54 protein-coding genes and 1 riboswitch (1 of these 55 only partly in view) are annotated in these 56670 nt (G+C 69.7%); of the genes, 29 read left to right on the forward strand and 25 right to left on the reverse strand.

The annotated features are described in order from the left end of the window. The 3 genes from ACF07V_RS29460 to ACF07V_RS29470 form a co-directional block, all read left to right on the forward strand. The coding region (locus tag ACF07V_RS29460) for a substrate-binding domain-containing protein (RefSeq protein ID WP_392158726.1) at positions 1-219 on the forward strand (219 nt) is incomplete at its 5' end. Between the two features lie 286 nt (positions 220-505). Continuing rightward, entirely contained in the window at positions 506-2029 is a 1524-nt protein-coding gene (locus ACF07V_RS29465) for a metallophosphoesterase (RefSeq protein WP_392158727.1), read from the forward strand. Positions 2030-2188: 159 nt separating this feature from the next. Then, positions 2189-2827 carry a hypothetical protein gene (locus tag ACF07V_RS29470; RefSeq protein WP_392158728.1) on the forward strand — a complete coding sequence of 213 codons (639 nt, stop codon included), beginning with the start codon at positions 2189-2191 and terminating at the stop codon, positions 2825-2827. Between the two features lie 28 nt (positions 2828-2855). Here the strand turns inward: ACF07V_RS29470 and thiC are convergent, their stop codons facing one another. Next, entirely contained in the window at positions 2856-4640 is a 1785-nt protein-coding gene (thiC, locus tag ACF07V_RS29475) for a phosphomethylpyrimidine synthase ThiC (protein ID WP_392158729.1), read from the reverse strand. Next, positions 4634-4768: riboswitch (TPP riboswitch) on the reverse strand. (Overlaps the previous gene by 7 nt.) 71 nt (positions 4769-4839) lie before the next feature. Between thiC and ACF07V_RS29480 the strand changes: the two genes are divergently transcribed. Then, positions 4840-6258 carry a YibE/F family protein gene (locus ACF07V_RS29480; protein WP_392158730.1) on the forward strand — a complete coding sequence of 473 codons (1419 nt, stop codon included), beginning with the start codon at positions 4840-4842 and terminating at the stop codon, positions 6256-6258. A 63-nt stretch (positions 6259-6321) separates the two neighbouring features. On the opposite strand, the gene ACF07V_RS29485 is transcribed toward ACF07V_RS29480, so the two are convergent. The 4 genes from ACF07V_RS29485 to ACF07V_RS29500 all read right to left on the reverse strand — a co-directional run bounded on the left by ACF07V_RS29485 (position 6322) and on the right by ACF07V_RS29500 (position 8630). Next, positions 6322-6762, reverse strand: coding sequence for an SsgA family sporulation/cell division regulator (locus ACF07V_RS29485; protein WP_189804987.1), 441 nt, complete (start codon positions 6760-6762; stop codon positions 6322-6324). 138 nt (positions 6763-6900) lie between these two features. Then, complete coding sequence (locus ACF07V_RS29490; RefSeq protein ID WP_392158731.1) at positions 6901-7671, reverse strand: IclR family transcriptional regulator; 771 nt, start codon at positions 7669-7671, stop codon at positions 6901-6903. 237 nt (positions 7672-7908) lie between these two features. Beyond that, positions 7909-8127, reverse strand: coding sequence for a DUF5326 family protein (locus ACF07V_RS29495; protein ID WP_392158732.1), 219 nt, complete (start codon positions 8125-8127; stop codon positions 7909-7911). A 185-nt stretch (positions 8128-8312) separates the two neighbouring features. Beyond that, on the reverse strand, positions 8313-8630 hold the full coding sequence (locus ACF07V_RS29500; protein WP_392158733.1) for a cupin domain-containing protein: 318 nt from the start codon (positions 8628-8630) through the stop codon (positions 8313-8315). A gap of 50 nt (positions 8631-8680) precedes the next feature. Between ACF07V_RS29500 and ACF07V_RS29505 the strand changes: the two genes are divergently transcribed. The 5 genes from ACF07V_RS29505 to ACF07V_RS29525 all read left to right on the forward strand — a co-directional run bounded on the left by ACF07V_RS29505 (position 8681) and on the right by ACF07V_RS29525 (position 12336). After that, on the forward strand, positions 8681-9058 hold the full coding sequence (locus ACF07V_RS29505) for a phage holin family protein (protein WP_369145338.1): 378 nt from the start codon (positions 8681-8683) through the stop codon (positions 9056-9058). A gap of 9 nt (positions 9059-9067) precedes the next feature. Next, positions 9068-9559 (forward strand): low molecular weight protein-tyrosine-phosphatase, encoded by a 492-nt coding sequence (locus tag ACF07V_RS29510; RefSeq protein WP_392158734.1) that lies wholly within the window; start codon positions 9068-9070, stop codon positions 9557-9559. Next, positions 9556-10695, forward strand: coding sequence for a cystathionine gamma-lyase (locus tag ACF07V_RS29515; protein ID WP_392158735.1), 1140 nt, complete (start codon positions 9556-9558; stop codon positions 10693-10695). Before ACF07V_RS29510 ends, ACF07V_RS29515 begins: the two co-directional genes overlap by 4 nt. A 229-nt stretch (positions 10696-10924) precedes the next feature. Continuing rightward, entirely contained in the window at positions 10925-11821 is an 897-nt protein-coding gene (locus tag ACF07V_RS29520) for a LysR family transcriptional regulator (protein ID WP_392158736.1), read from the forward strand. Positions 11822-11856: 35 nt separating this feature from the next. After that, entirely contained in the window at positions 11857-12336 is a 480-nt protein-coding gene (locus ACF07V_RS29525) for an NUDIX domain-containing protein (RefSeq protein WP_392158737.1), read from the forward strand. Here the strand turns inward: ACF07V_RS29525 and ACF07V_RS29530 are convergent. Together ACF07V_RS29530 and ACF07V_RS29535 are read right to left on the reverse strand one after the other, a co-directional pair. Then, a complete protein-coding gene (locus ACF07V_RS29530) occupies positions 12333-13526 on the reverse strand; it encodes a globin domain-containing protein (RefSeq protein WP_392158738.1) in 1194 nt (397 codons plus the stop codon). The genes ACF07V_RS29525 and ACF07V_RS29530 overlap by 4 nt on opposite strands. A gap of 104 nt (positions 13527-13630) precedes the next feature. Next, positions 13631-14293, reverse strand: a complete 663-nt coding sequence (locus ACF07V_RS29535; protein WP_392158739.1) for an HAD family hydrolase — start codon at positions 14291-14293, stop codon at positions 13631-13633. 113 nt (positions 14294-14406) lie between these two features. Here ACF07V_RS29535 and ACF07V_RS29540 point away from each other — a divergent pair, with 113 nt between their 5' ends. From ACF07V_RS29540 to ACF07V_RS29550, 3 genes are all read left to right on the forward strand, one after another. After that, positions 14407-15270 (forward strand): GNAT family N-acetyltransferase, encoded by an 864-nt coding sequence (locus ACF07V_RS29540; protein ID WP_392158740.1) that lies wholly within the window; start codon positions 14407-14409, stop codon positions 15268-15270. Positions 15271-15356: 86 nt separating this feature from the next. Further along, the gene (locus tag ACF07V_RS29545) at positions 15357-15815 is read left to right on the forward strand and encodes a MarR family winged helix-turn-helix transcriptional regulator (protein WP_392158741.1); all 459 of its coding nucleotides are present in this window, start codon (positions 15357-15359) and stop codon (positions 15813-15815) included. 25 nt (positions 15816-15840) lie between these two features. Continuing rightward, the gene (locus ACF07V_RS29550) at positions 15841-16293 is read left to right on the forward strand and encodes a GNAT family N-acetyltransferase (RefSeq protein WP_392158742.1); all 453 of its coding nucleotides are present in this window, start codon (positions 15841-15843) and stop codon (positions 16291-16293) included. Between the two features lie 58 nt (positions 16294-16351). On the opposite strand, the gene ACF07V_RS29555 is transcribed toward ACF07V_RS29550, so the two are convergent. Both ACF07V_RS29555 and dnaB read right to left on the reverse strand, forming a co-directional pair. Next, entirely contained in the window at positions 16352-17734 is a 1383-nt protein-coding gene (locus ACF07V_RS29555; RefSeq protein ID WP_392158743.1) for a serine hydrolase domain-containing protein, read from the reverse strand. A gap of 45 nt (positions 17735-17779) precedes the next feature. Beyond that, the gene (gene dnaB, locus ACF07V_RS29560; protein ID WP_188267728.1) at positions 17780-19261 is read right to left on the reverse strand and encodes a replicative DNA helicase; all 1482 of its coding nucleotides are present in this window, start codon (positions 19259-19261) and stop codon (positions 17780-17782) included. A gap of 423 nt (positions 19262-19684) precedes the next feature. Here dnaB and ACF07V_RS29565 point away from each other — a divergent pair, with 423 nt between their 5' ends. After that, the gene (locus tag ACF07V_RS29565; protein WP_392158744.1) at positions 19685-21022 is read left to right on the forward strand and encodes an MATE family efflux transporter; all 1338 of its coding nucleotides are present in this window, start codon (positions 19685-19687) and stop codon (positions 21020-21022) included. A 92-nt stretch (positions 21023-21114) separates the two neighbouring features. Here the strand turns inward: ACF07V_RS29565 and rplI are convergent, their stop codons facing one another. The 4 genes from rplI to rpsF all read right to left on the reverse strand — a co-directional run bounded on the left by rplI (position 21115) and on the right by rpsF (position 22831). Then, positions 21115-21561, reverse strand: a complete 447-nt coding sequence (gene rplI, locus ACF07V_RS29570) for a 50S ribosomal protein L9 (RefSeq protein WP_053640001.1) — start codon at positions 21559-21561, stop codon at positions 21115-21117. Positions 21562-21579: 18 nt separating this feature from the next. Then, on the reverse strand, positions 21580-21816 hold the full coding sequence (gene rpsR, locus ACF07V_RS29575; protein ID WP_005315025.1) for a 30S ribosomal protein S18: 237 nt from the start codon (positions 21814-21816) through the stop codon (positions 21580-21582). Between the two features lie 56 nt (positions 21817-21872). After that, a complete protein-coding gene (locus ACF07V_RS29580) occupies positions 21873-22466 on the reverse strand; it encodes a single-stranded DNA-binding protein (protein ID WP_392158745.1) in 594 nt (197 codons plus the stop codon). Positions 22467-22540: 74 nt separating this feature from the next. Beyond that, entirely contained in the window at positions 22541-22831 is a 291-nt protein-coding gene (gene rpsF / locus ACF07V_RS29585) for a 30S ribosomal protein S6 (RefSeq protein ID WP_015034882.1), read from the reverse strand. A 284-nt stretch (positions 22832-23115) separates the two neighbouring features. On the opposite strand from rpsF, the gene ACF07V_RS29590 reads away from it, so the two are divergent. The 3 genes from ACF07V_RS29590 (at position 23116) to ACF07V_RS29600 (ending at position 25773) form a co-directional block, all read left to right on the forward strand. Then, positions 23116-23430: a hypothetical protein gene (locus tag ACF07V_RS29590; RefSeq protein ID WP_392158746.1), complete on the forward strand. Its 315-nt coding sequence runs from the start codon at positions 23116-23118 to the stop codon at positions 23428-23430. A 119-nt stretch (positions 23431-23549) separates the two neighbouring features. After that, the gene (locus ACF07V_RS29595) at positions 23550-24668 is read left to right on the forward strand and encodes a peptidoglycan bridge formation glycyltransferase FemA/FemB family protein (protein WP_086823884.1); all 1119 of its coding nucleotides are present in this window, start codon (positions 23550-23552) and stop codon (positions 24666-24668) included. A 73-nt stretch (positions 24669-24741) separates the two neighbouring features. Beyond that, positions 24742-25773 (forward strand): alanine racemase, encoded by a 1032-nt coding sequence (locus tag ACF07V_RS29600; RefSeq protein ID WP_392158747.1) that lies wholly within the window; start codon positions 24742-24744, stop codon positions 25771-25773. Between the two features lie 85 nt (positions 25774-25858). Here ACF07V_RS29600 and ACF07V_RS29605 read toward each other — a convergent pair whose 3' ends face one another. After that, a complete protein-coding gene (locus tag ACF07V_RS29605; RefSeq protein ID WP_392158748.1) occupies positions 25859-27379 on the reverse strand; it encodes a glycosyltransferase family 87 protein in 1521 nt (506 codons plus the stop codon). 125 nt (positions 27380-27504) lie between these two features. Continuing rightward, positions 27505-30237: a transglycosylase domain-containing protein gene (locus ACF07V_RS29610; protein ID WP_392158749.1), complete on the reverse strand. Its 2733-nt coding sequence runs from the start codon at positions 30235-30237 to the stop codon at positions 27505-27507. Between the two features lie 369 nt (positions 30238-30606). Between ACF07V_RS29610 and ACF07V_RS29615 the strand changes: the two genes are divergently transcribed. The 3 genes from ACF07V_RS29615 to ACF07V_RS29625 all read left to right on the forward strand — a co-directional run bounded on the left by ACF07V_RS29615 (position 30607) and on the right by ACF07V_RS29625 (position 33753). After that, the gene (locus ACF07V_RS29615; RefSeq protein WP_189804943.1) at positions 30607-31287 is read left to right on the forward strand and encodes a PadR family transcriptional regulator; all 681 of its coding nucleotides are present in this window, start codon (positions 30607-30609) and stop codon (positions 31285-31287) included. 48 nt (positions 31288-31335) lie between these two features. Beyond that, complete coding sequence (locus tag ACF07V_RS29620) at positions 31336-32418, forward strand: inositol-3-phosphate synthase (protein WP_359511499.1); 1083 nt, start codon at positions 31336-31338, stop codon at positions 32416-32418. A 75-nt stretch (positions 32419-32493) separates the two neighbouring features. Beyond that, positions 32494-33753 (forward strand): MFS transporter, encoded by a 1260-nt coding sequence (locus tag ACF07V_RS29625; RefSeq protein WP_392158750.1) that lies wholly within the window; start codon positions 32494-32496, stop codon positions 33751-33753. Positions 33754-33840: 87 nt separating this feature from the next. Here the strand turns inward: ACF07V_RS29625 and ACF07V_RS29630 are convergent, their stop codons facing one another. Beyond that, the gene (locus ACF07V_RS29630) at positions 33841-35283 is read right to left on the reverse strand and encodes a CCA tRNA nucleotidyltransferase (protein WP_392158751.1); all 1443 of its coding nucleotides are present in this window, start codon (positions 35281-35283) and stop codon (positions 33841-33843) included. 164 nt (positions 35284-35447) lie between these two features. Here ACF07V_RS29630 and ACF07V_RS29635 point away from each other — a divergent pair, with 164 nt between their 5' ends. The 7 genes from ACF07V_RS29635 to trxA all read left to right on the forward strand — a co-directional run bounded on the left by ACF07V_RS29635 (position 35448) and on the right by trxA (position 45176). Next, positions 35448-37826 (forward strand): DUF6049 family protein, encoded by a 2379-nt coding sequence (locus ACF07V_RS29635; RefSeq protein ID WP_392158752.1) that lies wholly within the window; start codon positions 35448-35450, stop codon positions 37824-37826. Positions 37827-37871: 45 nt separating this feature from the next. Further along, complete coding sequence (gene murJ, locus ACF07V_RS29640) at positions 37872-40094, forward strand: murein biosynthesis integral membrane protein MurJ (RefSeq protein WP_392158753.1); 2223 nt, start codon at positions 37872-37874, stop codon at positions 40092-40094. A 118-nt stretch (positions 40095-40212) separates the two neighbouring features. Beyond that, positions 40213-41937, forward strand: coding sequence for a protein kinase family protein (locus ACF07V_RS29645; RefSeq protein WP_392158754.1), 1725 nt, complete (start codon positions 40213-40215; stop codon positions 41935-41937). 107 nt (positions 41938-42044) lie between these two features. After that, positions 42045-42755, forward strand: a complete 711-nt coding sequence (sigM, locus tag ACF07V_RS29650) for an RNA polymerase sigma factor SigM (protein ID WP_392158755.1) — start codon at positions 42045-42047, stop codon at positions 42753-42755. Next, positions 42752-43687: a zf-HC2 domain-containing protein gene (locus ACF07V_RS29655; protein WP_392158756.1), complete on the forward strand. Its 936-nt coding sequence runs from the start codon at positions 42752-42754 to the stop codon at positions 43685-43687. The genes sigM and ACF07V_RS29655 overlap by 4 nt, the downstream gene beginning before the upstream one ends. Positions 43688-43826: 139 nt before the next feature. After that, complete coding sequence (trxB, locus tag ACF07V_RS29660) at positions 43827-44792, forward strand: thioredoxin-disulfide reductase (RefSeq protein WP_392158757.1); 966 nt, start codon at positions 43827-43829, stop codon at positions 44790-44792. Between the two features lie 45 nt (positions 44793-44837). Continuing rightward, on the forward strand, positions 44838-45176 hold the full coding sequence (trxA, locus tag ACF07V_RS29665; protein WP_392158758.1) for a thioredoxin: 339 nt from the start codon (positions 44838-44840) through the stop codon (positions 45174-45176). A gap of 68 nt (positions 45177-45244) precedes the next feature. Here the strand turns inward: trxA and ACF07V_RS29670 are convergent, their stop codons facing one another. From ACF07V_RS29670 to rpmH, 9 genes are all read right to left on the reverse strand, one after another. Continuing rightward, positions 45245-45862 carry a GNAT family N-acetyltransferase gene (locus ACF07V_RS29670; RefSeq protein WP_392158936.1) on the reverse strand — a complete coding sequence of 206 codons (618 nt, stop codon included), beginning with the start codon at positions 45860-45862 and terminating at the stop codon, positions 45245-45247. 161 nt (positions 45863-46023) lie between these two features. Continuing rightward, positions 46024-47064, reverse strand: a complete 1041-nt coding sequence (locus ACF07V_RS29675) for a ParB/RepB/Spo0J family partition protein (protein WP_392158759.1) — start codon at positions 47062-47064, stop codon at positions 46024-46026. Next, positions 47061-48137 (reverse strand): ParA family protein, encoded by a 1077-nt coding sequence (locus ACF07V_RS29680; protein ID WP_392158760.1) that lies wholly within the window; start codon positions 48135-48137, stop codon positions 47061-47063. Before ACF07V_RS29680 ends, ACF07V_RS29675 begins: the two co-directional genes overlap by 4 nt. A gap of 236 nt (positions 48138-48373) precedes the next feature. Further along, complete coding sequence (gene rsmG, locus ACF07V_RS29685) at positions 48374-49090, reverse strand: 16S rRNA (guanine(527)-N(7))-methyltransferase RsmG (protein ID WP_392158761.1); 717 nt, start codon at positions 49088-49090, stop codon at positions 48374-48376. Positions 49091-49208: 118 nt separating this feature from the next. Continuing rightward, positions 49209-49721: a R3H domain-containing nucleic acid-binding protein gene (locus ACF07V_RS29690; protein ID WP_030685783.1), complete on the reverse strand. Its 513-nt coding sequence runs from the start codon at positions 49719-49721 to the stop codon at positions 49209-49211. 30 nt (positions 49722-49751) lie between these two features. Further along, positions 49752-51068 carry a membrane protein insertase YidC gene (gene yidC / locus ACF07V_RS29695; RefSeq protein WP_392158762.1) on the reverse strand — a complete coding sequence of 439 codons (1317 nt, stop codon included), beginning with the start codon at positions 51066-51068 and terminating at the stop codon, positions 49752-49754. Positions 51069-51071: 3 nt separating this feature from the next. Next, complete coding sequence (yidD, locus tag ACF07V_RS29700) at positions 51072-51398, reverse strand: membrane protein insertion efficiency factor YidD (protein ID WP_369145306.1); 327 nt, start codon at positions 51396-51398, stop codon at positions 51072-51074. After that, entirely contained in the window at positions 51395-51766 is a 372-nt protein-coding gene (gene rnpA / locus ACF07V_RS29705; protein ID WP_392158763.1) for a ribonuclease P protein component, read from the reverse strand. The genes yidD and rnpA overlap by 4 nt, the downstream gene beginning before the upstream one ends. 21 nt (positions 51767-51787) lie before the next feature. Then, entirely contained in the window at positions 51788-51925 is a 138-nt protein-coding gene (rpmH, locus tag ACF07V_RS29710; protein ID WP_007265229.1) for a 50S ribosomal protein L34, read from the reverse strand. Positions 51926-52322: 397 nt separating this feature from the next. On the opposite strand from rpmH, the gene dnaA reads away from it, so the two are divergent. From dnaA to gnd, 3 genes are all read left to right on the forward strand, one after another. Continuing rightward, a complete protein-coding gene (gene dnaA, locus ACF07V_RS29715) occupies positions 52323-54098 on the forward strand; it encodes a chromosomal replication initiator protein DnaA (RefSeq protein WP_392158764.1) in 1776 nt (591 codons plus the stop codon). 828 nt (positions 54099-54926) lie between these two features. Beyond that, positions 54927-56057: a DNA polymerase III subunit beta gene (dnaN, locus tag ACF07V_RS29720; RefSeq protein ID WP_086826572.1), complete on the forward strand. Its 1131-nt coding sequence runs from the start codon at positions 54927-54929 to the stop codon at positions 56055-56057. 143 nt (positions 56058-56200) lie between these two features. Further along, positions 56201-56670: the 5' portion of a phosphogluconate dehydrogenase (NAD(+)-dependent, decarboxylating) gene (gene gnd, locus ACF07V_RS29725; RefSeq protein ID WP_026058396.1), read on the forward strand. 409 nt of this gene lie beyond the right edge of the window; 470 of the gene's 879 nt are visible here — the first part of the coding sequence; it begins with the start codon at positions 56201-56203; the stop codon falls past the right edge of the window.

Consider the following 56670-nt stretch of genomic DNA (forward strand, 5'->3'; position numbering starts at 1 on the left):
GTCTACGCCACCACCGAACCGCCCATCACGACGCTCTCCCTCAAACCCCGCCGGATCGGCACGGCCGTCGTCCAGCTCCTCATCGACGCCATCGAGGGGATCGACACCGACGGACCGGTCGAGCAGGTGATACCGACCGAACTCATCGTCCGCACCTCCTCGCAGCGGCGCTCGCCGCGCACCACGGTCAGCCCGCCGCGCTCACCCGCGAAGGACTGACGCCACGGGCGGCGGCGCCCGAACCCGCCGTCATCCGACCCGCCGTCCCCGCCCCTGCCCGTGGGCAGGGACGGCGAAACCGGTCGACGTACCGGCCTCAACCCTGGACTGGACCTTCTCAATTCGGGCGAAACAACCAGTGAACCCGGAGTGGACCCGGATTCACCACCCCTGGTGCGTCACACAGGAGGACCCTCATTCCTATGATGGGCGGACGACACCGCGGACCACCCCGACCAGGCCGGTCCGCGATGTGCAGGGCATCGCGACGGTGGTGGAGGGGTCGATGACTCAGGGGGCCGGTCAGGAGCCCGTGGTACGCACGGCGACATTGCGTGACTTCCGCGTACCGCCGTACGCCCGCGTGCCCGTACAGGGTCATGCCGCCGAGCCCCTCACCCCGGAGGAACCGGCGTCGGCTCCCGCGGTCGAGACCGCACCCGTCGAACGTCTGTCCCCCGTCGAGCATCCGGCGTCCGCCGCGCACCTGCCTCCGGTCGCCCCTTCGCCGGTCGAGGCCGTCCCGGTGCCGACCCCGCAGGCCGCGGCCGCGCCGATCGAACCCCTCCCGGCAGCGCCCGCAGCCGAGGCCGTCCCGGCCGCACATGCCGCCCCCGCCACTCCGGTCGCGCCCCCCGCCCCGGTCGCGCCCCCCGCGCCCGCCGCCCCGGTCGCGCCCCCCGCGCCGGCCGCGCCCGCCGCCCAGCCCGTGCCCCCCGCGCCGCAGGCACCCGCGGCCGCGCCGATGCCCGCCGCGCCGACCCTCCATCTGGGTCACCGCCTCGCCCCGGCGTACACCACCTCCACGACCGGCTCCTCCATCGTCTCCGTCGCCACCGGTCACCCCGGCAACGCCTTCCCCGAGGGGGAGCCCGAGGGATACACGCCGACCGAGCGCGACCTCCCGGTCATCAACCGCGGCGACACCGTCCAGGTCCCGGTCACCCCCGAGCAGCCGGCCACCGCCCCGGTGCCCGCGAACGGCGACGGACCCGGCCCCCTCTACGTCGTCGGCGACGTCCACGGCTACCTCGACGAGCTCATCGCCGCGCTGCGCGCCCAGGGCCTCATCGACGAGAACGGCAACTGGTCCGCGGGGAACGCCCGGCTCTGGTTCCTCGGCGACTTCACCGACCGCGGTCCCGACGGCATCGGCGTCATCGACCTGGTCATGCGCCTCTCCGCCGAGGCCGCCGCCGCGGGCGGCTACTGCAAGGCCCTCATGGGCAACCACGAACTGCTGCTCATCGGCGCCAAGCGCTTCGGCGACACGCCCGTCAACTCCGGCGCGGGCACGGCCACCTTCCAGGCCGCCTGGCTGCTCAACGGCGGGCAGAAGCACGACATGGACCGGCTCCAGGACGTCCACCTCCAGTGGATGTCCCGGCTGGACGCCGTGGTCCGCGAGGACGACCACCTCCTCGTGCACTCCGACACCACCGCGTACCTCGAATACGGCCAGACCATCGAGGACGTCAACGACACGGTCCACGAGGTCCTCAACCGGAACGACGCCGACGAGGTCTGGGACCTCTTCCGGAAGTTCACCAAGCGCTTCGCGTTCCGCGACGACGGCGGCCCGCAGGCCGTCCAGGAGCTGCTGTCCACCTACGGCGGCCGCCGGATCGTGCACGGCCACAGCCCCATCCCTTACCTCCTCGGCCAGGTCGGCACGGAGGAGGGCGAGGACGGCGGGGGCCCGGTCGTCGACGGACCGCACGTGTACGCCGACGGTCTCGCGATCGCCATGGACGGCGGCGTGACCATGGCCGGAAAGCTACTGGTCGTCCAACTCCCCCTGAACGGCTGACGCATAACCCTGCGCATCCGGGGAAGTCGATTTCCGGAAACACCCTGTCAGGCCGTGGCGTCACCGCAATACCATCGGGTCATCCGTAGCAGGCTCTCCTCCGTTTCCGCCCAACCGACCGTTTCCCACGGCTGATCCGGGCCTACGGAGCATCGGGGGATGCACATGAACGTGGCTCCGCACCTGCTGACCGAGGACCGCGCCGAGTACGAGCGGGTCCTCGACGACGCACTGAGCACCGCCCACGCACGTCCGGATCTCGACGGAGTCGGAACGCGGCTCACGGTCGCGCAGCTGCGCGCCATGACGCTGAACGCGACAGCGCTGATCACCACCGCAGCGGCGAGCGAGTACGACCACTTCGTGAAGGTCCGCGAGCAGAACCGCGCGGCCATCGACACCCGCATACCCCTGGCGGACCCCGGCACGGGCGCCGGAGTCGTCGCCATCGTCACCGTGATGGTGCCCGTCCTCGCGGGCACCGCCGCCGCGATACTCCTGCTGGTCGGGGCGGTCCTGCACGCCCTCGCCCCCACGGTCGTGTTCGGCGAGACCCTGCTGACGGCCGGCCTCGTCTTCGCCGCCCTCGCCGCCGCCGGCCTGCTCAGCGCGGGCGCCGGCCTCCTCCTGACCGCCCTGCGCAACAGACCGGCCGCGGCGGACGGAACCGCCACGGCCGACGACGAACTCACCCAAGCCCGCGAGGCCTGGCGCCGCGCCCTCCTGGAACGCGGCATCCTCCCCTTCCTCCGGGCCGCCCTCGCCGCGACCGACCCCCCGGCCCCACCGAATCCCTGAGGAACGGCCGGTCCGGGGGCTGATCGGACTACTCGGCCAGCGGCAGGTACACCCGGTTGCCGGAGGCCGCGAACTCCTTCGACTTCTCCGCCATGCCGTCCTCGATCTCCTGCTGCGTGCCGCCGTGCTCGCGGCGGATGTCCTGGGAGATCTTCATCGAGCAGAACTTCGGACCGCACATCGAGCAGAAGTGCGCGGTCTTCGCCGGCTCCGCCGGGAGCGTCTCGTCGTGGAACTCGCGGGCGGTGTCCGGGTCGAGGGCCAGGTTGAACTGGTCCTCCCAGCGGAACTCGAACCGCGCGTCCGACAGCGCGTCGTCCCACTCCTGCGCGCCCGGGTGGCCCTTGGCGAGGTCCGCCGCGTGCGCCGCGATCTTGTACGTGATGACGCCGGTCTTCACGTCGTCGCGGTTCGGCAGGCCGAGGTGCTCCTTGGGCGTGACGTAGCAGAGCATCGCCGTGCCCCACCAGGCGATCATCGCCGCGCCGATGCCCGAGGTGATGTGGTCGTACGCCGGGGCGACGTCCGTGGTCAGCGGGCCGAGCGTGTAGAACGGCGCCTCCTCGCAGATCTCCTGCTGGAGGTCGATGTTCTCCTTGATCTTGTGCATCGGGACGTGGCCCGGGCCCTCGATCATCGTCTGGACGTTGTGGCGCTTGGCGATCGTGTTCAGCTCGCCGAGCGTCCGCAGCTCCGCGAACTGCGCCTCGTCGTTGGCGTCCGCGATCGAGCCGGGGCGCAGACCGTCGCCGAGCGAGTAGGTGACGTCGTACGCCGCCAGGATCTCGCAGAGCTCCTCGAAGTTCGTGTAGAGGAAGTTCTCCTTGTGGTGCGCGAGGCACCAGGCGGCCATGATCGAGCCGCCGCGCGAGACGATGCCGGTCTTGCGGCGCGCGGTGAGCGGCACGTACGGCAGGAGCACGCCGGCGTGCACCGTCATGTAGTCGACGCCCTGCTCGGCCTGCTCGATGACCGTGTCCTTGTAGATCTCCCAGGTCAGCTCCTCGGCCTTGCCGTCGACCTTCTCCAGGGCCTGGTAGAGCGGCACGGTGCCGATCGGCACGGGGGAGTTGCGCAGCACCCACTCGCGGGTGGTGTGGATGTTGCGGCCGGTGGACAGGTCCATGACCGTGTCGGCGCCCCACTTGGTCGCCCAGGTCATCTTCTCCACCTCCTCCTCGATGGAGGAGGTGACGGCGGAGTTGCCGATGTTGGCGTTGACCTTCACCAGGAACCGCTTGCCGATGATCATCGGCTCGATCTCCGGGTGGTTCACGTTCGCCGGCAGCACGGCGCGGCCCGCGGCGATCTCCTCCCGTACGACCTCGGGGGAGACGTTCTCGCGGATCGCCACGTACTCCATCTCCGGGGTGATCTCCCCCCGGCGGGCGTACGCGAGCTGGGTCACGGCCTCGCCGTTGCGGCCCCGGCGCGGCAGGCGGGGGCGGCCGGGGAAGACGGCGTCGAGGTTCTTCAGCCCACCGCCGCGCGGCGAGGTGTGCTTGATGCCGTCGTCCTCGGGGCGGACCGGACGGCCCGCGTACTCCTCGGTGTCTCCGCGCGCGATGATCCAGTTCTCGCGCAGCGGCGGAAGGCCCCGCCGGACATCGGTGTCGATGGTGGGGTCAGTGTACGGGCCGGACGTGTCGTACAGCGTCACGTCCTTGCCGTTGGTGAGGTGCACCTGACGGACGGGCACCCGGAGGTCGGGGCGCGAACCCTGGACGTACCCCTTGTGCCAGCCCGGCGTGCGCTCCTGCCCGTCGGTCTGGTTCTGGTCGGAGGCAGGCGTGCGTGCATCCTGAATGGTCATGAGACCGATCTCCCTACGCCGGCATTACCCGGTAACAGGTTCGGCGGTCGGCGCAGCCTCCTCCCGTACGTGCGTACGGTGATCAGCGCCCTCTCAGCCCGGTGCTCCGAGCTCCCGCGTGTGCAAAGGTGCCACCACGCTAGCGTCATCACGGGCGTGCTGAACAGTGGGCCCCCGCCGTTCTTGCGATGATCGGTCGGTGACTTCCCCCCAGCAGAGCCCCGAGCCGCACGACCACGCCCACGGTCCCGGACACGACTCCGGGCCCTCCCACGGCCACGGAGGCGGCCAGGGAGGCGGCCACGGAGGCAGTCCCGGAGGCGGCCACGGAGGCGGCCATGGCCACAGCCACAGTCACGGGCCCGCCGCCCCGGTCTCGCGCCATCTCCGCAAGGTCATCGCCGCCATCCTGATCCCCTTCGCCACCGCCGTCGCGGTGGGACTCGTGGTCCTGTGGCCGGGCGGCACCCCCGCGCACGAGCGCACCGGCGTCGGCTTCGACCGGCAGACCCAGCAGGGCAAGGTCGCCTCCGTCGAGCACGTCGACTGCAAGGACGTGAACGCCGCCCAGGTCCCGCCGACCGGTGACACCTCCACTCCGGAGGGCCGCGAGGCGGTCAACGCCCAGCAGGGGCAGTGCGAGAAGGCGACGATCGAGGTCACCAGCGGCGCGGACAAGGGGCGCACGTTCGTCGAGATCGTGCAGCCGGACGCCCCGCGCCAACTGCACGAGGGGCAGGGCGTGGTGGTGGCGTACGCCCCCGACGCCCCGCACGACCTGCAGTACTCGGTGACCGATGTGAACCGCAAGCTGCCGCTGGCGGTGCTCGCCGGCATCTTCGCCGTCGCGGTCGTGCTGGTCGGCCGGATGCGGGGTGTCATGGCGCTGATCTCGCTCGCCGTGAGCTTCCTCCTGCTGACGTACTTCATCCTGCCGGCGATCCTGGAGGGGTCGAACCCGCTGGTCGTGGCGGTGGTCGGGTCGAGCGCCATCATGCTGATCGCGCTCTACATGTGCCACGGGCTCTCGGCCCGCACCTCGGTCGCCGTGCTCGGCACCCTGATCTCACTGCTGCTGATCGGTCTGCTCGGCTCGCTCTTCATCGGCTGGACCTCGCTCAGCGGCAACACCGACGACTACACCGGTCTGATCCACGGCCTGTACCCGGAGATCGACATGTCCGGCCTGCTGCTCGCCGGGATCATCATCGGTTCGCTCGGTGTGCTCGACGATGTGACGGTCACCCAGACCTCGGCGGTCTGGGAGCTGCATCAGGCCGATCCGGGCATGGGGCCGCGCGGCCTGTACCGGGCCGGCATCCGGATCGGCCGCGACCACATCGCCTCGGTCGTGAACACGCTGGTGCTCGCCTACGCGGGCGCCGCACTGCCGCTGCTCCTGCTCTTCTCCATCGCCCAGAGCAGCATGGGGACGGTGGCGAACAGCGAGCTGGTCGCCGAGGAGATCGTCCGGACGCTGGTCGGGTCGATCGGTCTGGTGGCGTCCGTTCCGGTCACCACGGCGCTCGCGGCGCTGGTCGTCTCAGCCGACCGGCCGGCGTCCGGGGGCGGGAAGCCCGCGGCCGTACGGGGAGGGCGGCGCCGCCGCGCCAAGTGAGGTGTACGTGCTGAGGACTCGGGCCGGCCCGGCTCGGGGAGGGTCCGGCTCGAACGGCCCTGATCAGGCGGGCCCGGCGTTCTCTTCGGCCAGAATCCGGCCCAGTGCGGCCTCCAGGTGGTCCTCGAAGTCGCCGAGTGTCCGTTCCTGACCAAGCGGAACCAGCTTGTCCGTTCGGTCGAGGAAGGCGACCAGAGGCGGCGCACTGGCCCGGAAGAGCGCGCGATCGCCGCCCACCTGGAGCCGGATGGAGACGTCCGAGAGCCCCTCCGGCTCCGTCGGGGCGATGTGCACATCCCCGTCCCCACTGGGCCGGTTGATCCCGTCGAGCAGCAGCTCCCGTCCGAACGCCCAGGTCACGGGCGCGTCTCCGGGGAGGTGGAAGGTCATCCGCACCGCGTAGGGATCCCGGGTCTCATATCGGAGTTCGACCGGGATCTTGAAGGAGAGCTCCTCGGAGACGAGGAAGCTCATCAGGACCTCGGCCTGAACCGACTCTCGCATCATGTACCCCGCAGTAGATGAAGCAGTTGTGTAAACACAGCTGCTGAAAGCTGTGACCGAAACGGCCAGGAATGATCCCCCGTGGCCCTCTTGACGCAATCGTGCTGTACGCGCTAGCAGATCACAAGGAGTGATTTTTCAGATACTGATAGAGAACGCGAGCGAACCGAAGAGCCTCCCGATCTCCGTACGTAGCCGCTCGACTGCTGGGAGCAACCGTTCTTCCTGGTGGAGAGGGAGAGAAATCGCCATGGTGGCCGCCGTGGAGCCCGCGGTGATGGGGATGGCGGCACAGACCGTGCCGAGCGCATATTCCTGACGCTCCACCACGGGTTCCATTCGGTCCAAATTGCCCAAACGCTCCAAAAAGGCACGCTGGTTACGCACCGTGTACGGAGTGATGGCTTCCACCGGGTGGCGATCGAGGTGGTCTTGACGAGATTTCAGATCGAGTTGACTCAGCAGACACTGCCCGATCGCGTGGGCGTGCGCGGTCTCGCGGAAATCGGCCCACTCCTCCACCGCGGGCGCGTTGGGAGTGTCGGCGACGGCGACGAGCTCGATCTCACCCTCGCGGTAGAGGGCGAAGTAGATGGGTACACCGATCTCGTCCCGCCAGTGGGCCAGGGAGTCTTCGATCTTGATGCGACGATTCTGCACATCTCCGCCGCCGGCCAGTCGGACGGCGGCGTCGCCAAGGACGAACACACCCTTGTCGCGGAGCAGATAGCCCTCGTGCGTCAGGGTGCGGAGCAGGTGGTACGTGGTGGGCAGCGGAAGGCCCGTCTCACGGGCGAGCTGCTTGGCCGGGGCGCCCTCCGCGTGGGAGGCAACGGCCTCCAGGAGTCTCAGCGCCCGCTGCACCGAGCCGATCAGGGTAGGCGCAGCCGTCTGCGTAGCCGTGGCCAAAGGTCACCCCCAGGCGTGACGACGGATGCAGTGCACCCGCCCGCGGGGGCCGCCCCCGCGCGCCCGCCGGGCCTGGGAAACCGCTGGTCAGTATGGAGGTCTACGCCTGTAGTCCCCAATGCGGCGGAGGGATTCCACTCTAGTGGCAGCTCCGGGGCCCACACCCGGATTAGCCCGGCGCGTTCCCTCGCCCGGGCTAATGCCTGCCGTCGGCTTCATACTGATCAGTAGCTTGTGCTACCAGTCCTCACGCGACCTGGCGGAGGAGGTGAACTTGCGCACGACGTAGACCAGTCCGGCGACGAGGGCCACGAAGAGCAGCACCTTGAAGAGCAGAGCGACCACGAAGGTCAGGACGCTGGTGATCAGCCCTCCGAAGACGAACAGGGCGAGAAGGGGTATGGCGACCCACTTCACCCACCAGGGCATCCCCGCGAGAATCTCCCGTACGGCCATCGTCCCTACCTCGCTCTCGAAGAACCGCTCGGCGCACTCCGCGCCCGAACACTCTCAAGGCTAGGGGCGGGAGGAAGCCCGTGGGGGCCCTGCGGCCCCCGCTCTCCCCTGATCCGACCCCTAGGGGCTCAAGACCCCTCCGCCCCTCGGGTCTCCGGGTCCGGCTCCAGGGCGCGTCGTCCGGCTCAGCCCTCCGGCGGGGAGAAGACCACCATGACCCGCAGGTCCTCGCTGATGTGGTGGAACTTGTGCTCCACCCCGGCCGGCACATAGACCACGCTGCCGCGCGCCACCTGGGTCGTCTCCGTCCCGACCGTGATCGACGCCCGGCCGCTGACCACGAAGTACACCTCGTCCTGGCGGTGCGGCTGCTGCGGGTCGAGCTCCCCGGCGTCCAGCGCGTACAGGCCCACCGACATGTTCCGCTCGCGCAGGAACTGGAGGTACGCACCCTTGTTCGCGGCGCGCTCCGCCTCCAGTTCGTCCAGCCGGAATGCCTTCATGCCTGCTCGCCCCTGCCCTCGGCCCGATCACGTCTGCCACGATCAGACACATGAAGAATTTCGTAGTCAAGACGCTCGCGAACGCGGGCGCCCTCGGAGTCGCCATCTGGCTGCTCCAGGACATCACCCTGACCGGTGACAGCACCGGCAAGAAGGCCTGGACGCTGATTCTCGTCGCCCTGGTCTTCGGTCTGGTGAACTTCCTGGTGAAGCCGATCGTCAAGCTGCTGACACTTCCCCTCTTCATCCTGACCCTCGGCCTGATCACCCTGGTGGTCAACGCCCTGATGCTGCTCCTCACGTCCTGGCTGGCCGATCAGCTCGACCTCAGCTTCCACGTGGAGGGCTTCTGGACCGCCGTCCTGGGCGGCCTGATCATCTCCGTCGTCTCCTGGGCGCTGAACGTCGTGCTTCCCGACGGCGACTGAGTGGAATCCATGACGTACCGCGTCTGCTTCGTCTGCACGGGCAACATCTGCCGCTCGCCGATGGCCGAGCACGTCTTCCGCCGTCGGGTGGAGGAGGCCGGCCTCGGCGAGCTGGTGGTGGTCGACAGCGCGGGCACCGGAGGCTGGCACGAGGGTCACGGAGCCGATCCGCGCACGGTCGCCGTGCTCGACGAGAACGGATACACGTCCGCGCACACCGCCCGGCAGTTCCGTTCCTCGTGGTTCCCCGCCCTCGACCTGGTCATCGCCCTGGACGAAGGGCATCTGCGCGAGCTCCGGCGGCTCGCCCGCACGCCCGAGGAGGCAGCGAGGATACGGCTCCTGCGCTCCTACGACCCGGCCTCCGGGCCCGGACTCGACGTCCCCGACCCCTACTACGGGGGCCACGAGGAGTTCGAGGAATGCCTGGAGATGGTGGAGGCCGCGACCGAGGGACTGCTCGCGGCCGTACGCACGGAACTGGAGGAACGGACACCGTGACGCACGAGGAACTCGGCGACGGCACGCGGGCGGTACGGGCAGGACTGCCCGAGCCCGTGAAGTACGAACCGACCCTGCCGGGGCCGGTCTTCGCGGCCCACTTCCACCTGCCCGGCGAGCCGACCGGCCCGTACACCTACGGCCGCGACGAGAACCCGACCTGGACGCATCTGGAGCGGGCGATCGGCGAGCTGGAGGCGCCGGGGGAGGAGGGCGTGGAGACCCTGGTCTTCGCCTCCGGCATGGCCGCGATCTCCGCCGTCCTCCTCTCGCAGCTGAAGGCCGGCGACGCCGTGGTGCTGCCGTCCGACGGCTACCAGGCACTGCCCCTGCTGCACGAACAGCTGCGGGCGTACGGGGTCGAGGTCCGCACCGCGCCGACCGGCGGCGACGCCCAGCTGTCCGTACTGGACGGAGCCCGGCTGCTGTGGATCGAGAGCCCCTCCAACCCCGGTCTCGACGTCTGCGACATCCGCCGCCTGGTGCGGGAGGCACACGAGGCCGGGGCACTCGTCGCCGTCGACAACACCCTCGCCACCCCGCTCGGCCAGCGCCCGCTCGCCCTGGGTGCGGACTTCTCCGTCGCCAGCGACACCAAGGGCATGACCGGGCACGGCGACATCCTGCTCGGCCATGTGAGCTGCCGGGATCCCCGGCTGGCGGCGGACGTACGACGCTGGCGCAAGATCGTCGGCGCCATCCCCGGCCCCATGGAGGCGTGGCTCGCCCACCGGTCGCTCGCCACGCTCCAGCTGCGGATCGACCGGCAGTGCTCCACCGCGCTGACGCTGGCGCGGACGCTCGCCGAGCGCGCGGACGTCACCGGGCTGCGCTACCCCGGGCTGCCCGACGACCCCTCGCACGCGGTGTCCGCCCGGCAGATGCGGCGCTTCGGACCGGTGGTCTCCTTCGAACTGGCGGACCGGAAGCGCGCCGAGCGGTTCCTGGAGGAGCTGCGGCTCGTGGACGACGCCACCAGTTTCGGCGGGGTGCGGTCCACGGCGGAGCGGCGCGGGCGCTGGGGCGGGGACGCGGTCGCGGAGGGCTTCATCCGCTTCTCGGTCGGGGCCGAGGACCCGGAGGACCTGATCGCCGATGTGCTGCGCGCCCTGGACGAGGCCGGAAGCGCGGGCTGATCACGGGTCGGGGGCACGGACCGAGGACGCTCCGAGCCTCCCCCCTCATGGCTCGGAACGCCCTCGGTTCCACGCGCGGAGACCGCCCGAACAAGGCTAGTTGACTGTGCGTCAGTGTCCAATCACGGTAGCGACAGCGACCTATCGACTTATTTATAGTTGGACGGTCCTGAGGCGCAGTCAGCCGACCGCCTGAGTCGAACGGCCGCACGGCCGGGAGGGGGCGGACATGGATCTGGCCCTGCTGCGCACGTTCGTCACGGTGCACCGGGCCGGCTCCTTCACCCGCGCCGCCGCGCTCCTGGGCCTCTCCCAGCCCGCCGTCACCAGCCAGATCCGGACCCTGGAACGACAGCTGGGGCGGCCGCTCTTCCTCAGGCAGGCGCGCGGAGTCACCCCGACGACCATCGGCGACGAGCTGGCGCACCGCGCGGCGCCCCATCTGGACGCCCTCGTGGAGATCGCCGAGACCGGGCTCGACGAGGAGAGCAGCCTCCGCACCCTCCATCTCGCCGGGCCACCGGAGTTCACCGCGCTCCGCGCCCTGCCCGCCCTCACCCCGCTGGTCGGCCAGGGACTCGCCGTACGGGCCTCCTTCCCCGGCACCACCGAGGAGATCCTCGACGGGCTCGCCGCGGGCCATCACGATCTGGCCATCGCCACCGCCCGCCCCCGGGGCGGTCTGCTCGTCTCCACTCCGCTCTGCGACGAGGAGCACGTGCTGGTCGCGGCCCCGCGCTGGGCCGCGCGGCTCTCCCCCGAGGTGCTCCTGAGCGAGGGCGCGGTGGTCCTGGAACAGCTGCCGGTGGTCGAGGTCCACGAGTCGCTGCCCTTCGTCTCCCGGTACTGGGCGAGCGTCTTCGAGACCAAACCGGCGGCCGCCGCCACCGTCATCGCCCCCGACCTGCGGGCCGTGCGGGACTCGGCCGCCTCCGGCGCCGGGCTCGCCGTCCTGCCGCGCTACCTCTGCGAGGAAGCCCTGCGGCAGGGACACCTCGTGGCGCTGCTCGACCCCCCGGTCCCTCCACTCCGCACGTACTTCCTGGTCGCCCGGACGGGGACGCTCGCGCTGTCCCCCCTCGCACGGGCCCATGAGGAACTGCTGCGTGCCGCCGGGAACTGGTGAGTTTCAGGACACCCCGTACGGGCCATTTTCTTCCCATGAACGAACGGCCCGTGATCAAGCGCACCGCACGCGCCATCCTGCTCGACGGGGACGACCTGATCCTCATCAAGCGGACCAAGCCCGGGATGGATCCCTACTGGCTCACGCCCGGCGGCGGAGTGGAGCCCACCGACGCCACCGTCGTCGAGGCCCTGCACCGCGAAGTGCTCGAAGAGCTCGGCGCCAAGATCACCGATGTGGTGCCCTGCTTCGTCGACACCGTCGAGCACATCGTCGACGGCGGGGTCTCCGGGGTGAAGGTCCAGCACTTCTTCGTGTGCCGGCTCGGCTCCATGGACCCCTCCCTTCGCCACGGCCCCGAGATCGAGGAACCGGTCGGCGAGTACGAGATCGTCCGGGTGCCCTTCAGCCGGGTCGGCATCGCCGCCGTGCACCTCGTCCCGCTCTCCTTGCGCCACTACCTCGACGGCAACATCGAGGGCGTCCGCGCCATGCACGCCCCCGACCTGGGCTAGCCGGCGGCCGCGGGGGTGAGCTCCGCAAGGAAGTCATGGCGGATGCGGTCCGAGGGGACGCCCGCTCCGCGCAGTGCGTCGACCCCGCGGCGGACCATGTCGAGCGGGCCCGAGAGGTAGGCGTCGCGTTCGTTCCACGGGCCGTAGCGGCAGACGGCGTCCGGGAGCCTTCCCTGCTCCTCCGTGACCGGGTGAACGGAGAGCCACGGGAAGGTCTTCTGGAGCCGCAGCATCGTGTCGATGTCGTACAGGTCGTGGCCGCTGCGCGCCCCGTAGAAGACGTCGACCGGGCGCCGGTCCCCGTGCTCGGCGACGTCCTCGACCAGCGCCTTGATCGGTGCTATCCCGGTACCGCCGCCCATGCACAGCAGGCCGGTGTCCGTGGAGTGGTCCACCGTCATCGAACCGGCCGGCGGCCCCAGCCGCAGCACGTCCCCGGGGCGGGCCCGGTGGACCAGCGCGTTGGACACCCAGCCGGCCGGGACGGCCTTGACGTGCAGGGAGAGCAGCCCGTCCGGCCGGGGTGCCGCGGCGAAGGAGTAGTGGCGCCATATCCGCGGCCACCACGGGGTCTCCAGCGTCGTGTACTGGCCGGCGAGGAAGGGGTAGGGCTGGTCGGGCCTGAGTGTGATGACGGCGATGTCCGGGGTGCGCAGGTCGTGCGAGACCACCTCGGCCTGCCACCAGGCGGGCGCGGTCCGCTCGTCCTCCGCCGCCGCGTCGATCATGATCTGGGAGATCGTCGTGTACGTGCGGACCCAGGCCGCCTCGGTCTCTTCGTCCCAGCTCTTCTCCGCGTACCGCACGAGAGCGCCGATGAGGGCCTCGCCGACGGCCGGATAGTGCGCGGCCTGCGTCCCGTACTTCCGGTGTCCCCTGCCGAGGTTCTGCAGGTACGCGGTGAGGACCGGGGTGTCGTCCATGTGCTCGGCCGCCGTCAGGAGGGCCTTGAGGAGCCGGTCCCGCTGGGAGTCCATGGCCGCGGGGAACATCCCGCGCAGCTCGGGGTGGTGCACGAAGAGCAGGGCGTAGAAGTACGAGGTCACCCGGTCGGCGACCGGTGCGATCTCCGCCAGGGTGCGACGGACGAGCACGGCGTCGGCGGAGGGCCCCCCGGATATCCGGGGTTCCTTCCCCTCCGCCGTCGGGGACTTCCGTTCGTCCGTCGTGGTCGTCGGAGCATCCATCATCTGCCTCGCCTTGCGCTGGCCGGCTTCCTGCTCGCAGCATGGCGCTTCCGACCGGCGCTTCGGGCAGAAAGTGGCATTCTCGGGCCATAGGCCCGGGTTTCTGGCTAGGCTGCGCTGTTTCGGACCAGGGCGTAGGCCTCGCGCAGGTCCCCTCCGGAGTAGCTGTGGCGGGAGAGCCCGGCGAGATGATGGTCGGCGTTCACGGCCACGGTCTCCGGCACGATCGCGAAGAGCTCCGCGTCCGACATCGAGTCCCCGTACGCGACGCAGTCGGCCGGGTCCACTCCGTACCCCGCGCAGAGCTCCCGCGCGATGCGCACCTTCGCCCGCGCGTCGAGAATGCCCGGCCGGTGGATCGGCTCCGTGAAGGGGACCGCCGGCCAGAGCGAACCGTGCGTCGTGTCGGCACCCCAGTCGAGAAGCCGCTCGACGAAGAAGTCGGGCGAGAGCGAGATGACCGCACAGCGGTCTCCCCGGGCCCGGATGTCCGCCCAGACCTCGCGGATGCCGACGAGCCAGGGTGCCCCTTCGAAGGCCGTAGCGACGTGCTCAGGGGTGAGCGCGGACCACAGCGCGTGGGCCTGGACGGCGAACTCGTCCGGTGTGAGCCCCCTCAGGAACCCCTCCTCCAGCGCGGTGATCTCGTCCACCAGGCCCAGTTGCCGGGAGATCTCCACCGCCGCGGCCGAGCCCCGGATCAGGGTGCCGTCGAGGTCGAAGAGGTGCAGCCGTCGTGTACGGGAGGTTCGGGGTTTCACGTGAAACATCGTCCGTGCACCACGGGACGGAAGCAACGGCTCCTCGGGGATCGGCCCGTGGGGTCGGCCGGATCCGTTAAAGCAGTGGACGGGAGATCATCGCGTCGGACAGCCTGAAAGGCATGCCGATTTCCCCCGCTCCTCTCGATCAGCTCCCGATCCGGCGCCTCACCTCGGGGGACCTGCTCGCCTGCGCCGACCTCTCCGAGAACCGGGGATGGCTCCGCGAGGAACACAAGTGGGGACTGCTGCTCACCGCCGGCACCGGCTACGGCATCGACGACCCCGACGGCCCCGGCCTCGCCGCCTGCTCCGTGGTCACCTCGTACGGACCGGGGCTCGCCGCGATCGGCATGGTGCTCGTCGCCGAGCGGTACGCACGCCAGGGCGTGGGACGCCGGCTCATGCGGCACGTCGTGACGGAGGCCGGAGACACCCCGCTCACGCTGTACGCCACGTCGAACGGGCAGCCCCTGTACGAGCAGCTGGGCTTCACCGAGACGAGCCGGTCGGAGATGGTGTGCGGGCACTTCACCTTCACCGCGCCCGCCCCGGACATCCCGGTCCGCCCAGCGACGGCGGAGGACCTTCAGGCCGTCCTGCGCCTGGACCACGAGGTCTTCGGCCTCGACCGGACCCACCTCCTCGCCCGGCTCCCCGCGTTCGCGGACCACCTCCGGGTCGCGGAGGAGGACGGCGAGATCACCGGATTCGCCGCCGCCTGGCCCAACATGGACACCCACGTCATCGGCCCGCTGATCGCCCGGGACCCGGGCACGGCCCAGGCTCTGATCGCCTCCCTGGCGACCGCCACCGACCGACCGCTGCGCACGGACATCGACGTACGCCACACCTCCCTGCTGAGCTGGGTGAAGGAGAACGGCATCGACACGATCGCCACGACGTCGCTGATGATCCGCTCCCTGCCCGACCTCCCCGGGGACTGGCGACGCCGCTTCGCTCCCCTGACGGTCGCCGCCGGATAGGTTTACTTGCAGACGCGCATAATTGCGCCACTTCGTCTACCCTGGATCACGCGCCGCCCCGTGCGAGGAGAGACCGAGGAGAGACCATGACCGCGACGGACCCCGCCCTCACCGCGCTCTCCCAGCGCTGGTGCGCTCTCTCCCTGCTGCACGGCAGGATCGAAGCCCACCTCGAGCGCGCCCTGGAGTCCGGACACGGTCTGAGCGTGCGGGAGTACTCGCTGCTCGACGTCCTCAGCCGTCAGCACAGCGGCCCCGGCGGCCACCTCCAGATGAAGCAGGTCGCCGACGCCGTCGTGCTCAGCCAGAGCGCCACCACCCGGCTCGTCACCCGGCTGGAGGACCGCGGTCTGCTCACCCGGTACCTCTGCGCCACCGACCGCCGCGGCATCTACACCGATGTCACCGAGGCCGGCCTGAAGCTCCTCGAAGAGGCTCGCCCCACCAACGACAGCGCGCTGCGCGAGGCCCTCGACGAAGCCGCCAAGAACCCGGAGCTCGCCGCGCTCGTCCAGGTCGTGGAGGGCGTGAGCACCCCTGCGTGACGCGGGCACGCGTACGCTGCGGGGCATGAGCGATCTTGAGATACGCCCCGCCACCGCGGAGGACCTTCCGGCCATCGTCGCGATGCTCGCCGACGATCCCCTGGGTGCCCAGCGCGAATCCCCCGACGACCTCACCCCGTACCTCACCGCCTTCGAGCGCCTCGCGAACGACCCGAACCAGCACGTCGTCGTGGCCGTCCGCGAGGACAAGGTCGTCGGCACCCTCCAGCTGACGGTCATCCCCGGGCTCTCCCGTCGAGGCACCACCCGGTCGATCATCGAGGGCGTCCGCATCCACTCCGACGAACGCGGCAGCGGCCTCGGGACGCAGCTCATCGAGTGGGCCGTCGCGGAGTCCGAACGCCAGGACTGCCGCCTCGTCCAGCTGACCTCCGACGTCACCCGCACCGACGCCCATCGCTTCTACGAGCGTCTGGGCTTCGAGGCCTCCCACGTGGGCTTCAAAAAGAGCCTCTGAGGACGTGTTTCACGTGAAACAGGACGGTTTCACGTGAAACACCCGATCTCCCGACGGCTCAGAGGCCGCGCCAGCCCGCCTCGTCCACGCCGCCGGGGACCGCGTCGGCCGGGTCGTACGGCTCCCGCGTGAAGACGAACGACCCGAGGTCGAGATGGCTCACGCTGCCGTCGGCGCGCCGCACCGCCCTGAGCGTCTCCCCCGCGTAGTAGCCGTTCAGCCCGACCCAGCCGCCCTCGGGCAGCGCCCGGAAGCGGGCCCGTCGTCCGGCGCCCCGCAGGGGTTCGAGCACGACGCTCCGCTCGGGACCGAGCCGCAGCCCGTAGGCGTACGTGCCCCAGTACCAAGGTCCCGTGAGGGAGAGCAGCTGCTCGTCGACCTCGGCCTCGGGGAGGGGCCGCCACGGCTCCGGGAACCTCGGCTCCGCCTCTGCCACGATCCGCACCAGATCGGCAGCCACCGTCGCCGCCGGCGGGCCCGAGGTGGCGTTGGAGAGGGCGATCCCCGCAAGGCCGTCCTCCACGCTCACCCACAGACAGGCGACGAAGCCCGGGAGGGATCCGGTGTGGCCGAACAGGGTGCGGCCGTCCTTGCGCAGCAGCTGGAGGCCGAGCCCGTAGCCCCCTTCCCAGTCGCCCTCCCCGGCCGGGGAGGCCGGAGCCCGCATCTCCTCCACGGACGACGTGGCGAGCACCCGCTCGTCCCCCGCCGCGAGGAAGGCGGCGAACCGGGCGAGATCGGCGGCCGTCGACCAGAGTTGCCCGGCCGGTGCCATCAGACCGAGGTGCTCGGACGGCTCGGGCATCATGACATCGGCCCAGGGATGCACCGCGAAGCCCCCCGCGCGCGGGGCGACGGGATCGACAGTCGTACGGCTCATTCCCAACGGCTCCAGGATCTCGCGCCGCAGCGCCTCCTCCCAGGCCACTCCCCGGACCGCCTCGACGAGCGAACCGAGCAGCGTGTAGCCGGGGTTGGAGTAGTGGTGCCGGCGGCCCGGCGACTGGAGGAAGGGCTGCTCCCCCAGGACGTCGGAGAGCTCCGGCCGCAGCTCCGCGGAGGACCGCTCCCACCATGCGCCGGGCGTCTCGGCCGCGAGACCACCGGTGTGGCCGAGGAGTTGAGCGATCGTCACCTCACCGACGCCCGTGCCCTTGAGATGCCGCTCCAGCGGATCGTCGAGCCCGAGCAGGCCCTCGTCCCGCAGCCGCATCACCAGCACGGCGGTGAACACCTTGGTGATCGACCCGATCCTGAACTGGGTGTCCGCGTCGGGCGCGTGGCCGTCCACACAGCTGCGCGAGCCGCTCCACACCAACGCTCCGTCGCGGACCACCGCCCCCACGAAGGAGGGCGTCCGTCCCTCGCTCTGGGCGACCGCGACACGGTGGAGCAGAGCCCGCTCGGTCCCGGGCAGCAAGGCTTCGAATGATGTCGTCATAAACACCATGCAACGCGATCACCGCCACGGTGCTTCCCGAGCGGATCAGGTCTGGGCCATGTCCACGAAACGTGAGTAGTGGCCCTGGAAAGCCACGGTGATGGTCGCCGTCGGGCCGTTACGGTGCTTGCCGACGATGATGTCCGCCTCGCCCGCGCGCGGTGACTCCTTCTCGTAGGCGTCCTCGCGGTGCAGCAGGATCACCATGTCGGCGTCCTGCTCGATCGAGCCGGACTCACGCAGGTCGGAGACCATCGGCTTCTTGTCGGTGCGCTGCTCGGGACCACGGTTCAGCTGGGAGAGCGCGATCACCGGCAGTTCCAGCTCCTTGGCGAGGAGCTTCAGGTTTCGCGACATGTCGGAGACCTCTTGCTGACGGCTCTCCTGCCGCTTGGAACCGCCCGACTGCATGAGCTGCAGATAGTCGATGATGACGAGCTTGAGGCCGTTGCGCTGCTTGAGCCGCCGGCACTTGGCCCGGATCTCCATCATCGACAGGTTCGGGGAGTCGTCGATGTACAGCGGGGCCTGGGAGACGTCCGGCATCCGGCGGGCGAGCCGGGTCCAGTCCTCGTCGGTCATCGTGCCGGAGCGCATGTGGTGGAGCGCGACCCGGGCCTCCGCCGAAAGGAGACGCATCGCGATCTCGTTGCGGCCCATTTCGAGGGAGAAGATGACGCTGGGCAGGTTGTGCTTGATGGAGGCCGCCCGGGCGAAGTCCAGCGCGAGGGTCGACTTACCCATGGCGGGACGGGCCGCGATGATGATCATCTGGCCGGGGTGCAGTCCGTTGGTGAGCGAGTCGAGGTCGGTGAAACCGGTGGGCACACCCGTCATCTCGCCGCTGCGGGAGCCGATCGCCTCGATCTCGTCGAGGGCGCCCTCCATGATGTCGCCGAGCGGCAGGTAGTCCTCGGTGGTGCGCTGTTCGGTGACCGCGTAGATCTCGGCCTGGGCCGAGTTCACGATCTCGTCGACGTCGCCGTCGGCCGCATAGCCCATCTGCGTGATCTTGGTGCCGGCCTCCACGAGGCGGCGCAGGACCGCGCGCTCGTGGACGATCTCCGCGTAGTACGAGGCATTGGCCGCGGTCGGTACCGACTGGACCAGGGTGTGGAGGTAGGAGGCGCCGCCGACACGGGTGATCTCGCCGCGCTTGGTGAGCTCGGCGCCGACCGTGATCGGGTCGGCCGGCTCGCCCTTGGCGTAGAGGTCGAGGATCGCCGCGTAGACGGTCTCGTGGGCCGGCTTGTAGAAGTCATGGCCCTTGATGATCTCCACGACGTCCGCGATGGCGTCCTTGGAGAGCAGCATGCCGCCGAGGACGGACTGCTCGGCGTCGAGGTCCTGCGGGGGAACGCGCTCGAAGCCGGAGAGCCCGCCGTCCCAGGGACCGTCGCCGCCCCGCTCGTGCTGGTCGTCACGCCCGCGGCCACGGCCGCGCCCCTCGCCTCGGGTACGGGTGGGCAGCCGGTCGCTCGGTCCGCTGTCGGCCCAAGGGTCGTCCATGGGCTCGGGAACGCTCACCAAGCCACCTCCTCCGTCCGCTCCGCGGACCTCGCCGTGCCACTCTTTCTTACGCCACGGCCTTGATCAAAGAGTGGCTTTGCGACCGCTTCTGGCGCGTCGGACGCCGGACCACGGTAGGCCCGCGGGAGGCGTCAGCCAATCTGGTTATCCACAGGCCCTGTGGGTGAAGGCCCAGATGCTGTGGAGAACTCGCCGGATCCTGTGCACGGAGCGGGGGACAGCCATGTGGACAAACTCATAACACCCCCACTCCCACGCATCTGACCTGCATGTTTCCCATCCACGGGCTGTGGGGGAGAAAAAGTTCTTCCCCTGGACCAAGATCAGAACAAACGGCCCACACCCGAAGCCCCGACCCAGCGGAAAGTAAGGAGCAGTAAGCGATTGCATCTCTTACCTGTGGAAGATTAGATTGTGCCCATGACTCAGGCCCCCGCGACCCCCAAGGCCGTCCGCCGACAGCACGACCGCGAGATCGTCTCCCTCGCCCTGCCGGCCTTCGGTGCTCTCGTCGCCGAGCCGCTGTTCCTCATCGTCGACAGCGCGATCGTCGGCCACCTCGGCACACCTCAGCTCGCGGGCCTCGCGATCGCCGCAGCCTTGCTCTCCACCGCCGTCAGCGTCTTCGTCTTCCTGGCCTACGCCACCACGGCCGCCGTCGCCCGCCGCGTGGGCGCGGGCGACCTCCCGGCCGCCATCCGGCAGGGCATGGACGGCATCTGGCTCGCGCTCCTCCTCGGCGTCGCCGTCGTCGCGCTGACCCTGCCCACCTCACCGTGGCTCGTCGACATCTTCGGGGCCTCGGACACCGCCGCCCCGTACGCCGTCACCTATCTCAGGATCTCCGCCCTCGGGATTCCCGCCATGCTGGTGGTCCTGGCCGCCACCGGCGTCCTGCGCGGCCTCCAGGACACCCGCACACCGCTCTACGTGGCCATCGCCGGCTTCGCCGCCAACGGCGCACTCAACATCGGCCTGGTCTACGGGGCCGGCCTGGGCATCGCCGGCTCCGCCTGGGGCACGGTCATCGCCCAGTGCGGCATGGCCGCTGCCTACCTCGTCGTGGTCGTACGGGGCGCCCGGCGCCACGGCGCCTCCCTGCGTCCCGACCCGGCCGGCATTCGCGCCTCCGCCCAGGCCGGCGTCCCACTCCTGGTCCGTACGCTCTCGCTCCGCGCGGTCCTGATGATCGCCACGGCCGTCGCCGCCCGGCTGGGAGACGCGGAGGTCGCCGCCCACCAGATCATCCTGTCCCTGTGGAGCCTGATGGCCTTCGCGCTCGACGCGATCGCCATCGCGGGCCAGGCCATCATCGGCCGCTACCTCGGCGCCGACGATGCCGACGGCGCACGGCAGGTCTGCCGCCGCATGGTCCAGTGGGGCGCGGTCTCCGGGGTGGTGCTCGGTGCGCTGCTCATCGTCACCCGCCCCCTGTTCGTCCCGCTCTTCACCGACGACACCACCGTGCAGGACACCCTGCTCCCCGCACTCCTGGTCGTCGCCCTCTCCCAGCCGATCTCCGGCGTGGTCTTCGTCCTGGACGGCGTCCTCATGGGCGCGGGAGACGGCCCCTATCTGGCCTGGGCCATGCTGCTCACGCTGGCCGTCTTCGCCCCGGTCGCGCTTCTCGTCCCGGTCCTCGGCGGCGGGCTGACGGCGCTCTGGTGGGCGATGACCCTGATGATGGCGGTCCGGATGGCGACCCTCTGGTTCCGGATGCGCTCCGGCCGCTGGATCGTCACCGGTGCCACCCGCTGAGCAGCGCATGTTTCACGTGAAACAGCGGAAGGGCCGCACCCCGAGGGGTACGGCCCTTCCTCACTGCTGAGCGCAGACTGCCAAGGGCAGCGTTACGCGGCGACGACCTCGACGCCGAGCTTCGCGGCAACCTCGGGGTGCAGACGCACGGACACCTGGTGCGAGCCCAGGGTCTTGATCGGCGAACCGAGCTCGACGCGACGCTTGTCGACGTCCGGGCCACCCGCGGTCTTGATCGCCGAGGCGATGTCGGCCGGGGTCACGGAGCCGAAGAGACGGCCGGCGTCGCCGGAGCGAACGGCCAGGCGCACCTTCGTGCCCTCGAGCTGGGCCTTGATCTCGTTGGCCTGCTCGATGGTCGCGATCTCGTGGATCTTGCGGGCGCGGCGGATCTGCGCCACGTCCTTCTCGCCGCCCTTGGTCCAGCGGATCGCGAAACCGCGCGGGACCAGGTAGTTGCGAGCGTAGCCGTCCTTGACGTCGACGACGTCGCCAGCGGCACCGAGGCCGGAGACCTCGTGGGTGAGGATGATCTTCATTTCTCGGTCACCCTTCCCTTATCGCGCGGTGGACGTGTAGGGCAGCAGCGCCATCTCACGGCTGTTCTTGACGGCCGTGGCGACGTCACGCTGGTGCTGCGTGCAGTTGCCGGTCACGCGGCGGGCACGGATCTTGCCGCGGTCGGAAATGAACTTCCGCAGCATGTTCGTGTCCTTGTAGTCCACGTACGCGGTCTTGTCCTTGCAGAACGCGCAGACCTTCTTCTTAGGCTTGCGCACAGGCGGCTTCGCCATGGTGTTTCTCCTGTGTGATCAAGAAGTGGGGGTACGAGCTGCTTCGAGGGCGTGCCCTAGAAGGGGGGCTCGTCCGAGTAGCCGCCGCCGGAGTTTCCACCCCAGCCGCCACCGCCGCCGCCCTGCTGGCCGCCGCCGGAGGGGCTGCCGGTCGCCCACGGGTCGTCGGCGGGAGCACCGCCGCCACCCTGCTGGCCACCGCCGCCGGAGTTTCCACCCCAGCCGCCACCGCCACCGCCGCCGCCCTGCTGGCCGCCGCCGCCGTATCCACCCTGGCCGCCTCGACCGGTGGTCTTGGTGACCTTGGCCGTGGCGTTCTTGAGGCTGGGGCCGACTTCCTCGACGTCCAGCTCGTAGACCGTGCGCTTGACGCCCTCACGGTCCTCGTAGGACCGCTGCTTCAGCCGGCCCTGCACGACGACGCGCATGCCTCGCTGAAGCGACTCGGCGACGTTCTCCGCCGCCTGACGCCAGACCGAGCAGGTGAGGAAGAGGCTCTCGCCGTCCTTCCACTCATTGGTCTGACGGTCGAAGGTGCGGGGGGTGGACGCGATACGGAACTTCGCGACCGCCGCACCGGACGGGGTGAAGCGCAGCTCGGGGTCGTCGACAAGATTGCCGACGACCGTGATGACGGTCTCGCCTGCCATGGGGGAACCTCTCGGCGGGTTTGCTTCTGGCTGCTGTGTTGCTACTCGAACCCGATGACCTCTGAGCTAGAAGCTCAGTGGGTCTCGGGACGGAGGACCTTGGTCCGGAGGACCGACTCGTTCAGGTTGAGCTGGCGGTCGAGCTCCTTGACGACCGCAGGCTCGGCCTGCAGGTCGATGACCGAGTAGATGCCCTCGGGCTTCTTCTTGATCTCGTAGGCGAGACGACGACGGCCCCAGGTGTCGACCTTCTCGACCTTTCCGTTGCCCTCACGGACGACGGAGAGGAAGTTCTCGATCAGCGGGGAGACAGCGCGCTCCTCGAGATCGGGGTCGAGGATGACCATCACCTCGTAGTGACGCATGTGGAACCCACCTCCTTTGGACTCAGCGGCCACGGTCGTTCCGTGGCAGGAGGGTCGTGATGCGTAAGCAACGGTATCCGCCACCACTGACAGTCCCCTCGGCGAGCGAGGAGCGCTGTCGGGGATCCCGGAGGGACCTGGGCAGACACCGGCGCAGCTGTACAGAGTACCCGCACATCGGCTTGCGGTTGAAATTCTCCGGGAAGGGGACGCAATCTGTACACAACGGATGTCGGCGGCGCTACGATGCGCCGCCTTCCCGCAGCCACGCCAGGAGGTGCCCCATGGCACAGGCAATGCGACCCGACCCCGGCCACTCCCTCTTCGCGACCGACGGCAAACCCCATCCGCTCCAGGACACCCTGATGGCCGTCACGCTGGTGATGGGAATCCTCTCCTTCGTCACGGCGCAGTTCGACAACCTCCATCTGCTGAGTTCCTGGTCGGGCCTGGTCGGCATCCTGACCGGCGCGTACGGACAGTTCATCTCCGTGACGACCCGCGAGCGCTTCCTGCTGATCCTCGGACTCGGCGCCTCGGCGTTCGGCTTCTACCTCGGAATGGCGCACGGCGGCCTCTTCGGCGGCGTCATCAGCTGAGCCCGACGGCACGTCAGGGCACACACACCCATTCGGGGCGCTCCCCGGTCACAGTAGGCTTCGGCGCGAGAGCCGGAGCCCCTGACCGATGGGGACACACCTGCCGAGGAGCGCCCCGCATGAGCCTGACCCTGAGGACCATCAGCCGTGAGCAGCATCTGGCATTCATCCAGAGCCAGCCCGCCGCGAGTCACTGCCAGGTCCCGGCATGGGCTGATGTGAAGACCGAGTGGCGCTCGGAGAACCTCGGCTGGTTCGACAAGTCCGGTGAGCTCGTCGGCGCCGGCCTGGTGCTCTACCGCCAGCTCCCGAAGATCAAGCGCTACCTCGCCTATCTGCCCGAGGGCCCGGTCATCAACTGGTACGCGCCGAACCTGGACGACTGGCTGCAGCCGATGCTGGCGCACCTCAAGCACCAGGGCGCCTTCTCGGTGAAGATGGGCCCGCCGGTGGTCATCCGCCGCTGGGACTCGACCGCCATCAAGGCCGGCATCCAGGACCCGGACGTCAAGCGCCTCAAGGACGTCGAGGCCACTCACATCGAGCCGCGTGCCTTCGAAGTCGCGGACCGGCTGCGGAAGATGGGCTGGCAGCAGGGCGAGGACGGCGGCGCCGGCTTCGGCGACGTGCAGCCCCGCTACGTCTTCCAGGTCCCGCTCGCGAACCGCTCGCTCGACGACGTCCTCAAGGGCTTCAACCAGCTGTGGCGCCGCAACATCAAGAAGGCCGAGAAGGCCGGTGTCGAGGTCGTCCAGGGCGGCTACGAGGACCTGGCCGAGTGGCAGCGGCTGTACGAGATCACGGCCGTCCGTGACCACTTCCGGCCGCGCCCGCTCTCGTACTTCCAGCGCATGTGGACCGTCCTCAACAACGAGGACCCCAACCGCATGCGGCTCTACTTCGCGCGCCACAACGGGGTGAACCTCTCCGCCGCGACCATGCTCGTCGTCGGTGGTCACGTCTGGTACTCCTACGGCGCCTCCGACAACATCGGCCGTGAGGTCCGGCCCTCGAACGCGATGCAGTGGCGGATGCTGCGCGACGCGTACGCCATGGGCGCCACCGTCTACGACCTGCGGGGCATCTCGGACTCGCTCGACGAGACCGACCACCTCTTCGGCCTCATCCAGTTCAAGGTGGGCACGGGCGGCGAGGCCGTCGAGTACGTCGGCGAGTGGGACTTCCCGCTGAACAAGCTGCTGCACAAGGCGCTCGACATCTACATGTCGCGCCGCTGACCGTTCCGTAGGCTTCGTAGTCTCGTACACATCTTTGATACACCGCTGCCGTCAGAAAGGTTCCGGGCCGGCCATGGCGCTCTCCCTCTACGTCGACACCGCTCGCTGGCGGGCGCACCAGAAGACCGTCATCGACCAGTTCCCCGCTCTCATCCCGGTCTGCAAGGGCAACGGGTACGGCTTCGGCCACGAGCGCCTCGCGGACGAGGCGTCGCGGTTCGGCGCCGACATGCTCGCCGTGGGCACCACGTACGAAGCCGCGAAGATCAAGGACTGGTTCGGTGGCGACCTGCTGGTCCTCACCCCCTTCCGCCGGGGTGAGGAACCGGTTCCGCTGCCCGACCGGGTGATCCGTTCCGTGTCGTCCGTGGACGGCGTCCACGCCCTGGTGGGCGCCCGGGTCGTGATCGAGTGCATGAGCTCGATGAAGCGGCACGGCGTGCGCGAGGAGGAGCTCCAGCAGCTCCACGCCGCCATCGAGGACGTCCGTCTGGAGGGCTTCGCCCTGCACCTGCCCCTGGACCGCCCGGACGGCACCGACGCGGTCGAGGAGGTCATCACCTGGATGGACCGGCTGCGGACCGCCCGGCTGCCGCTGCACACCATGTTCGTCAGCCACCTGCGGGCCGAGGAGCAGGCCCGGCTCCAGCAGCAGTTCCCGCAGACCCGCTTCCGCGCCCGCATCGGCACCCGGCTCTGGCTGGGCGACCACGAGGCCACGGAGTACCGGGGCGCCGTCCTCGACGTGACCCGGGTCGCCAAGGGCGACCGGTTCGGCTACCGCCAGCAGAAGGCCGCGTCGGACGGCTGGCTGGTCGTCGTCGCAGGCGGCACCTCCCACGGTGTCGGCCTGGAGGCCCCGAAGGCCATGCACGGCGTCATGCCGCGCGCCAAGGGCGTCGCCCGCGCGGGCCTCGCCACCGTCAACCGCAACCTCTCGCCCTTCGTCTGGGCCGGGAAGCAGCGCTGGTTCGCCGAGCCGCCGCACATGCAGGTGTCGATCCTGTTCGTGCCGGCCGACGCCCAGGAGCCCCGGGTGGGCGACGAGCTCGTGGCGCATCTGCGCCACACCACGACGCAGTTCGACCGGCTCGTCGAACGCTGAGCCGTCACGCGTCTCGGGCCGACCGGCCGAGAAGCACGCGTAAAAGCACTCACCCCCGGGAGCGGAACTCCCGGGGGTGAGTGCTTTACCGGTCGGTCGGGGCGGCCCACGGATCGTCGGGGTCGCCGGCGGTGCCCCAGCGCACCCTCTGCCCCTCCTCCACGGCCGGAGCGGCGTGCCGGGCCGGATGGGCCGCCCTGCCCGCCACGACGACGTCCTCGGCGCCGTCCAGGACGCCGCCCGAGGGGTCGTCCGCGCCGTCCTGCCGGACCGGGTCCTTCTCGGGCGCCAGGATGTCCCGTACGACCATCGCGCACAGGTACAGGGTGCCGAGCAGGTGCAGGACGATCGCGAACTGGTAGCCGTCCACGGGAAGGCCCTGCTTGTTGCCGCCGGTCGTGAAGGCCAGGTACATCCAGACGCCGACGAAGTACATGACCTCGCAGCCCTGCCAGACCAGGAAGTCGCGCCAGCGGGGCCGGGCGAGCGCGGCCAGCGGGACCAGCCACAGGACGTACTGCGGCGAGTACACCTTGTTGGTGAGCACGAACGCGGCGACGATCAGGAAGGCCAGCTGGGCGAAGCGGGGCCTGCGCGGCGCCGTGAACGCGAGGAACACCAGACCGGCCACCGCGGCCGCCATCAGCAGCAGCGCGTACAGATTGGCCCGCCCCGGCGTGATCACGTCACCCGTCCGCTGGCTGATCAGCAGCCAGACCGAGCCGAAGTCGACGTTCCGGTCCCGGCTGAAGAGGTAGAACTGCTTCCACCCCTCCGGCGCGAGCAGCATCACCGGCAGGTTCACGACCAGCCACGCCCCGGCCGCGCCGAGCACGGCGGCCCCGTACGCCCGCCACTTCCCGGCACGCCAGCAGAGCAGCAGCAGCGGGCAGAGGAGCAGTATCGGGTAGAACTTCGCGGCGGTGGCCAGGCCCAGCAGGATCCCGAAGGCCAGCGGCCGGCTCCGCGACCACATCAGGACGGCGGCGGCGGTCAGCGCGACGGCCAGTATGTCCCAGTTGATCGTGGCGGTCAGCGCGACCGAGGGCGCGAGCGCGACCAGGAGACCGTCCCAGGGGCGCAGGCGGTGCGTCCGGGCCACACAGACCGCGAGGACGGCCGCGCAGACCATCAGCAGGCCCGCGTTGACCAGCCAGTACCACTGCTCCCGCTGCGTCATGTCGCCGCCGCCCGGCGTCAGCCAGGCCGCGACCTCCATGAAGAGGCCGGTCAGGACCGGGTACTCCAGGAACGGTATGTCGCCGCCCAGCCGGTCGAAGTACGGGACCAGGCCGTCCGCGAAGCCCCGCCCGGTGAAGAGGTGCGGGATGTCCGAGTAGCACGCGTGCGTGTACTGGGAGGTCGTGCCCCGGAACCAGGCCCAGTTGTAGCAGGGCAGTTTCTGCACCATGCCGAGGGCGTACATGCCGAGGGCCACGAGCGCGATCACCCGCACGGGCGTCAGCTGCCCGGTGCCGGTCATCGCCCGGCGGCCGTAGGGGCCACCGATCAGTTCACTGCCCGCGGCGGCCACCTTGTCCCGGTGGGTGGGGATGACCGTCTGCGAGCGCTCCTGCGGTGCGCTCGACTTCTGGAGGCTCGGCATGGGGGACATCCTGCCGTACGTCCCCGGGAAAACGGCGAGGGCCGCCGCGGCCGGCCCGTACGGAAGGTACGGAGCGGACGCGGCGGCCCTCAGGACGTGCCCGGGTCATCCCTCGGGGCGAGGGATCAGGGGAAGGTCCCGAACCCTGGTTTCCCGTTGCCGTTGCCGCCGGAGCTGTCCGTTGGTGAGTCGGTCGGCGTCGGGGTCGTGGGTGCCGTGGTGGTGGGCTCCCCGGTGTTGCCGCCGGGACCGCCCGTGTTGTTGCAGTTGATGTCCCAGATGCTGCAGGTCGTCTTCCCCGGCTTCGGCGTCCTGGTCGCCGGGGGAGTCGTCGTCGGGGTGGCCGGCGGAGTCGTCGTCGGCATCGTCGACTCGGTGGGCGTCGGGGTGGCCGTCGGGGTCGGCGTCGGGCTCGCGGCGCCGCCACCGAAGACGGGCTTGGCGCCCTCCAGCTTCTCCGGCTCGGGGAAGTCCACGACCGCGTCGTCCTTCACGGCATCCGTCATGTAGTCCTTCCAGATCCGCGAGGGGAACGAAGAACCGTGGATCGTCGGCTGGTCACCCGTGCCGTACATCTTCTCGAACTCGCGACCCTGCTTCGACTCGTCGTCGTCGAAGCGGTACATGTCGATCGCGGTCGCCAGCTGCGCCGTGTAGCCCACGAACCAGGCCGACTTGTTGTCGTCGGTCGTACCGGTCTTGCCGGCCACCGCGCGACCCGGGATCCGCGCCTTGCGACCGGTACCCCGGTCGTCGTCGACGACGCTCCGCAGCACGTCGGTGACGTTGCTGGCGATGGCCGGGCTGAAGGCCGTCTGGGGCTTGGCCTTGTGCTTCCAGATCTCGCCGTCCCTCTTCACCTGCTCGACGGAGTAGGGCTCGTTCTGCTCACCCTGGTTGGCGAAGGTCGCGTAGGCACCGGCCATGCGGATGGCGCTGGGGCTGGAGACACCGAGGGAGAAGGAGGGCACATCGCCCTTGACCAGGGAATCCTCGCGGAGGCCGGCGGCCACGGCGGCGTCACGGACCTTGTCGATGCCGACGTCCATGCCGAGCTGCACATACGGCGAGTTGGCCGACTTGATCATGGCGTAGCGGAGGGAGATGGGGCCGTAGCTGGCGTTCTCGTCGTTGCTCTGCTTCCACTCCTCCCCCTTGTCGTCGAGCCAGATGTCCCCGTTGTACTTACGGATCGTCAGGTCGTCCTTGCCGTTGTAGAGGCTCTTGTCCGGGTCGAGGATCGTGCGCTCGGACGCGTCCTGGTCCGGCCCGAGTTCCTTGTTCCGGACGCCGTCCTTCATCGCGGCGGCGAGCACGAAGGGCTTGAACGTCGATCCGACCTGGGCACCCGTGCTGTCGGCGTTGCTCCGGAAGTGCTTGGTGGCGTCGACACCGCCGTAGAGAGCGACGATCTTCCCGGTCGCCGTATCGACCGAAGCACCGCCGAACTGGACGTGCGTGTCCGTCTTCGGGCGCTTCTTCGGGTCGATGTTCTCCTTGATGATCTTCTTGATCGCGGATTCCATCTTGTCCACCTTCGGCTTCTCGAAGGTGGTGTGGATCTCGTAGCCGCCGCGCTCCAGCTCCGCCTCGGTGATGCCGAACTGCTTCTGCAGGTTCACGTTGGCGGTGGCGACCAGGTAGCCGATCTGACCGCCCAGGTTGGCGCTCTTCCGGGGCGGCTGCACCGTGGGGAAGGTGGTGTACTTCGCCCGCTCCTCGGCCGAGATGCGCCCGTCCTTCTGCATCTCGTCGAGAATCCACGCCCACCGCGTCTTGGCCCGCTCGGTGTTCGCCTTCGCCGTGGCCCGGGGGTCGATCTCGGGGTAGCCGGCGGGGTCGTAGTACGTCGCGCCCTTCAGCACCGAGGCGAGCAGTGCCGACTCGCTGGCGTTGAGCTTCCCGGCGTCCTTGTTGAAGTAGGCACGGGCCGCCGCCTGAATGCCGTACGCACCACGTCCGTAGTACGAGGTGTTCAGGTAACCGGCCATGACCTGGTCCTTGGGGACCTCGTTGCCGACCTTCATGGAGATGAAGAGTTCCTTCACCTTCCGTGTGAGGGTCTGCGACTGGTCGTCCAGGCGGTTGTTCTTCACGTACTGCTGGGTGATGGTCGAACCACCCTGGGTCTCGCCGCCCTTGGCCATGTTCCACACGGCGCGGGCGATACCCATGGGGTCGACACCGGAGTCTTCCCAGAAGGTCTTGTTCTCCGCCGAGATCACCGCGTCCTGCATGGACTTCGGGATCTCCGCGAACTGGACGATCTGACGGTTGGCACCACTGCCCGTCGCGACCATCCGGGAGTTGTCGGACCAGTAGTAGATGTTGTTCTGCGAGACCGCCGTATCGGCTTCCTTGGGGATCTCCACCTGCGAGTACGCGATGTAGGCAACGCCCATCACACTCGCCACGCAGAACAGGAACGTGCCCGACACGAGCTTCCACGACGGCATCCAGCGACGCCAGCCGTACTTTCCGTAACGCGGGTAGTCGATGATCCGCTTCTTGCCCGGCGGGCGACCGCCGGAGCCCCGCCCCGGACCGCTGCCGCCGCCACCGCCACCGCGCCGACCCCCTCCGGGACCGCCGGGGCCGCCGGGGCCACCCGGGCCCGCGTCGGCGCCCCTGCGCCGGCTGCCGCGCTGGGCAGCCCGGCGGGCCTCCGCGCGCCCGCCGTAGGGACGCTGCTCCTCTCCATGAGAGGAGGGAGGACCGTACGAGGCCGAAGGGGCCCCCATACCGACGTCATGGGCCGGGGCCGACCTGCGGCCCGGCTGCTGGGCAGCGCGCCGTGCCGCCGCGCGACCGCCCGTCGGCGGCTGCTGCGGCGGCATTTTGCGACGATGCTCGCTCATCGAACGACTACTCCTCGGGCAGGCGCGTACGCCTGGAAGCGGCAGTTGAGTTCCGGTCCCCCCGAAATGCGCACGGCGGAACCCCATTGGAGGCCCCCCCGTACCGCAGCCGGTCACCCGCAGCACTGACGCCCCAGGGCATCGCTCGGTTCCCGGTGGTCTGCATGCCGCACAGACTACGCACGGCCAAAACCCACCTACGGCCGGACTTCACCCCAAATCAGGCAAGTCGAACGCTGTGAATTGACGATGTGACGCCGGTCACTGCACCCCCGCTTGTCCGGACAGGGAGGCCGTTCTATCGTGCTGATGTATCGAGTCGATACATCAGCACGGCATAAGGGCCGACGGCGGAGGAGGAGGCGACGGATGAGCAGACGCTCGGGCATCCTCGAGTTCGCCGTTCTCGGCCTGCTGCGCGAGGCCCCCATGCACGGGTACGAGCTGCGGAAGCGCCTCAACACCTCGCTGGGCGTCTTCCGGGCCTTCAGCTACGGAACGCTGTATCCCTGCCTCAAGACGCTGGTCGCCAACGGCTGGTTGATCGAGGAGCCGGGCAGCGCCCCCGAGGAGGCCCTCGCCGCTTCACTCGCAGGACGCCGGGCCAAGATCGTCTACCGGTTGACCCCGGCAGGTAAGGAGCACTTCGAGGAGCTCCTCTCCCACACCGGCCCGGACGCCTGGGAGGACGAGCACTTCGCGGCCCGCTTCGCCTTCTTCGGGCAGACCGAGCGCGAGGTGCGGATGCGCGTGCTCGAAGGCCGCCGCAGCCGGCTGGAGGAGCGCCTGGAGAAGATGCGCGCCTCGCTGGCCCGGACACGCGAGCGCCTGGACGACTACACGCTTGAGCTGCAGCGCCACGGCATGGAGTCCGTGGAGCGCGAAGTGCGCTGGCTGAACGAGCTCATCGAGAGCGAGCGGGCAGGGCGGGATCAGCGATCCGGCCCCGACGCCCCCGCTCTGCACGACAACGATTCTGGAGAGACGGGCGGCCTGCCCCGGCACGGGGGCAGTACCCGGCCGGATCCGTCCGACGACACCGCCAAGTGAAACCCTGCGCACCGCAGGGCTTCCACGATCACACAGGGAGCAACCGGAATGGGTTCGGTTCGCGTAGCCATCGTCGGCGTGGGCAACTGCGCCGCCTCGCTGGTGCAGGGCGTCGAGTACTACAAGGACGCCGACCCGGCGACCAAGGTGCCCGGCCTGATGCACGTCCAGTTCGGCGACTACCACGTCCGTGACATCGAGTTCGTCGCGGCCTTCGACGTCGACGCGAAGAAGGTCGGCCTCGACCTCTCCGACGCCATCGGCGCCAGCGAGAACAACACCATCAAAATCTGCGACGTCCCGAACAAGGGCGTCACGGTCCAGCGCGGCCACACGCTCGACGGTCTCGGCAAGTACTACCGCCTGACCATCGAGGAGTCCGCCGAGGAGCCCGTCGACGTCGTCCAGATCCTCAAGGACCGCCAGGTCGACGTCCTCATCTGCTACCTGCCCGTCGGCTCCGAGGACGCGGCGAAGTTCTACGCGCAGTGCGCCATCGACGCCAAGGTCGCCTTCGTCAACGCCCTTCCGGTCTTCATCGCCGGCACCAAGGAGTGGGCGGACAAGTTCACCGAGGCGGGCGTCCCGATCGTCGGCGACGACATCAAGTCGCAGGTCGGCGCGACCATCACGCACCGCGTGATGGCGAAGCTGTTCGAGGACCGTGGTGTCCGTCTTGAGCGCACGATGCAGCTCAACGTCGGCGGCAACATGGACTTCAAGAACATGCTCGAGCGCGACCGCCTGGAGTCCAAGAAGATCTCCAAGACGCAGGCCGTCACCTCGCAGATCCCGGACCGCGAGCTGGGCGAGAAGAACGTCCACATCGGCCCGTCGGACTACGTGGCCTGGCTGGACGACCGCAAGTGGGCGTACGTGCGCCTCGAGGGCCGCGCCTTCGGCGACGTCCCGCTGAACCTCGAGTACAAGCTCGAGGTGTGGGACTCCCCGAACTCCGCCGGTGTCATCATCGACGCCCTGCGCGCCGCGAAGATCGCCAAGGACCGGGGCATCGGTGGCCCGATCCTCTCCGCGTCGAGCTACTTCATGAAGTCCCCGCCGGTCCAGTACTTCGACGACGAGGCCCTGGCCAACGTCGAGAAGTTCATCAAGGGTGAGGTCGAGCGCTAAAGCGCCGCACGCTTGTCGATCGAGGGTCCCCGAGCCACTGCCCGGGGGCCCTCTTCGTATGTGAGTCTTGCTGCCATGTCCGTCGTACGTGATCTGCGCGTACTCCTGCGCCTGACGAACTTCCGCCGCCTGCTCGCCGTCCGGCTGCTCTCCCAGTGCGCCGACGGTGTCTACCAGGTGGCCCTGGCCACGTACGTCGTCTTCTCCCCCGAGAAACAGACCTCCCCCGCCGCGATCGCCTCCGCGATGGCGGTGCTCCTGCTCCCGTACTCGCTCGTCGGCCCCTTCGCGGGAGTGCTCCTCGACCGCTGGCAGCGCCGTCAGGTCTTCCTGTACGGAAACCTCCTGCGCGCCCTGCTCGCCTGCGGGACCGCCGTCCTCGTCCTCGCCTCCGTACCGGACTGGCTCTTCTACGCCTCCGCCCTCTCCGTGACCGCCGTCAACCGGTTCGTCCTGGCAGGGCTGTCGGCCTCCCTCCCCCGTGTCGTCGACGAGGAACGGCTCGTCGTGGCGAACTCGCTCTCGCCGACCGCGGGCACCCTCGCCGCGACCCTCGGCGGCGGTCTCGCCTTCGGTGTCCGGCTCATCGCCGACAACTCCGACGCGGCCGTCGTCGCCTTCGGAGCCGTGCTCTATCTCTGCGCCGCCCTCGCCTCCCTGCGGATGTCCCGGGAGCTCCTCGGCCCCGACGCCGACGTCACGCCACAACCCCTCGTCTCAGCCCTGAAGTCGACCGCCCACGGTCTGGTCGCGGGCCTGCGGCACCTCGCCGAGCGACGCCCCGCCGCCCGGGCGCTCGGCGCGGTGGCCCTCATGCGTTTCTGTTACGGCGCCCTGCTCGTCACCGTGCTCATGCTCAGCCGCTACGCCTGGAGCTCCACGGAGTCCGAGGGCCTGGGACTCCTCGGAATCGCCGTCGCCGCCTCGGGCGCCGGCTTCTTCGCGGCTGCCGTCCTCTCCCCCTGGGCGGTGGGCCGCTTCGGCCCCTTCGGGTGGATGACGGTCTGCACGGCCGCGGCCGCCGTCCTCGTCCCGGCGCTCTGCCTGACCTTCACCCCGACCCCCTTCCTCGTCGCCGCCTTCCTCCTCGGGCTCATCACCCAGGGAGCCAAGATCGCGACGGACACGGTGGTCCAGACGGCCGTGGACGACTCCTATCGAGGCCGGGTCTTCTCGCTCTACGACGTGCTGTTCAACGTCGCCTTCGTGGGCGCGGCGGGCGTCGCGGCCCTGATGCTGCCGCCCGACGGCCGGTCGCCCCTTCTGGTCGTGCTGGTGGCCGTGATCTACGCGGTGCTCGCGGTGGTCCTGCACCCGGAACGCCAGGAGGGGTGATGTTTCACGTGAAACACCACCCCTCCAGAGCGTCGAGCGGTCCGACGTTTCACGTGAAACATCGGACCGTCCGGGCGCCGGCTCGACTCAGTCGCGCGCTGCCCACCACTCCTTGAGCGCGGCAACGGCCTGGTCGTGCTCCATCGGTCCGTTCTCCAGCCGGAGCTCCAGCAGGAACTTGTACGCCTGACCGATGGCCGGCCCCGGTCCGATGCCCAGGATCTCCTGGATCTGGTTGCCGTCGAGGTCCGGACGGATCGCGTCCAGCTCCTCCTGCTCCTGGAGCTGGGCGATGCGGGTCTCAAGACCGTCGTAGGTCCGGGAGAGCGCCGCCGCCTTGCGCTTGTTCCGCGTGGTGCAGTCCGAGCGGGTCAGCTTGTGCAGCCGCGAGAGCAGCGGCCCGCCGTCCCGGACGTAGCGCCGGACGGCCGAGTCGGTCCACTCGCCGTCCCCGTAGCCGTGGAAGCGCAGGTGCAGCTCCACGAGGCGCGAGACGTCCTTGATCATCTCGTTGGAGTACTTGAGCGCGGTCATGCGCTTCTTCGTCATCTTCGCGCCGACCACCTCGTGGTGGTGGAAGGAGACCCGGCCGTCCTTCTCGAAGCGGCGGGTGCGCGGCTTGCCGATGTCATGCAGCAGGGCGGCGAGACGCAGGACCAGGTCGGGCCCGTCCTCCTCCAGGTCGATCGCCTGGTCGAGCACGGTCAGCGAGTGCTCGTAGACGTCCTTGTGCCGGTGGTGCTCATCGCTCTCCAGACGCAGCGCAGGCAGCTCGGGCAGCACGTGGTCGGCGAGGCCCGTGTCCACGAGGAGCCCGAGGCCCTTCCGGGGGTGCGCCGAGAGCAGCAGCTTGTTGAGCTCCTCACGGACACGCTCGGCGGAGACGATCTCGATCCGGCCGGACATCTCCTTCATGGCCGTGACGACCTCGGGGGCGACCTCGAAGTCCAGCTGTGCGGCGAACCGCGCGGCCCGCATCATGCGCAGCGGGTCGTCGGAGAAGGACTCCTCCGGCGTACCCGGGGTGCGCAGGACCCGGGCGGACAGGTCCTCAAGACCGCCGTACGGGTCGATGAACTCCTTCTCGGGGAGTGCCACGGCCATGGCGTTGACGGTGAAGTCACGCCGGACGAGGTCCTCGTCGATGGAGTCGCCGTAGGAGACCTCGGGCTTCCGGGAGGTCCGGTCGTACGCCTCCGAGCGGTACGTGGTGACCTCGATCAGGTAGCCGTCCTTCTGGGAACCGACGGTCCCGAAGGCGATGCCGACCTCCCACACGGCGTCGGCCCACGGACGGACGATCTTCAGTACGTCCTCGGGGCGGGCGTCGGTGGTGAAGTCCAGGTCGTTGCCGAGCCGGCCGAGCAACGCGTCCCGCACCGAGCCGCCGACCAGCGCGAGGCTGAACCCGGCCTCCTGGAAACGGCGGGCGAGGTCGTCGGCGACAGGGGACACACGGAGTAGTTCACTGACCGCGCGGCGTTGCACCTGGCTCAGTGCAGTCGGGGTGTCTTCGTTGGCGTTCGGCACAACAGAAAAGGGTACGTGCCCGGGCTCACCGCAACGTTCCCGTTTTCGGCTGGAGCAGTCCCCGGCACTTGCCCCCGGCGTGCCTCGTTACCATGCCTGGACACAGCAACCGGGAACCACCGACACCACTGGCATCACAGACAACGACGAGGACGGGCGAACGCGTGGCCGAGGCGGCAGACATCCAGGGAACCGGTCCCTCACCTGCCCGCCGATGGCTGCGGCGCACGATCACCGTCGCCTTCGGGGCACCCCTTCTCGCCGGCCTGCTCCAGGCCCCCCTCGTCGCCTCCCCGGCGGCCGCCGCCACGGATGCCACCGGCTCCAGGACGGTCGATGTGTCACTCGACACGCTGGCCCCGAGCGCGCCCGTCGAGGGGGACACCGTCACCGTGACGGGCACGGTGACCAACCGGGGCAAGAAGACCGTCACCGACGCGACCGTGAACCTGCGCGTCGGACCGAGGATGACGAGCCGGAGCGAGATCGAGCAGGTGACGGGGCGCACCGGTTTCCGGGACGACAGCGACCCCGCGCCTCTCGAGGACGCCCCGACCGTCAAGATTCCCCGGCTCGGCGCCGGCCTCAGCGCGGACTTCTCGCTCTCCGTCCCCGTCTCCGAGCTGGGGCTCGACGAGGACGGGGTCTACCAGCTGGGCGTCTCGCTCACCGGGCAGACCTCGGACAAGCAGTACGACCGGGTGCTCGGCATCGAGCGGACCTTCCTGCCGTACCAGCCCGAGGCAACCGAGAAGAAGACCCAGCTCACCTACCTGTGGCCGCTCATCGCCTCGGCGCACGTCTCGGCGCAGACGGCCACGGACGACCAGCAGACCCCGGTCTTCGAGGACGACGCGCTGGCGGCCGAGCTGCAGCCGGGCGGGCGCCTGGACCAGATGGTCTCCCTGGGCAAGGACCTCCCGGTCACCTGGGTGGTCGACCCGGACCTGCTGGCCTCCGTCGACGCCATGGCGAACGGCTACCGCGTCAAGGACGGCGAGCTGGACGTCCCCGGCAAGCACCAGGCACTCGCCGAGCAGTGGCTGGACGCCCTGGAGAAGGCCGTCCAGGGGCACAAGGTCGTCGCCCTTCCCTTCGCCGACCCCGACCTGGCCTCGCTGGCCCATCGGGGCAAGGACGTGCCCGGCTCCCTCGGCCACCTCCAGTCGGCGACCGCCCTCGCGGGCATGACGGTCGAGACCGTCCTCCACGTTCAGGCGTCCACCGACTTCGCCTGGCCCGTCGACGGCGCCGTCGACCCTTCGATCGTCGCGGTCGCGACCTCGGCCGGTGCCGACAAGGTGATCGCCCGCAGCGACAGCGTCCACGACGACCTCTCCTACACGCCCACGGCGGCCCGCCCGCTCGGCAACGGCAGCACCACGGCCGTGGTGAGCGACGCGCTCCTGTCCACCGCCTTCGAAGGCGACATGGTCCGCTCGGAGAACTCCACGCTCGCGGTCCAGGAGTTCCTCGCCCAGTCGCTCGCGGTCACCCTGGAGCAGCCGGAGGACCAGCGCAGCATCGTCGTCGCCCCGCAGCGGATGCCGACGTCCGCGCAGGCCCAGTCCATGGCGACCGCCCTGGCGGGCCTCTCCGGCCGGCGCTGGACCGAGCCGACCGACCTCCTCGCGGCCGCGGCGGCCAAGCCGGACCCGGACGCCTCCACCGCGGTGCCGCGCAGCTCCCGCTACCCGAAGAAGCTGCGCGACCGTGAGCTCCCCGTGCAGGCCTTCCGCGACATGAAGACCACTCGGGACGAGCTGGACGACTTCAAGGTCATCCTGACCCAGCCGGAACGCGTCGTGACGCCCTTCGGCAACGCGATCAACCGCGAGATGTCGACCTCCTGGCGCGGTGAGGCCCGGGACGCCGCGATCTACCGGAACAACGTCCTGGACTATCTGCAGACCCTCACCAAGGGCGTCCAGCTGGTCGACAAGTCGGACCTGACGCTCTCCGGCCGCAGCGCGACGATCCCCGTGACCGTCCAGAACAAGCTGCTCCAGGGCGTGGACAACCTGAAGCTGCGTCTCACCTCCGGCAACAAGAACCGGCTGGAGCTGAACGGCGAGAGGTTCGCCGAGCTGCCGGTGAAGGTCGGAGGCGGCCACAGCCAGTCGGTGAAGTTCACCGCCTCGGCCAACGTCAACGGCCAGGTGCCGATGACGGCCCAGCTGTACACCGAAGACGGCACCCCGTACGGGCAGCCGATGAACTTCACGGTGCGGGTCTCCGAGATCACTCCCACGGTGATGCTCGTGATCGCCGGCGGTGTCCTCCTCCTCGTGCTCGCCGGCGTGCGCATGTACAGCCAGCGCAAGCGGGTGGCAGCCCGGAACGCCGAGGCCGAAGCGGCCGAGGCGGCCGAGACCACCGAGGACGACCCCGCCGAGGACGACGCCACGTCGGAGACCGTCGAGGACGCGCCCGGCAACGGGGAGTCCGACGCGGACGAACCCGTGCAGCCGAGTGACCCGACACCGGACACCGGGTCCGAAAGCGGCGACCCGTCGGGCCCGAGTGAGAAAGTGGACCGTTGAGCGATGTCGTGGCCGGTCGGCCGGGGACGATGAGGTGGGGTAACCATGAACGCGCCGTACGACGGTGACCGCGGCCAGGGTGCGGGCGGCCCGGCGCCGTCCGCTGGGACGCCCGCGGCGTCTCCTGGTGCCGGCCACCCACCGGTGCCGCCCCCGCAGCAGGGCGCCCCTGGCGCGCAGGGACAGGACCCCTACGCGCAGAACCCGTACGCCCAGGATCCCTACGTCCAGGACGCCTTCGCCCACGACCCTTACAGGGCCCAGGACCTGTCCGCGCAGGACCCGGTGACCGAGGCGCTCTACGACCGCGCCGCGCACCCGCCGCCCCCGCCCGGCACCTACCAGGACCCCCACGCGCTCTACCAGCAGCCGGCCGCGCCGCAGCACGCCCCCGATCCCCGGGTGTGGGCCCAGACCCCGGCGCCCGAGCCGGACGGTCCCTCGCGGCATCTGCCGTACGGGGACGACGCGCGCACCGTCCAGTTCACCGGGGTCGACGACCTGGTGACCCGGGCGAGCGAGGAGACGCCCGAACCGGACGCGTTCGCGCACCTCTACCGGGACCAGCAGGCGCCCGGCCAGGTGCCGCCGCCCGCCCCGGAGCCGGACCCGCTGCCCGCGCCCGCCCCCAAGAAGTCCGGCCGTGCCTCCGGGCTGCTGAAGTCGAGTGCCGTGATGGCGGCCGGCACGCTGGTCTCCCGGCTGACGGGCTTCGTCCGCAGCCTGGTGATCACCGGCGCGCTCGGCGCGGCCCTGCTCGGTGACACCTTCACCATCGCCTACACCCTGCCGACGATGATCTACATCCTCACCGTCGGCGGTGGCCTCAACTCGGTCTTCGTCCCGCAGCTCGTCCGCTCCATGAAGAACGACGAGGACGGCGGCGAGGCCTACGCCAACCGGCTGCTCACGCTGGTCATGGTGGCGCTCGGCCTCATCGTGGCGCTGGCCGTCTTCGCGGCGCCGCTCCTGATCCGGCTGATGTCGAACACCATCGCCGACGACGCGGCGGCCAACAGCGTGGCCGTGACGTTCGCCCGCTACTGCCTGCCCACGATCTTCTTCATGGGCGTGCACGTGGTGATGGGTCAGATCCTCAACGCCCGCGGCAAGTTCGGCGCGATGATGTGGACCCCGGTCCTCAACAACATCGTCATGATCGTCACCTTCGGCCTGTTCATCTGGGTGTACGGCACCTCCGCCGAGTCCCACATGGGCGTGCAGACCATTCCCGACGAGGGCATCCGACTGCTCGGCATCGGCACCCTGCTGGGCCTCGTCGTCCAGGCCCTGGCGATGATCCCGTACCTGCGCGAGACGGGCTTCCGCTTCCGCCCCCGCTTCGACTGGAAGGGCCACGGGCTCGGCAAGACGGTCAAGCTGGCCAAGTGGACGGTCCTCTTCGTCCTCGCCAACCAGGCGGGCGTCCTGGTCGTCACCCAGCTCGCCACCGCCGCCGGTGAGGAGTCCGGGAAGAACGGTGCCGGCTTCCTCGCCTACTCCAACGCCCAGCTGATCTGGGGCATGCCGCAGGCCATCATCACGGTCTCCGTCATGGCCGCGCTGCTGCCGCGGATCTCCCGCGCCGCCCACGACGACGACCCCGGTGCCGTCCGCGACGACATCTCCCAGGGCCTGCGGAACTCGGCCGTCGCGATCGTCCCGGTCTCCTTCGCCTTCCTGGCGCTCGGCGTCCCGATGTGCACCCTGCTCTACGCCTCCAGCGGCGTCGAAGCGGCCCAGGGCATGGGCTTCATCCTGATGGCCTTCGGCCTCGGCCTGATCCCCTACTCCGTCCAGTACGTCGTGCTCCGCGGCTTCTACGCCTACGAGGACACCCGAACGCCCTTCTACAACACGGTGATCGTCGCCGCCGTCAACGCGGCCGCCTCGGCGCTCTGCTACGTCGTCCTGCCCGCCCAGTGGGCCGTGGTCGGCATGGCCGCCTCGTACGGCCTCGCCTACGCCGTCGGCGTCGGCATCGCGTGGCGCCGGCTCCGCAAGCGCCTGGGCGGCGACCTGGACGGCACCCACGTCATGCGGACCTACGCGCGGCTCTGCATGGCCTCCGTGCCCGCGGCGATCGTCGCCGGTGCCGTCGGTTTCGGCCTGCTGAAGCTGCTCGGCGAGGGCGCCCTGGGCTCGCTCGCCGCCCTCGTGGTCGGCGGGGTGGTGCTCCTCGGCGTCTTCTTCGTCGCCGCGAAGCGCATGCGGATCGCGGAACTGAACACCCTGGTCGGCATGGTCCGCGGGCGTCTGGGACGCTGAACCCGGCGGTCCCGCACAACCATCGGCGGGAACCGCGTGTCGTGCATAGCGTCCGACTGTGGGCACAATTGGCTTGGCTGTTGGATGTGGCGCAACGGATGGGGAGGCAGGAACGACGGTGGCGGAACGTAGCACGGCTGCCGTCGACGTGGCCGACAACAGCGGTGACGACCCGCTGACCGCCAAGGCGGACACGGCCGCGACCGACGGGGTGGCGGAAGAGCAGAAGACGGCGGAGAAATCCGCCGAGGCCACGGAGAGCAAGGCGGTCGAACGACAGAGCGGCGAACAGCCCTCCATCACGGCACCCGAACTGCACAGCGGCCACAAACTGGCCAGACGCTACCGGCTGGAGGAGTGCGTCACCCGTCTGGACGGCTTCAGCAGTTGGCGTGCCGTCGACGAGAAGCTGCGCCGCGCGGTCGGGGTCCACCTGCTGCCGGCCGACCATCCCAGGGCCCGGTCGGTGCTGGCCGCGGCCCGCTCCTCGGCCCTCCTCGGCGACCCCCGCTTCGTCCAGGTCCTCGACGCCGTCGAGGAGAACGACCTCGTGTACGTCGTGCACGAATGGCTGCCGGACTCCACCGAGCTGACCGCGCTGCTCGCGGCCGGCCCTCTGGAGCCCCACGACGCGTACCAGCTCGTCAGCCAGGTCTCCCAGGCCATGGCCGCCGCCCACCGGGAGGGCCTCGCGCACCTCCGGCTCACGCCGAGCGCCGTCCTGCGCAGCTCCACCGGTCAGTACCGGATCCGCGGCCTGGCCGTGAACGCCGCGCTGCGCGGCATCACCGCCGAGCGTCCGCAGCGCAGCGACACCGAGGCCATCGGCGCCCTGCTGTACGCCGCGCTGACCCAGCGCTGGCCGTACGACAGCGACGCCTACGGGCTCTCCGGGCTTCCCAAGGGCGTCGGGCTGCTGCCGCCGGACCAGGTCCGCGCCGGTGTCCACCGGGGCCTCTCCGAGATCGCCATGCGCGCCCTCGCGAACGACGGGGCCACCGCCTCGCGTCAGGAGCCGCCCTGCACCACTCCGGACGAGCTGGCGAAGGCCGTCGCGGCGATGCCCCGCGTCAGGCCGCCGGAGCCGGAGTTCACCGCCCCGCCCGAGTACCAGCACACGACGTACCAGCAGGGCACCTACGGACGCCCCCAGCCGCGTCCCGCGGTCGCCCAGACGGTCGTCGTCCCGCCGCCCCCGCTGCAGAGCCGCACCGGCAAGGCGCTCAAGTGGGCCGTCTCGGCCCTCCTGATCGCCGCCCTGGGCCTCGGCAGCTGGCAGATCGCGGACCGGCTCCTCGCCCCGGAGGGCAAGGACGAGCCGAAGAACGTGCAGCCGACGCTCGACGACGAGAAGCCCGCACCTCCGAAGCCGCTCGCCATCGAGGGGGCCGAGGAGTACGCCCCCGACGGCAGGCCGCAGGACACCAGCGGGGTCCCCAACACCTACGACAGCGACAGCTCCACGTACTGGCGCACGAAGACGTTCACGGACGGCCCTGTCCTCGCTCCCTACAAGCAGGGCGTCGGCATCGTCTACGACCTCGGCAGCGAGCAGAACGTGACCTCGGCCTCCATAGCGCTCCGCTACGGCGGCCCGCAGACCGCGATCACCCTGTACGCGGCGGACTCGCTGACCCCTTCGGGTTCCGTGGACTCGATGAAGCGGATCGCCACGGTCGAGACCTCGGACTCGACGGCGAAGCCGGAGACGAAGACACCAGTCAAGACGCGCTACGTGCTCCTCTGGATGACCTCCGCGCCGTATGCCGGCGGTGACCAGTACTTCGGAGCCGGCTACAAGCAGGCCATCACGAACGTGTCCTTCCAGGGGTCCGCCCCTTAGTCACCACCCGCACCATCGATGAGCGCCGAGCCCAGCTCGGCGCTCATTTACTTCCGGGCACGGACCGGATTGAATGCCTGCACGGCTGCCGATCGAGGAGGGGAACCGTGGCGCCTCCGGCTGACGACCCCCGGACGGCGACGGACGAGGAACTCCTCGCCCGCCATGTCGCCGGGGACCCCGACGCCTTCGGTGAGCTGGTGCGGCGGCACCGGGATCGGCTGTGGGCGGTGGCCCTGCGGACCCTGGGGGACCGCGAGGAGGCCGCTGACGCCGTCCAGGACGCCCTGATCTCCGCCTTCCGGGCCGCCGCCACCTTCCGCGGCCAGTCGGCCGTCACGACCTGGCTCCACCGCATCACGGTGAACGCCTGCATCGACCGTGCCCGCAAGGCCGCCTCCCGCAAGACCTCGTCGGTGGACGACACCGACCGGTTCGAGCAGCTCCTCGAACCCCACGAGTCCGCCGAGGCTCCCGCCGAGCGACAGGACCTTCACCGGGAGCTGCTGGCCGCGCTCGCCACCCTGCCCTCGGACCAGCGGGCCGCCCTCGTCCTGGTCGACATGCAGGGATACCCGGTCGCGGAGGCAGCCCGTATCCTCGGCGTCCCCACCGGGACCGTGAAGAGCCGCTGCGCGCGCGGGCGGGCACGGCTCCTGCCGATGGTCACTCATCTGCGCGCCGACACCGTGGGTAACGAGGCCACCGAAGGGGGAAGGAACCGGACGCCGGGGACATCCGTCCCACCGGTGCCGGGGCCGACGGATACCGGACCGACAGATCCAGCTGCTGTGAAGGGCGGAGGTGGGCGCACGTGACTTCCACGGCCGGCAAGGCCGACACCACGCAGCACCCGGACGTCTCGGAGATCTCCGATCTGACCGAGGGGCTGCTCTCACCGACCCGTTCGGCAGCCGTACGACGGCACCTGGACGGCTGTCCCCTCTGTGCCGACGTCCGGTCCTCCCTGGAGGAGATCCGGGGTCTGCTCGGCACCCTGCCCGGGCCGCCCCGCATGCCCGCCGAAATCGCCGGACGCATCGACGCCGCCCTGGCCGCCGAAGCCCTCCTCAACGCCACCTCCCCGGAGAGCGACACCCCTGTTTCACGTGAAACATCGCGCTCCTCCGCCGAGACCGCGGCTCCCTCCCCGTCCTCCCCGGCCGTGGACCGTCCCGCCGGACGCCCTCGGGCGGGCACCGGCCCGGGCCGCCCCGGCACGCCCCGCCGTCGCCGGACGGTACTGTTCGCCACGATCGGCGCCGCCTTCGGAGCCGTGGTGCTCGGTACGAGCCTCTACCTCAGCCAGGCGGACAGGCCCATCACCGCTGGTTCGGCCGACGCCCAGAAGGCCGACCCGCTCGCGAGCGCGCCCCTCAGTCCCTTCTCCGGCGCACCCGTCGAGGACCGCGTCCACGCCCTCCTCGCCGGGAACCGCACGCCCAAGACCCCCCAGGGGGTGGGTCCCGAATCCATGTCCGCGGATGCCGGCAGCGACACCGCCCAGCGCAACGCGGCCACCGCCGTTCCCGGCTGTGTCCTTGCCGGCACCGGCCGCACCGACGGGGTGCTCGGCCAGGAGCGCGGCGAGTACCAGGGGAAACCGGCCTATCTGCTCGTCCTGACGGATCCGGCGGACAGCACACGAGTCCAGGCTTATGTGCTCGACGCCTCCTGCGCCGAGCGGCCCACGGAGAGCGGAAGCCCGGCCGCCGACGTCCTGCTGAGCCAGACGTACCCCCGCTCCTGATCTCTCTTCCGGCCCGGCCACGGTGCCGCGCGGCGGTCTCGGGAATGCACGCCCCTTAGGATCCGTTGGGTGGGGTGAGAGCGACCGAGACAACCGCCCCCGTAGGCAGTGGCAGTCTGCAGAGACGAGGAAGAAACCCGTGAGCGACGTCCGTAACGTGATCATCATCGGCTCCGGGCCCGCGGGTTACACCGCTGCGCTCTACACGGCCCGAGCGTCGCTGAAGCCTCTGGTCTTCGAAGGTGCCGTCACCGCCGGTGGCGCCCTGATGAACACGACCGAGGTCGAGAACTTCCCCGGTTTCCGTGACGGAATCATGGGCCCGGACCTGATGGACAACATGCGGGCCCAGGCCGAGCGCTTCGGCGCCGAGCTGATCCCGGACGATGTCGTCGCCGTCGACCTGACCGGTGACATCAAGACCGTCACCGACACCGCCGGCACCGTGCACCGCGCCAAGGCCGTGATCGTCACCACCGGCTCCCAGCACCGCAAGCTCGGCCTCCCCAACGAGGACGCGCTCTCCGGCCGCGGTGTCTCCTGGTGCGCCACCTGTGACGGGTTCTTCTTCAAGGACCAGGACATCGCCGTCGTCGGCGGCGGCGACACCGCGATCGAGGAGGCCACCTTCCTCTCGCGCTTCGCCAAGTCCGTCACGATCGTCCACCGCCGCGACACCCTGCGTGCCTCCAAGGCCATGCAGGAGCGCGCCTTCGCCGACCCGAAGATCTCCTTCGCCTGGGACAGCGAGGTCACCGAGATCCACGGCGAGCAGAAGCTCAGCGGTCTGACCCTGCGCGACACGAAGACCGGTGAGACCCGCCAGCTCCCCGTCACCGGCCTCTTCATCGCCGTCGGCCACGACCCGCGGACCGAGCTCTTCAAGGGCCAGCTGGACCTCGACGAGGAGGGCTACCTCAAGGTCGCCGCCCCGTCGACGCGCACGAACCTCACGGGTGTCTTCGCCGCCGGCGACGTCGTCGACCACACCTACCGCCAGGCCATCACGGCCGCCGGCACCGGCTGCTCCTCCGCACTCGACGCCGAGCGCTTCCTGGCCGCTCTCGCCGACAGCGAGAAGCTGGCCGAGACCCCCGCGGTCTGACCCCGTCTCTCCCCACCCCACACCCCGCGAAATAAGGAGGCCGCCGTGGCCGGCGCCCTGAAGAACGTGACCGACGCAGACTTCGACGAGGTCGTCCTCAAGAGCGACAAGCCCGTCCTGGTGGACTTCTGGGCTGCCTGGTGCGGCCCGTGCCGTCAGATCGCCCCGTCGCTCGAGGCCATCGCCGCCGAGCACGGCGAGATCGAGGTCGTGAAGCTCAACATCGACGAGAACCCGGCCACGGCTGCCAAGTACGGCGTCATGTCTATCCCGACGCTCAACGTCTACCAGGGCGGCGAGGTCGCGAAGACCATCGTCGGCGCCAAGCCGAAGGCCGCCATCCTGCGCGACCTGGCGGACTTCGTCGAGCCCACCAAGGCCTGACACCCGCCGCATGTTTCACGTGAAACGGCCCGCCCCCAGTGGGGGCGGGCCGTTCTCGTTCTCCGACACTAGAGAGGCCGCAGGGCAGGCTCCTTCTGCACGGCGCCGAGCAGACGGTCCAGAGCCATCTCGACGTCCTCCTTCCAGGAGAGCGTCGTCCTCAGCTCCAGCCGCAGCCGGGGGAAGGCATGGTGCGGGCGCACGGTCTTGAAGCCCACCGCCAGAAGATGGTCGGCCGGGAGCACACAGGCAGGCTCCTTCCACCGGGCGTCCCCGAACGCCTCGATCGCCTTGAAGCCCCGCCTCATCACGTCCTTGGCCACGGTCTGCACCACCACACGGCCCAGTCCCTGTCCCTGATACCCCGGCATGATCCAGGCCGTCATCAGCTGGACGGCGTCCGCCGCCACGGGGCTCGTCGGGAAGGCCGTCGAGCGCGGCACATAGGCCGGGGGAGCGTAGAGGACGTAACCGACCGGTACCTCGTCGACGTAGACCACCCGGCCACAGGAGCCCCACTCCAGGAGAACGGCCGAGATCCAGGCCTCCTTCTCCAGCTCCGGGCGACCCGCCTTCACCGCCGCCTCACCACTGACCGGGTCGAGCTCCCAGAAAACACAGGAGCGACACCGCTTGGGGAGATCCGGAAGGTTGTCCAGCGTGAGCGGTACGAGCCGACGCCCCACGGCAGCCCCTCGCTTCCTCGCCATCGAGCACGGATACGCCTCTCGGAATCGTATCGATCGGGCGATCGGGGCGATACCGCTCACAGGCAAAGGGCGGGCCGCGTTCCGGTGAAGACCGGAGCACGGCCCGCCCTGGGCGTCCTCGCCGAGCGGAAAAGGGGTCAGCCCTCTGTGCCCTGCTCGGTGTTCTTGTGGTCCATGACCCGTCCCTCGCCGGGAGCCAGGGTCGAGAGGATCCGGTCCAGATCGTCCATCGAAGCGAACTCGACGACGATCTTGCCCTTCTTCTGCCCCAGGTCGACCTTCACCCGGGTCTCGAAGCGGTCGGAGAGACGGGTGGCGAGGTCCGTGAGCGCGGGCGAGACACGGCCACCGGCACGCGGGCCCTTCGGCTTGACCGCGGACGCGGGCTCCTCGGAGCCCATGAGACTCACGATCTCCTCGACGCTGCGCACCGAGAGGCCCTCGGAGACGATCCGATACGCCAGCTTGTCCTGGGCGTCCGGGTCCTCGACACCGAGCAGCGCCCGCGCGTGGCCCGCGGAGAGCACTCCGGCGGCGACCCGGCGCTGCACCGGCAGCGAGAGCCGCAGCAGACGCAGCGTGTTGGAGATCTGCGGACGGGAGCGTCCGATCCGCTCCGCGAGCTGGTCATGGGTGCAGCCGAAGTCCTTGAGCAGCTGCTCGTAGGCGTGGGCCTCTTCGATCGCATTCAGCTGGGCCCGGTGAAGGTTCTCCAGGAGCGCGTCCAGGAGCATCTTCTCGTCGTCGGTGTCCCGGACGATCGCCGGGATCCGCTCAAGACCCGCCGTCGTCGACGCCCGCAGACGACGCTCACCCATGACGAGCTCGTAGCGGTCGGCCTCGATCTTGCGCACGACCACGGGCTGGAGCAGGCCGACCTCCTTGATGGAGGTGACGAGCTCCGCCAGCGCGTCCTCGTCGAAGATCTCACGCGGCTGATGCCGGTTGGGGACGATGGCGTCGATCGGAAGCTCGGTGAAGTAGGCACCGGCCGGGGGCTCCGGCAGGGCCGCCGGCTCCGGCTCGTTCCACATCGGAGTCGACTCCGGGGCCTGCGCGCTCTGCGGCAGCGTCGCCAGCTTGGCGGCGGCCACCCCTCGTTCCACCTGCCGTTCCTGGGGAGCAGCGGGGATCAGCGCTCCGAGCCCACGCCCCAATCCCCTACGTCGCTCGCTCACTGGATCCCCTCCGACATGCTGTGCTGGTTGTTCTGGTGCCCTACATGGGCGTGCTGCGGGTCGTACTGCACGGCGACCCCCCGCAGGGCGATCTCACGGGCCGCTTCGAGATACGACAGGGCGCCGCTGGAGCCCGGGTCGTAGGTGAGGACCGTCTGCCCGTAGCTCGGCGCCTCCGAGATACGGACGGACCTCGGAATGCTGGTCCGCAGCACCTCCTCGGCGAAGTGGCTGCGCACCTCGTCGGCGACCTGGGAGGCGAGCCTCGTCCTGCCGTCGTACATGGTGAGCAGAATCGTGGAGACGTGGAGCGCCGGGTTGAGGTGCCCCCGGACCAGGTCGACGTTCCGCAGGAGCTGTCCGAGCCCCTCCAGCGCGTAGTACTCGCACTGGATCGGGATCAGTACCTCCGCGCCGGCCACCATGGCGTTGACCGTGAGGAGGCCGAGCGAGGGCGGGCAGTCGATCAGGATGTAGTCCAGCGGCTGCTCATAGGCCTGGATCGCCCGCTGCAGGCGGCTCTCACGGGCCACCAGCGACACCAGCTCGATCTCGGCGCCGGCCAGGTCGATGGTGGCGGGGGCGCAGAAGAGGCCCTCGACGTCCATGACCGGCTGCACCACGTCCGAGAGCGGCTTGCTGTCCACCAGAACGTCGTAGATCGAGGGGACCTCGGCGTGGTGGTCGATGCCCAGCGCCGTCGAAGCATTGCCCTGCGGGTCCAGGTCGATGACCAGGACCCGGGCGCCGTGCAGCGCCAGGGACGCGGCAAGGTTGACCGTCGTGGTCGTCTTGCCCACGCCGCCCTTCTGATTGGCGACGACCATCACGCGAGTCTCAGCCGGGCGGGGAAGACCCTCACCGGCACGACCCAGCGCCTCTACTGCCAGCTGGGCAGCACGACCGATGGGGGTGTCGTCCATGGGGGGCGGTGTTTCACGTGAAACATCCTCCCCCACCGATTCGGTTCGGGGACCGGGGACCGGATCGGTCATCGGTCCCGCGATGTTGGCGTCGGACCGCAAGGATTCACTCTCCTCGGCTTCAGGCTCGCGATGAGGAGAGCCTGCCATGCTTTCGGGGTCGTGAACCAGCGAGGTCGGTGGTTCTGTGGGTGAATCCACCTCTGTGGACAACTCCGTAACCCTCGCGGGTGGCTTCACGCGGGGTCTACGGTCCCGGGGCGTGGCAGCCGCGCGACCGCGGCTGATGATCCCCTGCAGCAGTGAGCGACGTTTCACGTGAAACACCATGCCCCTGCCGCCCGGCCGGGACCGTTCGACACTCCGAAATGGTACGTATGCGACGCTCAGCGGCGCCGACGGGTCTTGCTGGTCCGGGCGGCCTTGGCCCGCTTGGCCGCGAACCGCACACCACCGGGGCTCTCGCCGACCTCCACCCGGACGACCGTGGACAGCGGATCGACGATGCCCTCGCCCACCTGAACGACCGAGGTCTCCACCACACCGAGCCGGGAGAGCGCGGCGCGAGCACCGTCGATCTCCTCCTGCGCGGTGTCGCCCTTGAGCGCCAGCATCTCGCCGTACGGGCGCAGCAGGGGAACGCCCCAGCCGGCCAGCCGGTCGAGCGGGGCCACCGCGCGGGCGGTCACCACGTGCACCGGCGTGATCTTGCCGAGCATCTCCTCCGCCCGCCCCCGGACCACGGTCACATGGTCGAGGCCGAGCAGCTCCACGACCTCCTGGAGGAAGTTCGTCCTGCGCAGGAGCGGCTCCAGGAGCGTGATCTTCAGGTCGGGCCGGACCAGAGCCAGGGGGATACCGGGGAGACCGGCGCCCGAGCCCACATCGCAGACGGTGACGCCCTCGGGGACGACCTCCGACAGCACGGCGCAGTTCAGCAGGTGGCGCTCCCAGAGACGCGGGACCTCGCGCGGGCCGATCAGACCGCGCTTCACACCCGCGTCCGCGAGCAGCTCCGCGTACCGCACGGCCTCCGGGAAGTACTCACCGAAGACTGTCCGCGCCTGCTCCGGCGCCTCGGGGAGCTCCGCTGCCTCCGTCACGGGAACCGTCCTTCCGTACCGCACGACTCGCGTGCGAGCGCACTGTGGTGGCTGACTATCAAGGCTGACAAAGATCGGCCCCGCCTGCGAACAGACGGGGCCGACACTACGTGAGGGTTCAGGCCGGGAGCACAACGACGAAGCGCTGCGGCTCCTCGCCCTCGGACTCACTGCGCAGACCGGCGGCGGCGATCGCGTCGTGCACGACCTTGCGCTCGAACGGCGTCATCGGGTCCAGCTTGACCGGCTGGCCCGTGGACTTCACCTCGGCCGCGGCCTTGGCGCCCAGCTCGGCGAGCTCGGCACGCTTCTTGGCCCGGAAGCCGGCGATGTCGAGCATCAGTCGGCTGCGGTCACCGGTCTCGCGGTGCACGGCAAGGCGGGTCAGCTCCTGGAGAGCCTCCAGGACCTCGCCGTCGCGGCCCACGAGCTTCTGCAGGTCGCGGCTGCTGGAGTCGCTGATGATCGAGACCGCGGCCCGGTCCGCCTCGACGTCCATGTCGATGTCGCCGTCGAGGTCGGCGATGTCGAGCAGGCCCTCGAGGTAGTCGGCCGCGATCTCACCCTCCTGCTCCAGGCGGGTCAGGGTGTCGCCACCCTCGGCGGCGGCGGAGGTGGTGCCTTCCGTCACGGATGGACTCCTTCTTGCTTCTGGGAGGGCTTACTTCTTGGAGGACGGGTGCTTGGGCCGCTGCTGGCCCTTGCGCTGACCCTGGCCGGACTTGCCCTGACGGGAGCCTCCGGAGTTGGCGCGGCTCGGACGCTGGGGCTTGTCGGCCTGCGTCTCGTCCTTGGCCTCGCTCGTGGCCGGAGCCTGGGGCTTCTTCTCCAGCGAGGTGGTCGCCTCGTCGGCGGCCGGAGCGGAGACGTCCTCGGTGTCCTTCGCCGTGGCGTGCGGGGCGGCGGAGGCCTGGCGCTGGGCCTTGGTCTGGCGCTTGGGCTGCTGGCGCCTGGCGGCAGCACCGCCCTCGGCCTCGGCCACGAGGGTGTCGCCCTTGATCACGGTGCCGTCGGCCTGGGCGGCGAAGCCGGCCTTGGAGAGGCCCGTGAAGAAGCGGCGCTCGTTCTCGTTGCGGTCGCCGCCCTTGGCCACGACCACCTTGACGATGTTCTTGCGGCGACGGCCGCGGACCTCACCGTGCTGCGTGATGCTCTTCAGCAGGCGCTGGAGGTAGGCGTCCTGGGCCTTGCTTCCCGGCGTCGGGTTCTGGTTGATCACGTACATCTGCTGGCCCATGGTCCACACGTTGGTGGTCAGCCAGTAGACGAGGACACCGACGGGGAAGTTGATGCCCATGCCGGCGAAGATCAGCGGGAAGATGTACATGAGCATCTTCTGCTGCTGCATGTACGGGGTCTTCACCGAGAGGTCGACGTTCTTCATCATCAGCTGGCGCTGGGTGAAGAACTGCGAGGCCGACATCATGATGATCATGATCGCCGTCACGACGCGCACATCGGTGATCGAGGCACCGAGGGCCTGGGCCTCCGCGGCGCTGTCCGTGAACTTGGCGGCCAGCGGGGCGCCGAAGATATGGGCCTGACGGGCGCTCTCGAGCAGCGACTGGTTGATGACGCCGATGGTCTCGCCGTTGGCGATGGCCGAGAGCACGTGGTACAGGGCGAAGAAGAACGGCGACTGCGCCAGGATGGGAAGGCACGAGGAGAGCGGGTTGGTACCCGTCTCCTTGTACAGCTTCATCATCTCTTCGGACTGACGCTGCTTGTCGCTCTTGTAGCGCTCCTGGATCGCCTTCATCTTCGGCTGGAGCGCCTGCATGTTCCGCGTCGACTTGATCTGCTTCACGAAGAGCGGGATCAGGCAGATACGGATCAGCACCACCAGGGACACGATGGAGAGACCCCAGGCCCAGCCGGTGTCAGGGCCGAAGATCGCCCCGTACATCTTGTGGAACTGGACGATGACCCAGGAAACGGGCCAGGTGATGAAGCTGAACAGACTGGCAATCGTGTCCACTAATCAGGCTCCTTGAGCATTGGGCGAGGTCTCGGCGGCCGGGCTCGTCTCGGCGGTGGGTCCGCCCTTGTCGCCGCGCAGCGCGTTCCGCAGCATCTCGTGCCAGCGGGGGCGCTTGCGCGGGGGGACGTGATCCACACCGCCGGGCGACCACGGGTTGCACCGCAGGATCCGCCAGGCGGTCAGGGCCGTGCCCTTGATCGCGCCATGCCGGTCGATGGCCGTGAATCCGTAGTGGGAACACGACGGGTAGTACCGGCAGACGGGGCCCAGAAGAGGGCTGATCGTCCACTGGTACAGCTTGATGAGAGCCAGCAGCGGGTACTTCATCGCGCGCCCCCTCCCAGCAGCCGCTGGAGAGCGGCGTCCAGGTCTCGGGCCAGCTGTGCGTGATCGGCGTCGCCGGCTCCGGGCAACGCCCGTACGACCACCAGGCTACCGGGGGGCAGCTCGGAGAGACGGTCGCGGACGAGATGGCGCAGGCGTCGCTTCACCTGGTTGCGTACGACCGCACCGCCCACGGCCTTGCTCACGACGAAACCCGCACGCGTCGGGGAAGCGCTCTCCCCAGGCGCGTGCGGGTCCGTTGCACCGCTGCGTAGGTGGACGACGAGGAGCGGGCGACCGGCCCGGCGACCTCGGCGTACCGCGGTTGCGAAGTCCTCGCGCCGCCTCAGCCGATTCTCGGTAGGCAGCACGTCATGACCTGTTTAAGTGGATCAGGCGGACAGCGCCGAGCGACCCTTGGAACGGCGGTTCGCAAGGATGGCGCGACCGGCACGCGTGCGCATGCGCAGGCGGAAGCCGTGGGTCTTCGCGCGACGACGGTTGTTCGGCTGGAAGGTGCGCTTGCTCACTCGGGGGCTCCAGAAATGATTCGTAGATGGCGGGACATCGCCTGGCTGTCACCGTGCGCCCACGAGTAGCTCGCAATACGCCCGAGTGCACCGCTACACGATCACTGACCGTGATCTTTGCCCATCGGAGGCAGGCGGCAGCAGCCATCGACAACTCGACCTGGTTACGGTACGCGCGGCTACGCCATCCGGTCAAACCGACCTGTCGCCACCCCCCATTGTGCACAGGCTGTGGACAACAACTTGAACCACGTCATCCGGCCCGACTACCGTGGACGGTCTCCACAATCTTTTTCCGTTCTGTCCTCACCTGTCCCGGGCGGACCCGTCCTCACGGACTTCGCCCCACTGTCCCCGAGAACCACACCATCGTGGGACCTGCGAGAAAGCGTGCCCTGTGGCTGACGTACCTGCCGATCTTGCCGCAGTGTGGCCACGCGTCCTCGAGCAGCTCCTCGCGGAGGGCCAGCAGGGAATCGAGCCCAAGGACAAGCAGTGGATCGAGCGCTGCCAGCCGCTCGCCCTGGTCGCGGACACGGCGCTGCTCGCCGTACCCAACGAGTGGGGCAAGCGGGTCCTCGAAGGCCGGCTCGCCCCGCTGATCAGCGAGACCCTCAGCCGTGAGTGCGGCCGGCCGATCCGGATCGCGATCACCGTCGACGACTCCGTCGGCGAGCCGACGCCGCCGGCGCCCCCGGTGCAGCAGCAGCCCCGCTACGACGAGCGCGCGCAGCCCGAGCCGTACGAGAAGTACGAGGGGTACGGCCACCGGCCGATGCCCGACGACGGGCTGCCCACCGCTCGCCCCGCCTATCCGGACTACCCGCAGCCGCAGCGGCCCGACCCCGGTGCCTGGCCGCGCACCCAGGAGGACCTCTCCTGGCAGCAGCCGCGGCTCGGCGGCTACCAGGAGCGCGCCCCGTACACCGGTCCGGAGCAGTCCCGGGGGACCCGCTACGACGAGCCGGCCCGCGGCTACGAGCCGCCGCGGCCCGAGCGCGCCGAGCTACCCGATCCGCAGAACCACGGTCCGCGTCCCGGCCCCCGGCCCGGCGGTCCGGTCCCCGGCCCCGGCGGTGTGCCGGGCGGCGGTCCCGGCTCCTCTTCCTCCGGACAGGGCGCCGGCGCTCCGGGGGAGCAGCACGCCCGGCTGAACCCCAAGTACCTCTTCGACACCTTCGTCATCGGTTCCTCGAACCGGTTCGCGCACGCGGCCGCGGTCGCGGTGGCCGAGGCGCCGGCGAAGGCGTACAACCCGCTCTTCATCTACGGGGAGTCGGGTCTGGGCAAGACCCACCTGCTGCACGCGATCGGACACTACGCGCGGAGCCTCTACCCGGGCACGCGCGTGCGGTACGTGAGCTCCGAGGAGTTCACCAACGAGTTCATCAACTCGATCCGCGACGGCAAGGGCGACGCCTTCCGCAAGCGCTACCGCGATGTGGACATCCTGCTCGTCGACGACATCCAGTTCCTGGCGAGCAAGGAGTCGACGCAGGAGGAGTTCTTCCACACCTTCAACACCCTGCACAACGCGAACAAGCAGATCGTGCTCTCCTCCGACCGGCCGCCCAAGCAGCTGGTCACCCTGGAGGACCGGCTCCGCAACCGCTTCGAGTGGGGCCTCACGACCGATGTGCAGCCGCCGGAGCTGGAGACGCGCATCGCGATCCTCCGCAAGAAGGCGGTGCAGGAGCAGCTCAACGCCCCGCCGGAGGTGCTGGAGTTCATCGCCTCGCGGATCTCGCGGAACATCCGTGAGCTGGAGGGCGCGCTGATCCGGGTGACGGCCTTCGCGAGCCTCAACCGGCAGCCGGTGGACCTCGGGCTGACCGAGATCGTCCTCAAGGACCTGATCCCCGGGGGCGAGGACAGCTCTCCGGAGATCACCGCTCCCGCGATCATGGCGGCCACCGCCGACTACTTCGGTCTGACGGTGGAGGACCTCTGTGGATCCTCGCGCAGCCGCGTCCTGGTGACGGCCCGGCAGATCGCCATGTACCTGTGCCGTGAGCTCACGGACCTGTCGCTGCCGAAGATCGGCGCGCAGTTCGGCGGCCGCGACCACACGACGGTGATGCACGCGGACCGGAAGATCCGTGCCCTGATGGCGGAGCGGCGCTCCATCTACAACCAGGTCACCGAGCTCACCAACCGCATCAAGAACGGCTGACGCGGCCCTCCACGACCCCTCCAGAAGCTCCGCAAGGGCGCTCCGGGACACCTCCCGGGGCGCCCTTCGTCGTTCCCGCGGTGCTCCGCCCGTCCCCAACTTCCCCTGCCCTGTTCGATTACTCCGTTCCGGTGGCGGGTTCTCCACAGATTGGGGGATGATCTCCCGTCCACAGGGTGGGGACTGTTGAGTTATCCGGATTGTGTCCACAGGCCGGCCTGGTGACAGATCATCACCGCAGGTCAGGCCCTTGTGGAATTGTTGGCAAACGATCTCCACAGGCTGTGGATGAATCTTTCGTCCACAGGGGGCCCCGAGGGTTGTCCACTGGCTACCCACAGGGGGCGGTCGGTTGCCCACAGCTTCTCCACACCGCTGTCCACTGTTCGGCAACGAAACGCCCCCGCTCACTGGCCCGAGTGAAAGCGGTCACACCAAGGGAGACGTTTGGGCTGTGGGGAACCTGGGGAAAGCTGGGGACAGCGCTGGGGAGAACTCCCCATGGCCTGTGTACCGGCTGTGCAGAACTTTCGGGTGTCCACAGATACCCCCGGTTGTCCACGGGCTCCACCCACAGCCTCGGTGGACAAAAAACCGGGCCTGGCCTGCGCAAACGACGTTATCCACGGTTTCCACAGGCCCTACTACTACTCCCACATAGAGTTAGCCCGGAATTCGCTTCGAAGTGGGACCTGTGCACAACTCGGCGCCGGAGCTCCGACGCGCTCTTGTCGCGACTTGACCCCGAGCAGCACCGAGTGTCGGTGGCGTACGTCAGACTGGTTCCCGCAGTCGACGAAGAGCCAGCAACAGCAGGAGGCGGTTCCGGTGAAGATCCGGGTGGAGCGCGATGTACTCGCGGAGGCGGTGGCCTGGGTGGCCCGCAGTCTCCCGGCCCGTCCGCCGGCGCCCGTGCTCGCGGGCCTTCTCCTGAAGGCCGAGGACGGCGCCCTGAGCTTCTCGAGCTTCGACTACGAGGTCTCCGCCCGGGTCTCGGTCGAGGCCGAGGTGGAGGAGGACGGCACCGTCCTCGTCTCCGGCCGGCTGCTCGCCGACATCTGCCGCGCCCTCCCCAACCGTCCCGTGGAGATCTCCACAGACGGTGTACGGGCGACCGTGGTCTGCGGCTCCTCCCGCTTCACCCTCCACACCCTGCCTGTGGAGGAGTACCCGGCACTCCCGGAGATGCCCACCGCGACCGGCACGGTCCCCGGTGAGGTCTTCGCCTCCGCCGCCGCGCAGGTGGCCATCGCCGCCGGCCGCGACGACACGCTGCCCGTCCTCACCGGTGTGCGTATCGAGATCGAGGGCGACACGGTCACCCTGGCCTCCACCGACCGCTACCGCTTCGCGGTCCGCGAGTTCCTGTGGAAGCCGGAGTCCCCGGACGCCTCCGCGGTCGCCCTGGTGCCCGCGAAGACCCTCCTGGACACCGCCAAGGCGCTCACCAGCGGCGACACGGTGACCCTGGCGCTCTCCGGCTCCGGCAAGGGCGAGGGCCTCATCGGCTTCGAGGGCGCGGGCCGCCGCACCACCACCCGTCTCCTGGAGGGCGACCTCCCGAAGTACCGGACGCTCTTCCCCACCGAGTTCAACTCGGTCGCGGTGATCGAGACCGCCCCCTTCGTGGAGGCCGTCAAGCGTGTGGCCCTGGTGGCCGAGCGCAACACCCCGGTCCGGCTGAGCTTCGAGCAGGGCGTGCTCATCCTGGAGGCCGGCTCCAGCGACGATGCACAGGCTGTGGAGCGTGTGGACGCGCAGCTGGACGGCGACGACATCTCGATCGCCTTCAACCCGACCTTCCTGCTGGAGGGCCTGAGCGCGATCGGTTCCCCCGTCGCCCAGCTCTCCTTCACGACCTCCACGAAGCCGGCGCTGCTGAGCGGCAAGCCCGCGCTCGACGCGGAGGCGGACGAGGCCTACAAGTACCTGATCATGCCGGTTCGCCTGTCCGGTTGATCCTGGTCCGGGGCTCCGGGGGTCGCTCCCCGGGAGGACGCGGCCGGGGCATCGCCTGAGCGGCCGACCCCACAGGTGTGCACCCGGGTCCGGGCGTAGGCTCGGACCCGGGTAAACCGCACACGACGCTTAAGGAATCTCTGATGGAGCTCGGTCTCGTCGGTCTCGGCAAGATGGGCGGCAACATGCGTGAGCGCATCCGCCGCGCAGGCCACACCGTCATCGGATACGACCGCAATCCGGACCTCGCCGATGTCCACAGCCTGGAAGAGCTTGTGGGCAAGCTCAAGGGTCCGCGCGTCGTGTGGGTCATGGTTCCGGCCGGTGCCGCGACCCAGTCCACCATCGACGAGCTGGCCGACCTGCTCTCCCCCGGCGACATCGTCGTGGACGGCGGCAACTCGCGCTGGACGGACGACGAGAAGCACGCCGAGGAGCTCGCCGCCAAGGGCATCGGCTTCGTCGACTGCGGTGTCTCCGGCGGTGTGTGGGGCCTGGAGAACGGCTACGCGCTGATGTACGGCGGCTCCGCCGAGGACGTCGCGCGGGTCCAGCCGATCTTCGACGCCCTCAAGCCCGAGGGCGAGTTCGGCTCGGTCCACGCCGGCAAGGT

Source organism: Streptomyces sp. NPDC015661 (assembly GCF_043077765.1).
In the GTDB taxonomy this organism is placed as follows: Bacteria; Actinomycetota; Actinomycetes; order Streptomycetales; family Streptomycetaceae; genus Streptomyces.

What these genes read in the sequence shown, in the direction of transcription:
- ACF07V_RS29465 (WP_392158727.1), top strand. Translation starts at nt 506, where the DNA reads ATGACTCAGGGGGCCGGTCAGGAGCCCGTGGTACGCACGGCGACATTG.
- ACF07V_RS29470 (WP_392158728.1), top strand. Translation starts at nt 2,189, where the DNA reads ATGCACATGAACGTGGCTCCGCACCTGCTGACCGAGGACCGCGCCGAG.
- thiC (WP_392158729.1), bottom strand. Translation starts at nt 4,640, where the DNA reads ATGACCATTCAGGATGCACGCACGCCTGCCTCCGACCAGAACCAGACC.
- ACF07V_RS29485 (WP_189804987.1), bottom strand. Translation starts at nt 6,762, where the DNA reads ATGCGAGAGTCGGTTCAGGCCGAGGTCCTGATGAGCTTCCTCGTCTCC.
- ACF07V_RS29495 (WP_392158732.1), bottom strand. Translation starts at nt 8,127, where the DNA reads ATGGCCGTACGGGAGATTCTCGCGGGGATGCCCTGGTGGGTGAAGTGG.
- ACF07V_RS29500 (WP_392158733.1), bottom strand. Translation starts at nt 8,630, where the DNA reads ATGAAGGCATTCCGGCTGGACGAACTGGAGGCGGAGCGCGCCGCGAAC.
- ACF07V_RS29505 (WP_369145338.1), top strand. Translation starts at nt 8,681, where the DNA reads ATGAAGAATTTCGTAGTCAAGACGCTCGCGAACGCGGGCGCCCTCGGA.
- ACF07V_RS29510 (WP_392158734.1), top strand. Translation starts at nt 9,068, where the DNA reads ATGACGTACCGCGTCTGCTTCGTCTGCACGGGCAACATCTGCCGCTCG.
- ACF07V_RS29520 (WP_392158736.1), top strand. Translation starts at nt 10,925, where the DNA reads ATGGATCTGGCCCTGCTGCGCACGTTCGTCACGGTGCACCGGGCCGGC.
- ACF07V_RS29525 (WP_392158737.1), top strand. Translation starts at nt 11,857, where the DNA reads ATGAACGAACGGCCCGTGATCAAGCGCACCGCACGCGCCATCCTGCTC.
- ACF07V_RS29530 (WP_392158738.1), bottom strand. Translation starts at nt 13,526, where the DNA reads ATGATGGATGCTCCGACGACCACGACGGACGAACGGAAGTCCCCGACG.
- ACF07V_RS29535 (WP_392158739.1), bottom strand. Translation starts at nt 14,293, where the DNA reads ATGTTTCACGTGAAACCCCGAACCTCCCGTACACGACGGCTGCACCTC.
- ACF07V_RS29540 (WP_392158740.1), top strand. Translation starts at nt 14,407, where the DNA reads ATGCCGATTTCCCCCGCTCCTCTCGATCAGCTCCCGATCCGGCGCCTC.
- ACF07V_RS29545 (WP_392158741.1), top strand. Translation starts at nt 15,357, where the DNA reads ATGACCGCGACGGACCCCGCCCTCACCGCGCTCTCCCAGCGCTGGTGC.
- ACF07V_RS29550 (WP_392158742.1), top strand. Translation starts at nt 15,841, where the DNA reads ATGAGCGATCTTGAGATACGCCCCGCCACCGCGGAGGACCTTCCGGCC.
- ACF07V_RS29555 (WP_392158743.1), bottom strand. Translation starts at nt 17,734, where the DNA reads ATGACGACATCATTCGAAGCCTTGCTGCCCGGGACCGAGCGGGCTCTG.
- ACF07V_RS29565 (WP_392158744.1), top strand. Translation starts at nt 19,685, where the DNA reads ATGACTCAGGCCCCCGCGACCCCCAAGGCCGTCCGCCGACAGCACGAC.
- rplI (WP_053640001.1), bottom strand. Translation starts at nt 21,561, where the DNA reads ATGAAGATCATCCTCACCCACGAGGTCTCCGGCCTCGGTGCCGCTGGC.
- rpsR (WP_005315025.1), bottom strand. Translation starts at nt 21,816, where the DNA reads ATGGCGAAGCCGCCTGTGCGCAAGCCTAAGAAGAAGGTCTGCGCGTTC.
- ACF07V_RS29580 (WP_392158745.1), bottom strand. Translation starts at nt 22,466, where the DNA reads ATGGCAGGCGAGACCGTCATCACGGTCGTCGGCAATCTTGTCGACGAC.
- rpsF (WP_015034882.1), bottom strand. Translation starts at nt 22,831, where the DNA reads ATGCGTCACTACGAGGTGATGGTCATCCTCGACCCCGATCTCGAGGAG.
- ACF07V_RS29590 (WP_392158746.1), top strand. Translation starts at nt 23,116, where the DNA reads ATGGCACAGGCAATGCGACCCGACCCCGGCCACTCCCTCTTCGCGACC.
- ACF07V_RS29595 (WP_086823884.1), top strand. Translation starts at nt 23,550, where the DNA reads ATGAGCCTGACCCTGAGGACCATCAGCCGTGAGCAGCATCTGGCATTC.
- ACF07V_RS29600 (WP_392158747.1), top strand. Translation starts at nt 24,742, where the DNA reads ATGGCGCTCTCCCTCTACGTCGACACCGCTCGCTGGCGGGCGCACCAG.
- ACF07V_RS29605 (WP_392158748.1), bottom strand. Translation starts at nt 27,379, where the DNA reads ATGCCGAGCCTCCAGAAGTCGAGCGCACCGCAGGAGCGCTCGCAGACG.
- ACF07V_RS29610 (WP_392158749.1), bottom strand. Translation starts at nt 30,237, where the DNA reads ATGAGCGAGCATCGTCGCAAAATGCCGCCGCAGCAGCCGCCGACGGGC.
- ACF07V_RS29615 (WP_189804943.1), top strand. Translation starts at nt 30,607, where the DNA reads ATGAGCAGACGCTCGGGCATCCTCGAGTTCGCCGTTCTCGGCCTGCTG.
- ACF07V_RS29620 (WP_359511499.1), top strand. Translation starts at nt 31,336, where the DNA reads ATGGGTTCGGTTCGCGTAGCCATCGTCGGCGTGGGCAACTGCGCCGCC.
- ACF07V_RS29625 (WP_392158750.1), top strand. Translation starts at nt 32,494, where the DNA reads ATGTCCGTCGTACGTGATCTGCGCGTACTCCTGCGCCTGACGAACTTC.
- murJ (WP_392158753.1), top strand. Translation starts at nt 37,872, where the DNA reads ATGAACGCGCCGTACGACGGTGACCGCGGCCAGGGTGCGGGCGGCCCG.
- ACF07V_RS29680 (WP_392158760.1), bottom strand. Translation starts at nt 48,137, where the DNA reads ATGGCAGGCTCTCCTCATCGCGAGCCTGAAGCCGAGGAGAGTGAATCC.
- yidD (WP_369145306.1), bottom strand. Translation starts at nt 51,398, where the DNA reads ATGAAGTACCCGCTGCTGGCTCTCATCAAGCTGTACCAGTGGACGATC.